This is a genomic window from Streptosporangium sp. NPDC003464 (assembly GCF_053588315.1).
Map to the genome: position 1 here is coordinate 1 of NZ_JBSFPS010000003.1, position 54747 is coordinate 54747.

Genomic DNA, 54747 nt, shown 5'->3' on the forward strand with positions numbered 1-54747 from the left:
CTGCTCTTGCGGAACGGGCCCTCGATGACGTGGTTCTGGTGGGTTGATTCCATGATCCTCGTCCTAATTCTTGAGTCGGTCATCGGCCAGTTCGGGCGGGCCTCCTGGCTGCTCGATGCCGTCACGGATGCGATCGAGGTCAAAGGCGGGGGACGTTCCGGTCCACGAGAAGACTGCGGCGAGGCCTGGCGCGGCCGATGAAGGTTCCGCTTGGCCGGCGTCGCCCGGCAGGAGTGCCCTGAAGATCTTGACGGTCCGGCCAGGCGGAGTTTCGGGATTCAGACTCGGGCCATGATGAGCCGTCGGAAGGTTCCGGCCAGGCCTGAGATGTGGGTCGTATGCCAGGAGTTGATTCAGAAGCCGTCGCAGCAGCCCTCCCCCAACACGACCCCGGCCACCGCCGGCGCTGACACCACCCACATCGCCTCGCCGGACGGCGGTGACTCCGCCCTCGACGGCCCGCTGACGCCACCGGCCGAGCGGTTGCTGCTCAAGCCCGTGCGCTGACGGATATCAACTTAGAATTTTCTTGCAATGTTGCAATATTTGTCTAACATTGTGGGGTGCCTGGAACACACACGTGCCGGCCGCACCGAGCGTTCCCTGCGGGGCGAAGCCTGCAGCCCACTGCTCCATGACGGTCGTTCGGTTCCTGCCACTCGCACCGGCTGGCGCGTCACACCGTCCGCCTGGAGTCGCCGCATGAAGAATCCGATGAGCCGACTGATCGTCGACGCCTACGGATTTCTCGCGGCGCGCGCCATGGGCGTGGGGAACGGGCTGGACCTGACCCCGACGGCAGGCGGCAATGCCGTGGCCGTCGCCGTCCTCGGCCGCAGCGCGACCGACACCACGACCCACGGAACGACACGAGCCGGCGACGTTCCCGCGGCGGCCACCGGACTGATGCGCTGACCCGTCTGTCCATCCCACGTGCCTCGACCACTCATCTGACGGTCCCCTCGCCGGGGGAACCACCTGTCGAAGGGTTTCAACAGCTCCATGAACGACACCAGCAGCGCCGTGAGCAATACCCCGTTCCTCTACGACAGGTCCGGCCGGCGTTACGCGGTCACCGCCCGGCGCTGGCGCGGTGAGGACGGGACGCCTCTCGCACTCAGCCCGGTGCCAGGGCTCACGCCCGACCAGATCGACACCGGCGAACGCTCCCTTTGGCGCTACCAGGCCGTGATCCCGGTCTCCCCTCGACACCGGGTGAGTCTCGGAGAGGGCTTCACCCCCATGCTGCCGCTGGACTGGAACGGGCTGCGCGTCCACTTCAAGCTCGAGTGGTTCAACCCCACCTCCAGTTTCAAGGATCGTGGCATCACGGTGATGATCTCCCACCTGCGCGGACAGGGAGAGACGCACGTCCTTGAGGACAGTTCCGGCAACGGCGGCTCCTCGGTCGCGGCCTACGCGGCTGCTGCCGGGATTCACGCCAAGATCATCGTCCCCGCAGCGACGTCGGCCGCCAAGATCCTCCAGGCACGCGCGTATGGCGCCCAGATCGAACTCGTCGGAGGCACTCGGGACCAGGTGTCCGACGAGGCGATCCGTCAGTCTGAGCAGATCCCCTATGCCAGTCACAATTGGCACCCGTTCTTTCTGCAGGGCACCAAGACGATCGCCTACGAGATGTGGGAGTCGCTCGGGTTCAGGGCGCCTGACAACATCGTGCTCGTAGCGGGTGCGGGCAGCAACATCCTCGGCTGTGACATCGCGTTCAGCGAGCTGCTCGAAGCGCGTCAGATCGACCGACGCCCCAGACTTCTGGTCGGCCAACCGGAGCACTGGGCCACCATCGCTGACACGGTGAACGGGATCGATCCGCAGAGCCGAGGACCGCGGGTCCCGACGATCGCGGAAGGAGCCTCCATCGCCAACCCGGTCCGGCTCCCGGAGGCCGTCGAGGCGATCCGTCGCTCAGGTGGTGCGGCCGTGGCAGTCACCGAGGACCAGATCCGTACAGCCGTGCGCAAGTTGGCCTCGCGTGGCCTGTACGCCGAGCCGACCAGCAGCGTCGCTGCAGCGGCCCTCGATCACTTCCTGGCCGACGGCACCATCGGCCCTGACGAGACCACCGTCGTCATCCTCACCGGCGCCGGACTCAAGTCCGCGGAGAAGATGGCTACTGTCTTCGACGTCGACAGCAATCCAGACGAGGAGAGCCGCGCGTGAACCCTGACGACCCCGACGAGCACCTTCTGCTCGAAGCCGAGAAGATCGCGATCGCGATCGGCCGCATGTTCCCAGGCCTGTGTGAAGTGGTCCTCCATGACCTGCGCCAGCCAGAGCACGCGATCCGCGTCATCGAGAACAACCTGTCCGGACGCAAGGTGGGTGACTCCGCCACCGAGCTGGGGCTCCGCCGGATCGCGGACCCGAACTACCCCAGCGTGATCCAGAACTACCCCAACCAGTTCCCCGACGGCCGTCCGGTCAAGAGCACGTCGATCGGGATCAAGAATGCCGAGGACCGCTACGTCGCGGCACTCTGCCTGAACCTCGACGTGTCGACCCTCTCCCCCATGATGCTCAGCCTGGCCAACCTGGTGGCAACCGAGGTCGAGCACCGAGGCGAGGCATTGGAGACCCTGCGAGACCGTACAGCGCGGGAGTTGCGTGACGTCATCGAGACGTTCGCCGCCGAACGAGCCGCCACCCCACGAGCACTCAGCCGTGCCGCCAAGAAAGACCTTGTCAGGCAGCTGCACCGTGACGGCTACTTCGCCTCCAGGAGTTCCACCGAGACCATCGCAGACCTGCTCGGGATCTCCCGGAGCACCGTCTACAACTACGCCAAGCAGTCCTGACCACCGCCCCCTGGCGCCGGCCGTCACGACAGAGGAAGTTGAAGCGACAAATGCCTCCGCGTACCAACCGCCGGCGATTGGATTCCAGACACGCACCGTCTCGGCGGGGTCGATGGTCAGTAGGACGCCCCCGTCGGCGCGCATGAGGGCCACCATCGTCCTCACTTCGCCGGTTGAGGCACCGTCATCTCCCGGGCTTCGGGTAGGTGCAAGACCAATGCGTCACCGGCCAGATGGGCGGCCGGACCTCCGTCGGCCGGTCATCCGTCGAGGGCGTCGGCCATCCGGTCGAGATCGGCCAGTAGGGCGTCCAGGCGGCGGTCCGGGATCGCGCCGATCATGCGCTGTTCGACCGCGTAGACCACCGCGCGCGCTGCGGCCAGGCGGCGCTTCCCCTCCTCGGTGAGGTGCACCGGCAGAGCCCGGCCGTGGTCGGCGGCGGCGGGCCGGGTGACCAACCCGCCCTCCTGCAGGCCGCGTAGCACGACGCTGGAGGACTGCCGCGTGACGAAGGTGCTCCGGGCCAGTTCGGCGCCTGAGATCCCCGGCCGTTCGTCCAGCAGTTCCAGGCAGGAGTACTGCGGCACGGTCAGGCCGTGCTCGCGCAGCGCCCTGTCCATGGCGCCGCGCAGCGCCGCGGCGGCCCGCTTGAGCCGGTACCCCACATGCTCGGTGATGTCCCCGGCCGCGTGCGGCGGAGCGGGTTTCCCTCCCTGTTCCATGTCAGTATTTTGACATAGAAGACGGGCTGAACCTACCATCGGATATGTCAAAGTCCTGACATGAAGATTCGATTTCAGCCCCTCCGAGGAGCACCCATGACCGCCACCGTCACCGGCCCTGACTTCCTTGCCCTGCAAGTGCGCGACCTCGAGGCCGCCGCCGCCTTCTTCGAGCAGCACCTCGGCCTGGTCCGGGCCCCGGTCACACCCCCGCACGCCGTGGTCTTCGCCACCCAGCCGATCCCGTTCGCCGTCCGCGAGCCGCTGCCCGGGGTCGACCTCGACAGCGGACAGCCCGGTATCGGCGTCGCCCTGTGGCTCGCCGCCGACGACGCCCAGGCCCTGCACGACCAGCTCGCCGCCGCCGGCGTGCCCATCCTCACCGCGCCCCAGGACGGCCCCTTCGGCCGGATGTTCACCTTCCGCGGCCCCGAGGGTTACGCCCTCACCGTGCACGGAGGCTGAACCCGCAGCTCGGCGCTCCCCGCCGAGGCGGGAACGCGGTGCAGCGGTCCGACAGCCTCGGCGAGGTAGCTATGCGCCGTGGGATGACACCGACACCTTGTCCTTCTCCGGCGTCTTCTCGGGCTCCGCGGCCGGCCGCTCAGCGACCGGTCGCCGGCGCAACCGGACGAGGGCCGCCACGGTGCCGAGCAGGGCGACCAAGGCGACCAGGGCGCAGAGCTGCGTCCCGTGGTTCATCGCGGTGGTGAACGTCTCGTTCGCGGCGGCGACCAGTTGACCGGCCGGACCGGGGGGCAGCTCGGCGGCGAGCAGGTGGGCGGAGGGCAGGTCCTCGGCGGCCGGGGCGGGTGCGCCCGGCAGGGTGGTGGCCAGTCGCGACCGGCAGGAGGCGGAGACGACGGTGCCGACCACCGCGATGCCCAGGGCCCCGCCCAGTTCGCGGACCACGCTGTTCACCGAGCTTGCCATCGGTGACTTCTCGCGCGGCACGGCGGCCACGGTCGCCGTACTGGCCGGCGCCATGACGAGGCCCACCCCCGCGCGGAACACGACGAGTTGCCCGGTCGAGCCGGACAGCGCGGCCGACGCCGACGCCATGGCCAGCACCGTCAGGCCTCCGACCAGTGCGCGGCGGTGCCCGAACCGGGTGCCGAGGCTGCCCGCGGTGATCAGCGTCGCGGCGAACACCAGGATGTAGGCGTTGTTGATCCACTGGAGGTCGGCGGTGGAGGCCGGGAGCGCCTCGGCGAGTGCGGGCAGGGCCGTGTTGAGCACGGTGTTGTCGATGGTGGTGACGGCCAGTGCCAGGCAGAGCTCCGCCAGTGCGGGCCTGCGGCGCGGGTGACCTGACTCCGGGTCGGGTGTGTCCTCGATGCGCATGATGTCATTACATTCGTAAGCTTACTGGTGTTAGCTTGTTGGCCGGGACGCTACAGCGATCGGCTAACACCTGTAAAGTTGCGGCCATGAAGAAGGCCCCCGCAGCTACCGAGCTCCCCGCCGACCAGGGCGAGGACGCTTCGCCCCGGCCGCGGAACCGGCGCGGGCAGGGCCTGTTACTACGCGAGGAGATCATCCGGGCGGCGACCGCCCTCATCGTGCGCACCGGCTCCGACCAGGCCGTCACCCTGCGCTCCGTGGCCCGCGAGGTCGGCATCGCCGCCCCCTCGATCTACGCGCACTTCCCCGACCGGGACGCCATCGTCGAAGCGGTCGTCGTCGAGGCGATCACGCAACTCCACCAGGCGGTCACCGCCGCCGTCACAGCGCACGACGACCCGGTCGAGGCGCTGCTCGCAGGCTGCGCCGCCTACGTCGACTTCGGCGTCCGCGAACCCGCCCGCTACCGCGTCCTCTTCGGCTGGGCCCGCCCCAAGCCCGAAGCCCCCGCCGCCGACGTCCCCGGCCGCCAGGGACTCGACGCCTTCCAGACCCTCGTCGACAACCTCGGCGCCTGCGTACGCGCCGGCCGCTCGTCCAGCACCGACCCCTTCGCCGACGCCGTGACCCTCTGGACGGCCCTCCACGGCCAGGTCACCCTCCGTGCCGACCTCCCCGACTTCCCCTGGCCCCCCACCGACACCGTCGAACAGATGGCCCGCCGCCTCGGCCGCATCAACCCCTGACCTGTCCGGCGGAGCGAGGCGTCGCCCGCTCCAGGCCATGCACAACAGCACCACCCCGTCGGCCTGCCACAAGTTGACGCTCACCACAGCCAGATCCGGGGCCGTGCCCGACATGCCGCCGGACCGCGCCGGCGCCCCGGGTCGCCGGCAGGGTCACACGCGGGCCAGGCGCAGCTGCCCCTGTAGTGGATCTGTCCCCCTGAAAGGGGACCTGGCATGAGATCATCTTGCGGGTCAGGCTGGCTCATGCGGGAGTGGGACATGACCAAGACCGCGGTCGTCGACGATCACGATCTCATCCGTCACGGCCTGGAGCACCTCCTGCGCAGCACCGGCGGGTTCGAGGTGGTGCTCAGCGGCCGCGATCTCGGCGTCCTGGACGGCCGGACCGATCTGGACGTGCTCATCCTGGACCTCTACCTCGGCGTCGACGACGCCTTGCCTGATCGCCATAGCCGAGCTGTCGCCGCTGTACAACGTGCTGGTGATGTCCGCCTCCACCAGGCCGGACGACCTGGTGCACGCCATCCGGGCGGGCGCCCGGGGGTACGTGACCAAGAGCGACCCGGCCGAGCTCATGACCACCGCGCTGCGCACCGTCGCCGCCCGGGGCTTCTATCTGGCGGCGGGACTCGCCGACATCCTGCACGCGCAGCCGGCCGCTCCGGCGCCGGACCCCGAGCCGATCGTACGGCTGGCGCCGCGCGAGGAGGAGACGCTCGCCTACATCGCGCAGGGCTTCACCTACGACCAGATCGCCCGGCGCATGGGCATCAAGAAGTCGACCGTCGACACCCACATCGAACGCATCCGGCGCAAGCTGCAGGTGGACAACAAGGCCCAGCTGATCGCCGCGGCGCCGCGCCGGATCGAGCGGAGGAGATGAGCGGTCCCGCGGAGGCACGACGGCACACCGAGGGCGCGCCGGCCTGGACGGTCATCCTCTTCCGCGTCGCCGCCTTCGCCGAGGTCGTCGCGCTCGACTTCGTGGGTGACTCCGGCCGCAGGGCTGTCCCTCGACTGACACCTTCGTCGATCGCTTGGCCGGCGGCTGCTGACGTCCGCCGGCCATGAACGTCGGCCTGGTGCCGATCGAGAAGCCGAACGTGCCCGCGCTGACCCGGGCCCGGCTGCTCCAGGTTGACCAGGGCTACCTGCGGGGCGAGACGATCACGGCGGCCGACTCCCTGGCGGGGGACGTTCCGTTTCGATCAGCTGAATCATGTGCCGGGCCCGGACGCGCGCGGCCGAGCCGCACCGGCATGCGCCCTGGTGACCGCTCCGGCGGACCGGACCTGTTACCTTCTCCCGTCGGTGCTCGTCATAGGTACGACGACCGAATACGGACGGCCGTCGCACCAACGAGTGAATCGAGAACAGGATGCTGACCGACATCATGTACGTGACGATCTACGTCACCGATCAGGACCGCGCGCTGGAGTTCTACACCGAGGGACTCGGCCTGGAAAAGCGGATCGACTTCTCGGGGCCCGACGGACGGTTCCTCACCGTCGGCGTCCCCGGCAGCCCGGTGCAGATCCTCCTGTGGTCGCATGCGGCGGCCGCGGGACAGCCGGGCGACGTGGGCCGGCATGCCGCGCCCGGTCCGCTGATCCTCGAATCCGATGATTTGCGAAAGGACTTCGGGATCCTGCGCCGGCGCGGTGTCACCTTCGAGGAGCCCGAACCCGTGGACTATCCGTTCGGGGTCCGCATCGAGGCGGTGGACCCGGACGGCAACCGGGTCTCGCTCCGTCAGCAGCGGAAGCCGTGACCACCCACCCGTCCGGCCTCGTGGCCGAGGCGTTCGAAGCCCAGCGCGATCGGCTGCGCGCCCTCGCGTACCGCGTGCTGGGCTCGCACGCCGACGCCGAGGACGTGGTGCAGGAAGCCTGGATGCGCCTCGTCCGCCAGGACGAGGCGACCATCGGCAACCTGGCGGGTTGGCTGACCACCGTTGTCGGCCGAATCAGCCTGGACCTCCTGAGATCCCGCCGAGCCCATCCCGAAACCGCCTACGGGCAGGAGTTCGCGGACCTCGTGGTGACGCCGGCCGACGGCCCCGCGCCGGACGAGCAGGTGGCGCTGGCCGATTCGGTGGGCCTCGCCCTGCTCGTCGTGCTCGACTCGCTCACCCCGAGCGAGCGCCTGGCGTTCGTCCTGCACGACATGTTCGCGGTCCCGTTCCACGAAATCGGCCAGATCCTGGGCAAATCCACTGACGCCACCAAGATGATCGCCAGCCGCGCCCGCCGCAAGGTCCAAGCCACGGACCGGCCGGCGGGCCCCGGCCGCGAGCACCGAGAGGTCGTCCAGGCATTCCGCGCCGCCGCCCTCAGCGGTGACTTCGAAGCGCTCCTACGGGTCCTCGACCCGAACGTGAAGCTGACCGTCGACACCCCCGGCGGCGTGGTCGTCACCCTCGGCGCCACCGAGGTCGCCGCCGGCGCCCGCATGTTCTCCGGCGAGGTCGCCCGTCACCGCCCCGTGCTGGTCAACGGCATCCCCGGCCACATGTCCTGGCGCCCCGACGGAACCCCTCTCTCCGTCATCGCCTTCACAGTCACCGAAGGCCGGATCACCGGCATCCACATCGTCATCGACCCAGCCAAACTCGCCTCGATCCATCTGCCCGCCCCGGCCTGAGCCGGTGTCATCAGGTCTGCCCGCGCATGTGCGGGTCATCCTGGGCCGTCACTGCCGGCAGGAGCCCCTGGCCGCCGTCGTGACGACGGCGGCCAGGGTGGCATCAGGTCCCAGCGGCCGCCGGCGCGGACAGCGGGTGCGGGAGGGGGGCTTGGCCACGGCTACGCGGAGGGTGTCGGCGACCAGAGTCCGGCCGCGGTTCCCTCCTCGACGTGCTTGCGATAGGTGACGACCTTTCCATGGATGATCTCCAGGCTGGCCGTCAGATCGGCGATCCTGTCCCGGACGGTTCTTTCGTGCTCCTCCAGGAGCGCGAGCCGCTCGGCCTCGTTGCCCGGACCGGATCGGACGAGCCGAGCGAACCCCTTCAGGGTGGCGATGGGCATGCCGGATTCTCGCAGCCGGTTGCACAACAGGAGCCACTCCACGTCCGCCGGTCCGTAGACGCGCCGCCCTCCGGCCGTGCGCGGAATCGGACGGATGAAGAGCTCCTCGCGCTCGAAGAACCGCAAGGCGTGCACGCCCAGGCCGGTCGCCTCCGCGACGTCTCCGATGGAAAGGCCGTCCGCGTCCCTGCTCATGCCGTACCGCCATAGCTTGACCTAGATTGCACTCTAGATTTTAACGTCGAGCCCATGGCAATCACGCAACACAAGATCGGCTCGGGATTCAACGCGCACAGCACGGCGGACGAAGTCCTGGCCGGCATCGAGCTGTCCGGCAAGAACGTCCTGATCACCGGCGGCTACTCAGGTCTTGGGCTGGAGGCCACGAGCGCGCTGGCCCGCGCCGGGGCGCACGTCACCGTGCCCGCCCGCCGTCCCGCCGTGGCGACGGAGGCGCTGTGCGGCATTCCGCGGACGGAGGTGCGGGAACTCGACCTGGCAGACCCCGACAGCATCCGGATGTTCAGTGACCGGTTCCTGGAGACCGGCCGGCCCCTCGACATCGTCATCGACAACGCGGGGGTCATGGCCTACCCGAACACGCTCATCGGTCCGGGTTGGGAACCGCACTTCGCCATCAACCACCTCGGGCACTACGCCCTGGTCAACCGCCTGCGCCCGGCCCTGGCCCCTACCGGGGCGCGGGTGGTGTCCGTCGCTTCGTCCGGGCACTTCCTGTCGGACATCCGCTGGGACGACCCGCACTTCCGCCACGGCTACGACCACTGGCTCGCCTACGGGCAGTCCAAGACGGCCAACGCCCTGTTCGCCGTCCATCTCGACGCCCTCGGCGCGGCCGACGGCGTGCGTGCCTTCGCGGTGCACCCGGGCAGCATCCTCACCCCGCTGCAACGGCGCATCCCCCGCGAGCAGCAGATCGCCCAGGGCTGGATCACCCCGGAGGGCCGCCATGCCGACGGCTTCAAAACCCCGGCGCAGGGTGCGGCGACGGCCGTATGGGCGGCCACCTCGCCCCTGCTCGACGAGTACGGCGGCGCCTACTGCCAGGACTGCGACATCGCCGAACCCGCGACCACCGACGACATGCTCGTCGGCGGCGTCAAGACGTGGGCGATCGATCCCGATTCCGCGTCCCGGCTGTGGGCCCTCTCCGGCGAACTCACCGGGCTGGATTGCTTCTCCTGACTCAGGGGGTGAGGTCACGCGCCACGCCTCGTGCGCCTGGACCGGAGAGCACTGTGCGGGCGAGTCCCCGAACGCGTGATCCGAACCCGGAACTGATCGGGACCCGGAACAGGGCCTAGGTCTCGGCGGCGGCAAGTCCCTGGCCGTCGAGCCTGGCCGCCAGGCCGAAAGTCGCGTAGACGTCGGGGTCCTGGAACACCGAGTTCCGGGTGATGCCCTCGTCGGTGACGGTGAAGATCTGGAGCGTGTGCAGGCCGTACCCGTCGCCGACGCGCTGATAGGCGGCGAATCCGGGCTGGCCGCCGTTGGCCGTGACCTCCCTGAGGAGCCAGTCCTTCCCGGCCGCCCCGAAGACCCATTCCATGAACAGGCCGTAGTTGCCGCGGCCGGAGAACCAGTTGAGCATCGGCGGCATCTCCATGATGACGTCCTCAGCGAGCAGTCGCTTGAGGCCCTCGACGTCGGCGAGCTCGAACGCCTTCATGTAGCGTTCGAGCCAGGCGCGCTGCTCGGCCGCGGACGGCTCGCTGACCCGTTCCTGCCGGACCTCGACCTCCTTCATGCGAGCACGCGCCCGCTGCAGGGAACTGTTCACCGACACGACGGTGGTGCCGAGGATTTCCGCCGTCTCGGCCCCGGAGAAGCCGAGCACGTCACGCAGGATCAGCGCACCACGCTGACGCGCCGACAGGTGCTGCAGGGCGGCGGCGAACGCCAGACGCAGGCTGCTGCGGTCGATCACGGCCCCAGCCGGATCGCCCGCGTCCAGCGACGAGTCCGGCAAGGGCTGGAGCCAGGCGGCGTGCTCGCCCCGGACGAGGGGTCCGAGCGGATCCGACGCGGCCACCATCCCCGACGGCAGCGGTCGGCGACCGCGGACCTCCAGGGCGGTCAGGCAGGCGTTCGTCGCGATCCGGTAGAGCCAGGTGCGCGGTGAGCTGCGAGCGTCGTCGTACTGCTCCCGCGCCCGCCACGCCCTCAGGTAGGTGTCCTGGACCAGGTCCTCTGCGTCGTGAGCCGAGCCGAGCATCCGGTAGCAGTACGCCAGCAGCTCCGTCCGGAACGGTCCGACCAAGCGATCGAAGCCTTCCTCCCCCGTCGTCACGCCACGCCCCGTCTCCACTGCCGCCACAACCCCCTTTCCTGGCGACGTACAGTGACAATCCGCCATGGGCGGATAGATCACCACGTGGCCATCAACAAGCCGGCCACGACATACGTCTGATTTTGGATAAAGAACAACTTAGTGCCCGTCCCTGAACCTCACTCGTAGGCAGGGGAAGGGTTCACTGCCCAGGCGCCAGCACCGGGCTGTTGTGATAGGCGGCGATCAGCCACCGGCCGTCCCGCTTCTCGAAGACCCAGGTCGCGTTCACCTTGCGCCGGTCGTCCGGAACCCCGGTCTCGCCGGGGAACAGGATGCCGGATTCGCTGATGACGATCGCGGCGTCCCTGCCGACGAAGCGGAGGCTGAGCTGCTTGTTGAAGGTGGAGCTGCCCTTGAGCGGCCCCTCGAAGCCCAGGGCCATGTTCTCGCGGATCACGTCACGGCTGCCGCGGAGCGAGCCGGTCATGATGGCGGTCGCGTCCGCGGTGTAGTTGGCGACCATGCCGTCGGCGTCGCCGGCCTCCCACGCCCTGTAGGAGTCGACCAGCACGGCCTGGATGGCGGCCTCGTCTTCCATATGACTGTCGGACATCGGATTCTCCCTTGTGATCGGCTCGCCCGGGTGTTCCGGCGAGCTCGTCAGTACATACCGGCGGCGAGGTCGGAACTCATCGCGGCGGACGAGAATTTTCTCCAGGTCTTCAAGGGCGGCCTGACGGCCGCCGTCCCGCCGGGCGTGCGTCCTCTGGGCCGCCTGGGCACGCCGTCCATCCCTGCGTCGCGCCTCCTGACGCCGGCAGGGCATGCGGCTTGATGCCGGGGCAGGGCGGTCACGCCTCCGTCAGTCGAGGTCGAGGTCGCGGAGTTCGGCGCGGGTGGAGATCCCGAGCTTGGGGAACGCCCGGTACAGGTGCGAGCCCACCGTGCGCGGGCTGAGGTGCATCCGGCCACCGATTTCGCGGTTGCTCAGCCCTTTGGCGGCGAGCCTGGACACTTCCAGTTCCTGCGGGCTGAGCAGGGCGGCGACCGGCCGGTCCGGGCGGGGCGGGGTGCCGCCGGCCGCACGGAGCCGGGCGAGCGCACGCCGTGCCCACGGTTGCGCCCCGAGCGTGTCGAAGGTCTCGCTCGCGGCCCTGAGCATTGGCTGGGCCTCGGCTCTGCGGTGGTTGCGGTGCAGCCACTCGCCGTACAGGAGCTCGGTCCGGGCCCGGTCGAAGGGGCGCTGATCGAGCCCGCAGTTCGCCAGCGCGCTCCGGTAGTGCGATTCGGCGTGGGCGTCGTCCGAGAGCATCGCGTGGGAGCGGTGCTTGCTGCTCTGGGCCATGGGCCCGCGGACAGCGCCGGTCCGAGGCTCCACGGCCTGGACGATCCGCCGGGCCGGCTCCGGATCCCCGGCGCGTACGGCGGCCTCGACCAGGTCCGGGAGCATCGCGAGCGCGACGAAGTCATTGGAGTGAGGCGAACCCCGCTCGAACAGGCGCATCAGCTCCGCGAACGCCTCCGCTGACGCGCCCTCCCCCAGTGCCAGCAGCCCCAGCGCGCCGGTCGCCGTCGCGGCGGCGATGCGCTCGCGCAGCGGGAACGCGATCTCCAGTGCCTGCCGGGCATACCGGCGGCAGGCCGCGGCCTCGCCGCGCACGGCGGCGAACCGGGCCGACTGGGCGAGGAAGTTGGCCGTCCAGCCCCGCTGGCCGGTCTCGTAGCTGAAGCGGAGACCTTCCTCGGCATGCGCGGTCCCCTCCGTCCAGTGCCCGAGCCGGAACTCGATGTCGGCCTGGTAGAACAGCACCTCGGTGAGCAGCGCGGCGGAGCCTTCGGCGCGGACCCGGCGGCCGGTGGCCTCGGCGAGCCGGAGGGCCTGGTGGTCGTCGGGCCCCATCCAGCCGATCACGGTCGCCCACATCCACTGCCGCTCATCGCCCCCGCCTCGGCCCCGAGGCAGGATGCCTGGCAGTTCCCACAGCTCGGCCCCGGTGATGACGCCCTCGAAGCCGCCGAGGAGACCCGCGGCGGCGCGGAGCGTCGCCGGTGAGCAGTCCAGGTCGGTGATGCGCCGGGTCGCCAGCAGCGCCGCCTCCATGTCTCCGGCGTGCAACGCCGATCCGCCCGCGAGCAGGAGGGTCCAGGCGGCCTCCTCGGGCTCGGCCGACGACATGAGCTCGGCGCACCGCATCAGGTGTGAGTAGGCGATCGCCGGGTCTCCGCCGTACAGCTCGATGATCCCGTTGAGCTGGGCCAGCGTCACGGCGGGCACGGGCTCGGCCATGACCTGGTCGACGAGCGTCCTGGCCAGGCCGGGCCGGCCCGCGTCCAGCGCCACGAAGGCGGCGGTCACCGTCCTCTGGCGGCGATCGGCGGGCGACTCGCTGAGCCGCGCGGCATGCTGCAGGACGGAGATCGCCGCCGCCGCGCCGCCGCGCCGCCGGGCGGCGTCGGCGCTGTGCTCCAACTCGGCGGCGATCTTCTCGTCCGGCGCGGTCGTGGCCACGGCGCGGTGCCAGATCGCCTGGCCGTCCTTTCCGGTCGCGCTCAGGTGCGCTGCGATGGCCAGGTGCGCGGCGCGGCGGTGCTCGAAAGGCGCGTCCGCGTAAACGGCGGAGCGGATCAGCGGGTGCCGGAAGCGGATCTCGACCCCGTTGAGCTCCACCAGTCCCGACCGCTCGGCCGGGTCCAGCGCGTCGGCCGGCAGGCCGAGCCGGGCGGCGGCCCCGAGCACGGTGCCGGCGTCCCCGGTCTCCTCGGCCGCCGCCACCAGCAGTACCGCGCGACCGTCCGCCGACAGGCCTTCGACCTGGCGCAGGAACGCCGCCCGGACTCTGGCGCTCACGGGCAGGGTCCGGGTCATGGCGAGGTCGGGCATGGCACGATCGGGTCCGTCGAGCCGGGCCAGCTCGATCAGGGCGAGCGGGTTGCCGCCGGTCGCCGTGAAGAGGGCATCGCGTTGGCGCGCGGGCAGCGTCCAGCCGTGCGCGTCGAGCAGCCGCGCGGCATCCTCCGGCGGCAGCCCACGCAACACCAGTTCGGACAGCCCGGCCGTGTTGACCGGCAGCGGCTCGGGTTCGCGTACGGCGAGCAGCATCGCGATGGGCTCGTCGGCCAGCCGGCGAGCGGCGAACAGCAGGGCGGCGGCCGAGGCGCGGTCCAGCCACTGCACGTCGTCGACGGTGACCAGCAGGGGGCGGTCCGCCGCCACCGCCGCGAGCAGCGTGAGCACCGCCGCGGAGACCAGGAAGTCCGAGACCGGGAAGTCCGGGGCCGCGGAGTCGGTGAGGCCGAGCGCCCCGCGCAGCGCCTCGGCCTGGACGCCGGGCAGCGCGTCAAGGTGATCGAGCACCGGCCGGAGCAGTCCCAGCAGCCCGCTGAACGCGTGCTCGACCTCGGAGTCGACGCCGGCGCACGCGAGCACCCGCATGGGCCCGGAGGTAGCCGCGCTCTCGGCGGCATGGCGCAGCAGCGAACTCTTGCCGATGCCCGCCTCGCCGCGCAGGACCAGCGCCCCGCTGCGTCCGCCTCGCGCGTCGGCGAGCAGCCGGGCGATGGTCTCTCGTTCCCGGTGCCGGCCGTGCATCACCTTCCCCGTCTCCGCCGGGGGTGTCCCGGGCGACTGCAGTCGGTTCGACTCTGGCCTCGGATCCGCGTACCCGCGAGGCTGGCCGCGATGGGCGAGCTGCGCGCCCGCCGCGACTTCGGTGAGGAGACCTTCTGTGGCCATGACGTTGATGGGATCGGGTTCGGCGCCCGGCGAGGACGGGGCGGGGACACCGCCTTCGCACCCGGCGGCGCAGTCACGGCGTCGGCGCCAGCTCGGCTGGATCATTCCGCTGTTCATCGTGATGCTCGCGTTCGTGGTGTACTCGGTGCCGCCGTACCTCACCTTCGACCCGGCGCAATCACGGGTTGAGCTGTCCGATTCGCCGCCATTTTTCTACTCCCTACTTGTGGCGCACATCATTTTCGGCACGGTGGCCCTGCTGACGGGGTGCTTCCAGGTGTGGCCGTGGTTCCGCCGCTCCTACCCCAGGGCTCACCGCTGGACGGGGCGGGCGTACTTCTTCCTCGGCGTGTTCCCCGCCGGCATCACCGTTCTGGGAGTCGCCCCGTTCGGCCACACGGGGTTCGGCGGAAACACCGGGAACACCATGCTGGGCGTGGTGTGGCTGATCACCGGTCTCGCCGGGTGGCGGATGGCTCGGCAGCGGCGGTTCCCCGAGCACCGCAGGTGGATGATCCGCAGCTTTGCGCTGACCACGTCCATCGTGGCGAGCCGGCTGTGGGCCGGGGTGCTGCTCGCCGTCCAGCTGCCGCGGCTCGACAGCGCCTACGGCGGCGACCAGCAAGCGATGATCGAGGCGATCGGTTCCGCCGGCGTATGGCTCAGCTGGGTCGTCAACCTGCTGATCGCGGAATGGTGGCTGGAGTACACGGACCACACGGGCAAGCCCAGGTCCCGCAGACGTCCGCGGGTCCGCGCCGCCTCCGCGTCCACGGCCGCCTCCGGGGCAGGACGGCCCGCCGGCTGAGCCGGGCGTCGTGCTCGGCGATCCAGTTGGCGGCCGATCTCCGGATCCGGCCACCGGCGGCACGTGAGCGGTCGATCGGGAGGTCGCCTCGCTCGTGAACGGGACGACAAGGCGGCCGGTGCCGTGGACGCCCGCGGACCCGAGAAGGCCCGCCGAACCGCGGCTCAGGACTGCTCCATCCGTACGGCGACCCCGTCGAGGATCAGCTCCAGCCCAAGTGAGAAGTCCGCGTCGGCGACCGTCTCGTCGGGAGTGTTCGACGGCGGCGTCTCGAACAGTGTCGAGGAGAACAGCCGGGCCGTCTCGGGGAAGCGCTCGGGGTCGACGAGCCGCACCAGCGCGCGGGCCTGGGCGCGCTCGGCGTCGGCCTGCCCCTGATCTTCGGCTCTGCTCTCGGCGAGGTCGCTGTGCTGCCGCACGGACTGGAGCACGTAGCCGCCGATCAGCGACAGGACGCCGACCTTGTGCGCCCGGTCGAGGCGGGTGCGGGACATGACCGCCAGCGCGGCCTCCATCCACGCGATCCCGTTCGGTCCGGAAGGCGGTCCGGAGATGGGCACACGCGTCAGCCACGGCCGCTGCTGGAACACCGCGCGCTGCGCGGAGGCCCACCTGCGCAGCCCTTCGCGCCAGTCGCCGGTGCCCATGTCCGGCGGCATGCCCAGGGCGTGGTCGGTCATGAGCGTGAGCAGCTCGTCCTTGGATCCGACGTGCCTGTAGAGCGACATCCCCGTGAAGCCGAGGCTCTTGGCGACCTTGGGAATCGTCACGCCGCCGAGCCCGTCGCAGTCAGCGATCTCCACCGCCGTGGCGACGATCAGGTCGACGTCGAGGGCCGCGGGCCGCCCGAGACGCGAGGGCTCCGTCATCCTCCACAGCCGGCGCAGCGCCGCCGGAACGAAGTGCTCGCTGGTCATGGCTCCCTCGTTCACCTCAGGAATTCAACCCTGTCATGCCAGGGTCCTCATTAGTGTATCCGTAATACTTTCTCTGTGAAACTAACACCTGCATCTCAGGAGAGGTACGAACATGAGCATTCACACCGCACCGCGGACATCGAGAGGTCCGGTGCGGCGCGCCGAACGCGCCCTCGCACCGGACCTGGCCCGGGGAGCGATGTTGCTGATCATCGCGCTGGCCAACGTCGCCGGAGTCGTCTTCGCCGGCGAGCCCGGCCTCGACGCCACGCCGGACGGCGTCGACCGCGGCGTGAACTTCCTGCTCTTCGAACTCGTCCACGCCCGCGGGTACCCGGTCTTCGCCGTGATGTTCGGCTACGGTCTCGTCCAGCTCGCCCGCCGCCAGGATGCCTCCGGGGCCACGCCGGAGCAGGTCCGCTCGGTGCTGATGCGCCGCAACCTCTGGCTCGTCGCCTTCGGGTCCGTACACGCCGCGTTGCTGTACTACGGCGACTTCCTCGGCGCGTACGGGATCGTCGGGATCGTGATGACCCTGCTGCTGCTACGTCGCGGCGACAAGTTCCACCGGACCGTGCTGGTGCTCTGGACGCTGTACGCGGTCGAGATCCTGATCCTCGGCGTCATCGTGCTGAGCCGTACCCTCGGAGGTCAGGGCGGGTCGGCCCCGCTGCCGACGGGCCACGTCGACTCCCTCGCCGCAGCCGGATACTTCGCCTCCATGCTGGACCGCCTCGCCGAATGGCCGATGCACACGCTGACCGTCCTGCCCTTCATCCTCATCGCCTGGCTGGGCATGTGGGCCGCCCGCCACCGCGTCCTCGAAGAGCCCGCCCGCCACAAGACCCTGCTCTCCTGGACCGCTGTCCTCGGACTCGGCGTCGCCGTCGCCGGAGGTCTCCCGACCGCCCTGGTCAGCGCTGGATGGCTGCACGTCGACGAGTCGGCCGCCAGTCTGATGCTGCTGCTCCACGGCGGCAGCGGCATGTTCGCCGGCCCGGGGTACGTGGCCGTCTTCGGCCTGGTCGTCATGCGGATCACCCGGCCCGGCCCCGTTGTCGGCGCGCTCTCGGCCCTGGGCCGGCGTTCCCTGTCGGGATACCTGTTCCAGTCGGTGGCCTGGCTCGTTCTCCTGGCGCCCTTCACACTCGACCTCGGCGACCGTTTCGGCAGCCCCACGGTGACCGGCCTGGTCATCGCGGTGGCCGTCTGGCTCGCGACCGTCCTGATCGCCCACCTGCTCGACAAGCGTCATCAGGCCGGTCCCGCCGAGACCGTCCTGCGCCGCCTGACCTACGGGCCTCGGGCATAGTCGCCGCAGCACGAAGCATCGTCGGTGGCGCCCGGCATGGTGAGGCCATGACCGAGGCGCCCCCTTCCACCGCCGAGCCGAGGATGCTTCCCCGCCGGTGGGGCAGGGTGTCGCCCGGCAGCTGGACCGACGCAAGGACCGGTTCATCCTCCGCGACATTCGGTGACCGTCTCGCTGCCCTCACTCCGGCTGCCCGCGACGCCCCAGAATGGGAGGCATGACCTCACGGATCTACCACGGCACGGGCCCGGGGCCGATCACCCCGGACGGTTGCGCGGTCGACTACTACGCCACCCTCACCGCGGGCGGCGAACCTGAACTCATCCACGCCGCTGTCCCGCCCGGGGCGAGCATCCTCGAACTCGGAGCCGGCACCGGGCGCATCACCCATCCCCTGCTGGAACTCGGGCACGAGGTCGTCGCTGTCGACGAATCCCCCGAGATGCTCGCCCACATCACCGGAGCCGAGACCGTCTGCTCCCGCATCCAGACCCTGGCCCTGCCCCGGACCTTCGATCTGGTGCTGCTGATGTCGTTCGTCGTCGAGACCGCCGACGACGACCTGCGCGCCGCGTTCCTGCGTACCTGCCGCCGACACGTCGCCGACGACGGCTGCGTCATCCTGCAGCGCAAGCCCCCCGAGTGGTACGACACCATCCAGCCGTTCGAACGCCGGGCCGATGACGGCCGCACCGTCCGCATGACCGGCATCGGCCGTCCCGGACCAGATCTGCTGGAGGCCACCATGGAGTACGTCATCGGCGAGCGGCGCTGGACCCATACCTTCGTCAGCCGCCGTCTCGACGACGACCGTCTCAGCCGCGAGCTCGACCAGGCCGGCCTGACGGTCTCCGGATTCCTCGACGATGACCGCGGATGGGTGCGCGCCGTGCCTCGCTGATCCACAGTCCTCCCCGCGCGGCCAGGACTCGGGGTGTCGGTAAGACTCGTGTCACCGACACCCCGAGAAGTGCGGGACAGCTGGGCTGCGGGGCTCGATCGGCAACGGAACGGTCAGTGGCGTCAGCAGGCCGACGCGGGCGGAGTCGCCGCCATCCACCGTTCCAGCCCCGAACTCCCTCCTATCCGCTACACCGGCAGCGGCGGAAACGGCGTGCCGCTGGTGTTCTCTCATCCGCCGGCCGCGAGCGCGGCCGCCACGGCGGGCGTCCCAGGTATTCGACAACGACATGATCATCTACGCCCGGTCGCTGCGCGAGCGCGGCGGGGTCGTGCCCTACATCGCAGGGCTGACCAGTCCTGTTTGGTAAGCGATGACGACCAGCTGCGCACGGTCGCGCGCACCCAGTTTCGTCATCGCGCGGCTGACATGGGTGCGTGCGGTGGCCGGGCTGAGGAACAACTCGGCACCGATCTCGTCGTTGTTCAGGCCCTGTCCCACCAGGGCGAGCACTTCGCGCTCGCGCTGGGTCAGCACCGCGAGCCGGCCCTCTCCGGCCTGCGTGGCTGTTCGTCGCGTGGTGACCTGCGCGATGAGGCGTCGGGTGACCCGCGGTGCGAGCAGCGCCTCTCCGGCGGCGATCACCCGGATGGCGTGCAGGAGTTCGGCCGGGCCGGCGTCCTTGAGCAGGAAGCCGCTGGCGCCGGCCTGCAAGGCGTCGAAGACGTACTCGTCGGTGTCGTAGGTGGTGAGGATGAGGACCCGGACCTGCTCCAAGCCGTGCGTCTCGGCGATCTGGGCGGTGGCTTGGATCCCGTCCAGCTTGGGCATGCGGATGTCCATGAGGACGACGTCGGGGCGGGTGACGCGGGCCTGTTCTACGGCTTCGGCGCCGTTGGCGGCTTCTCCCACCACGGTGATGCCGTCCTCGAGGTCGAGCAGGACCTTGAACCCGGATCGCACGAGACCCTCGTCGTCGGCGAGCAGCACCTTGATCGGAGCGTTGGTCGGCGGTGAGGCGGCCGCCGCGTTCACAGGCTTGCCCCGGTCGGTGTGAGGGGCAGTCGTGCCTTGACTTCGAACCCGCCGCCTGGAAGCGGCCCGGCGTCGAGGTCTCCGCCCAGCAGCCGGCAGCGCTCGCGCATGCCGACGATCCCGCGGCCCGACGCGGCCGAGCTGCCCGTGCCGCTCGGATGCCGGGCCGGTAGGCGCGGATCCGCGGAGTCATGACCTGGGGCGGCACGGCGGCCTTCATCGGTCACACGGATCTCCAAGGCGTCGATCCTGGGGTTCAGCGCTACCGTCACCCGAGTCGGGCCGACGTGGCGGATCACGTTGGTGATCGATTCCTGAAGGATCCGGTAGGCGGCGCTTCCCACCGCGCTGGGCAACGGCGCCGCGGGCGAGGTCTCCTCGAGCTTGATGTCGAGTCCCGCCTCGCGCGCCTTGGCGGCCAGTTCGTCGATCTGCCCCAGCCCGGGGTACGGCACCCGCCCGTCGTCACCGTCGTCACGGAGTACCCCGAGGATGGCCCGCATCTCCCGCAGCGCCCGGGAACTGGTCTGCTCGATGACTCGCAGCGCCTCGCGCGCCACTTCCGGCCGCTTGTCGAGCACGTGTGCGGTGACGCCGGACTGGACGTTGATGATCGCTATGGCGTGCGCGACGGTGTCGTGGACCTCGCGCGCGATCCGGAGCCGTTCGGCGTCCACACGCGCCCGCGCCTCCTCCTCGCGAGTCCGTTCGGCCAACTCAGCGCGCTCCTGAGCTTCGGCCGCGATGACCTGTCGGGACCGGACGGACTCGCCAAGGGCCGCGCTCATGACCGACGCGCCGATCCGGAAGAACACCCAGCCGATGGCGGCACGTGGCTCGATGTCGGCCGCGGCGACCAGCCAGCCGATGGCGAGCACCGAGGTGCCCACGCCGGCGATCACCAGCGACCGGCGCCCGTCTCCGTAGGCGGCCAGGGTGTACAGGGCGACGAAGAGCCCGAGCCAGCCGGGCCCGTCCGGGAAGTCAAGGCCGTAGTACACCAAGCTGGCGAGCGCGGCGGTGACGAACACCGGCACCGGCCATCGGCGGCGGACGGCCACGACCACGCCACTCACGATCAGCAGGACATACCCCAGGTTTCCGAGGTCGGTGAGCGGCCGCTGTACCATCTCGCCGGTATTGCGGACGATCGTGCCCTGAACCTGCATCACGGTGACGAAGAGCGCGAGCAACACGTCCTGCGCCGGCACAGGCAGGCGCCACGGCACCATGCGGTGTTTCATGCCGCGATCCTATGGTTCCCGCGCGTGAGAACACTCCGCCCAGACGCGCGGCCGCCTACGACGACGGGCGTACCGAGGCACGAGGCCTCTACGCAGAACTGCGTAGAGGCTGCCATCCGCTGTCGGAGGCCGCGGCCGCCCCGACGGCGCGATGATCGATTCCGCGAAACCCCTCCCAGGCGCTCGCGCTCGTCACCGTAGCCTCGGCCGCCATAGGCCGAGTCACCGCGCTGCACACGCTGCCGACGCCCGTCATTCGACCGAAAGGATCCTCAATGTCCGTCCTGTTGGTGCTTGCCGCACAGGCGGCCTCGCCCGTCTGTACGACGTCGGCAGAATGCGCGGGCCAGGGTGTCGATACTTTCCTCGGGACCCCTGAGCGAATCTGGGCCAGTGTGGCCGCACTGGTGGCGCTGGGCGGTGTGGTCATCGGCTGGCTGGCGCTGCGCTCCGTCCGTCGTATCGGCGACAGCGGGAGGAAGGGAGCCATCGCGGCCCTGGTGACGGGGCTGACCGGCGGGCTCAACGGCGCGGTGAAACTGGCTGTCGCCGACGGTGGTCTCGGCACCGGCAACGGAGTGTTCGGGGCGGCCTTGGCCCTGGTGCTTGGGCTCGTCGGTGCGGTCCTCGGCGGGCTGGCTCTGGCCCGCTCCCGCCGCACCGCGCTGAGCGGCTGACCGCAGCGGATACGAGCGCGCGATCGAGGCCCTGATGACCGTACACACCTCGATCGCCGCGCGGCGACCGCTCCTCGTGATCTTGTACGTACATACGTACAGGAAGACAGCTGTACATCAACAAGGGCGGCTGCCCTACCAATCCGACACCAACGCCAAGGCCGCGGTCGACGTCTGCCGAAAGGTGAACGCCGCAGCCGCAGCCGCAGGAGGCTGACGTGCTACACGTGATCGGCGCGGGATTCCCGCGCACCGGAACCAGATCAATGAAGGCCGCGCTGGAAAGGCTGGGATTCGGTCCCTGCTACCACATGGCCGAAATCGGGAGCAATCCCGACCACGTCGACCGGTGGCTGCCCGCCGCCTCCGGCCTGCCGCTGGACTGGGACAGCGTGCTCGACGGCTACCGATCCGCCCAGGACTGGCCGGCCAGTTTCTTCTGGCGCGAGCAGGCGGAGGTCTACCCGGACGCGAAGGTCGTGCTGACCGTCCGCGATCCGCATCGCTGGTATGTCAGCATGCAGGCTCTGATCGCCACCCGCCGGGACGTGCCGCCGGACCTGCCTGAAGCGGGGGCCGCGGTACTCAGGACGATGGAGAGGCTCCGCCCGGTTCTCGATCTCATCGGAGAGTCCACCTTCGGCGACACCTGGGACTTCCAGCGGGGCATGCCCGACGAAGAGATCGCGGTAGCGGCGTTCCACCGTCACGTGGCCGTTGTCCAGAAGAGCGTGCCCGCGGATCGCCTCCTGGTGTTCGACGTCCGCGAGGGCTGGGAGCCGCTCTGCCGGTTCCTGGGCGTCGACGCTCCCGCCGGCGAGCCGTTCCCGCACCTCAACGACTCCGAGACCATGCAGCGCGCGCTGCAACAACTGGTGACCGATGGCAGCATCGACTCGGCTTTCATCTCCGGCACGCACGACTGAACGACATCACCGCGCCTTTCCACAGGACCGTCCTACGGAGGGGCGCGGAGGTCGTCCTCGCCCCCTGTCGATGCGATTCCGTGAAACCCCTCCCAGGCGCTCGCGCTCGTCACCGGCACCTCGACCGGCATAGGCCGAGTCGCCGCGCTGTACACGCTGCGGGCGCCTGTCATTCGACAGAAAGGATCCTCATGTCCGTCCGTCACTTGCCAGCCACCGCCGCAGCCGCCCTGCTCGGAATCATGGGGCTCGCCACACCGGCGGCCGCGCACGTCCTGGTTCAGCCCGTCAGTGCTTACACCTTGACCTCCGGGCGTCTGTGGTCCGCGGTGGCCGCGCTGCTGGGGCTGGCCGGCGTCGTCATCGGCGGGCTGGCTCTGGCCCGCTCTACCGGTCGTATCGGCACCGGCACCGGCACCGGGAGAAGGGGGGCCATCGTGGCGTTGGCGGTGGGGCCGGCCTGCACGGTCATCGGCGGGCTGGTCGTGGCCGCCGCCGACGGTGGTCCCGGCACCGGCTACGGAATAGTCGGGGGCTACGTGGACCTGGTGGTCGGGCCGATCGCCATGGTCCTCGGTGGGCTGGCTCTGGCCCGCTCCCGCCGCACGGCCTGACCCGGCCCCGGTGCCGGGCCAGTGCCCGTGTCGTTATCGCCGTGGGCGATGAGGAACGGCGGTGCTTCCGCCGCGATGCGCGGCTCCGGCGAGGAATCGGGCCCCCTGACCGTAATAGGAGCCGTACCAGGTGTTCAGGTCGGAGACACCGCTCACGGTTACCGGACCGGTCAAGAACTTCATCGCCGAGCATCCAGGCGTCGCCGTACGCCTCTTTCAGGCGAGCCCGCAGGTCCGGCTCCGCCCATGACGGGTCCGCCGGCTCGGCCGCGCTCGTACCGGGGTGTCGCACCGCCCGCCGCCGGTCACGCCTGCGGGACGTGACCGGCCGGCGATTCCGGCGGCAACCGGACGACAACATGTCACACGATCTGGATGGCGACGACCTTCGGAGGGCGGTTCGGGAAGGTGATGTCGTGCCAGCGCTCGATCTTCACCGAGTCGCCGTTGGCGTCGTAGTAGATCAGGTCGTTGTTGCCCGTGGAGATCCGGTCGACCCACCATCCGCCGAAGTCGGTCTTTCCGCCGTTGGCGTAGCAGTCGACGCTCTCACGGCCGTCGAGGTGCGACCAGATCTTCAGGAAGTTCTCGCCGCCGACGCATTGGACGTGGTCGATGGCGAAGGCGGTGCCGCCCGGGACGGTGACGGCGAAGGCGGCGGCTCCGGCGAGTGCCACGGCCATGGAACGGGCCTTCTTCTTGCTCTTCGAGATCACGGACTCTCCTCCTGCGGGGACCGGCGCGCCCGGCCCCGGCCCTGTTGGTGACGTCGCGTCCTGACGGAACGGCGCTTCGCCGGGCCGGCGGACGGCCGACTGCGCACCGGAGCGGCCTCTCGCGGCTACGCTTTCCGTGACGCAATTGAGTTGACCGATAACTCAAAGTAATATAGCTCTCCGTCCGGCCAACGCTCCGAACGCGAGGAGCATCCCCCGATCGTGGCGCTCACGCGCGGCTGACGAGCCGTGTGCCAGGGGTCGGAGTGCGGCGGAACGAAGGGGTCGGAGTGCGGCGGAACGAAAACGTACGCCAAGACCATTCATCCAGCTCAACGGTGGCATCTAAGGCATTCGCAGGTGGGGCCTTGGCGCACGTTCGTTCCATCGCTCTCGATGGACGGGCTGCGCAGGTACCGCCTCCGGGTTGAGCGGCGACCGAACGGCCAGTGGCGACAAGGAGTCCGCGAGACCCGTCGTGTCGTCACCGGCCGTTCCGATGCGGGTGGTGCTCTCAGGAGGGGGTGTTGACAGGTCGATCTCGACGGCGAGGACTCCGAGGGCTTCGCTGAGCGCGCCGGGCAGGCCCGCTCAGCGTGATTTCGAGCGGTCGAGTCCTGCTCAGTGCTAGCCGTCACCGAACTCGTCGTCACCGAAGTCGGGAACCTGGGGAGACAGCAACTGCTCGGCGCCGCCTTCCAGCAGCTTGGCGGTCTGAGTCGAGCGGGGCAGCATGGTCGCCTCGTAGGTGCGGATGGCCTCGTCGAGGGTGGCGGAGCCGGCCAGGGCGAGAGCGAGTTCGCCGGCGTCGAGCAGGGCGTGGTTGACGCCGACGCCGAGCGGGGGCATGAGGTGGGCGGCGTCACCGAGCAGGGTGACGGTGGGGTTGTGCTCCCAGGTGTGCGGGACCGGGAGGGCGAAGATGGGGCGGTCGACGTAGGGGCCGTCGTTGTCGCTGATCAGCCGGCGCAGGCGGGGAGACCAGTCGGCGTATTCCTTCAGGAGCTTGGCGCGGATGCCTTCGGTGTCGTCGATGGTCAGGCCGCTCTGGCCGATCCAGTCGATCGGGACGCGCCGGATGAGGTAGACGCGGGTGTGGTCGCCGCTGTTGCGCTGGGCGAACAGGCCTCGGTCGCCGTCGCCCGCGGCCGCGCCGCCCTGGCCGACCAGGTCGGCGATCTCGGGATGACGGGCGTCGACGTCGTCGAACCACGCCTCCAGGAAGCTGACCCCGGTGTATGCGGGGACGGCGGACGAGACGGCCGGGCGGACCCGGGAGAAGGCGCCGTCGGCGCCGATGACGAGGTCGGTCTCGACGGCTGTGCCGTCGGTGAAGTGCAGCAGCCGCGGCCCGTCGGCGGGCCCGCCGACCCGGTCGAGAGCGCGCCCCCACCGCACGGTGCCCGGCTCCAGCGAGTCCAGCAGCAGGTCGCGGAGCTGGCCGCGGTCGATCTCCGGCTTGAAGCGCTCTCCCTCCTCGGGCACGTGATGCAGCGTCATCTCACCGGCGGGGGTCATCTGCCGCATCTCCTGCCCCTCCGGACGCGCCAGCGCGAAGAACTCCTTCAGCAGCCCGGCCTCGCGCAGCGCGAGCTGGCCGTCGTCGGCGCGCAGGTCCAGCGTGCCGCCCTGGTCGCGGACGTCCCGGTCCGCGTCACGGTCATAGACGGTCACCGCCAGGCCGTGTCTCTGCAGAATGCGGGCACAGGCCAGGCCGCCGGGGCCGGCGCCGATGACGCTGATACGGGCCTTTGCGGGTGCGGGAGAGGTCATCGCGGAAATTCCTTTCGAAGAACGGGACACGGGCTCAGGGGCGAGCGCGGCGCTGTCGGCCGCGGCGCTCCTGCATGCCCGTGACGGCAGGGCGCGGCCGGCAGCCCGGCGCAAGCGGCGGACAACATCAGGAGGTCTGCCGCTCGGGGTGCTTCGCCGCCCCTACGGGAGACTAAGTACGAAAGTGAACTGAGTCAACTAATGAACTTGTGCCACTAGTTGCTTGAGACAGCGATCGTATAGGCTTGCCCCCATGACCGCGTCCCCTGTCAGCCGCCGCGAACGCAAGAAGGCGGCCACCCGGCAAGCGATCGCCGACGCCGCCCTGGAGCTCTTCCTGGAGCGCGGCTACGACCAGGTGAGCATCAGCGACATCGCCGACGCCGCCGACGTGTCGAAGACCACGGTGTTCAAGCACTTCACCGGCAAAGAAGCGCTCGTCTTCGACCAGGACCAGGACCAGGAGTCCGAACTGATCACCGTGGTACGGCAACGTCCCGCGGGCCAGAGCGTCCTGGACGCCCTCCGCGAGCACGCCCTGGACACCCTGCCGCCTATCGAGACCCATCCACAGCGGGCCGCGTTCGCCCGCCTCGTGGACTCCACCCCGGAACTGCGGGCCTACTCCGAACGCATGTGGACCCGGCACACCGGCGCCCTCGCCGTGGTCATCGCCGACGAGTTCGGCGTCGACCACGACGACCTCGCCTGCGCCGCCCTCGCCCGCTACGTCCTGGACATCCCCTCCCTCGTCCGCGGACGGCACGACCTCCCGGCCGCCATCCAGACCTGCTTCGACATCCTCACTCACGGCTGGCGACCACCAAGCACTCCCCCCGCCACGACCGCCGTCTGACCGTCCCGCGACCGGGCGGCATCAGGCCCTTCCACCACCGATCACCGGCGACCCGGAACGAGACCACTGCCGCCTCGGCCGTCAAAGGGTTGCGCGACAACCTTCGTTGTCCGCGGCGAAGGCGGAAGCGCACGCACTGTGCTCGCAGATCATTGATGGGGTCGGCGCCTTGTGCTGAGCTCAGTCGGCGTTACTTTTCCTCGGTGGTTCCGACCCGAGCCCTGGACCCCCATGCGTGCTCGGCGCACAGGCAGGCGACGCCCTTGTCGATCCACTCGCGCCCGCGCCACTCCGGGTGTCGTTCGATCAGCAGGGCCCGGACCTCCTCGATGATCGTCTCCTCGCTCATCGCGGAGTCTCGCCGTACCCAGGTCTCATCGCGCAGCAGCCGCAGGTAGTCGCCGACGTCGGCCAGCAGCTCCGGCCCACCGGCCTCGCCGTGCCCGGGCACCACCACGCGCGGCCGCTCGGCCGCCAGCCGATCCATCACCTCGATCCACCGCAGACCGGACACGTCGGTGTCATGGGGCGGGAACCACGGGAAGATCGCGAACTGCCCGGTCTCCACCAGGTCACCGGTGAACATCACCCCGGCATCGGGCACTGTCACCACCTGGTCACCCCTGCTGTGCGCCCGCCCGGCGGCCCGCAGCCGCACCACCCGGCCGCCCAGATCCAGGTCGTAGACGTCGGGGTAGACGAGGTCGGGCGTGGGCAGCTCGACGCCGCGCAGTTCCCTGGCGATCCCTCCGTCCAGACCGCGGAACATCTCCAGGTAGCTCGGTCCCTTGGCGGCCAGCTCTCCGGCCTGCTCCTGGTTGACCAGGAACGTCGCCTGCCCGGCGAACGTCCGGGCGCCGAAGGCGTGCTCGGGATGGAAGTGCGTCGTGGTCAGGTAGAGCTTGCGGCCGCGCGCGTACTCGGCGGCGAACGCCAGGACCGCCTGCGCGTTGCGTGGCCCCATCCCGGTCTCCACGACCAGGACGGCCTGCGAGCCGCCGATCACGCCGATGTTGGGCACCAGCTCCACGCCTCTGTTGGGGATCACTACCAGGTCGCGGGCGAGCTCCCGGCTTCCCTCGACCCGGACGACGGGGTTGTATTCAGCCATGCCCCCAGTTGATCGCCACGGCCTTCCCGCGGTCCAACACCGATCCGGCACCGCTGATACCGCGCGGGTATCGTGGCCGGTGATGGAACTGCGCCTGCTGCGTTATTTCGTGACCGTGGCCGAGGAACGCCACTTCGGGCGGGCCGCCGCGCGGCTGCACATGACCCAGCCTCCGCTCAGCCGGGCCATCCAGCACCTGGAGGCCGACCTCGGCCTCGCCCTGCTGCACCGATCGTCGGCGGGTGTCCTCCTCACCGAGGCCGGGGCCACGCTGCTGGAGGAGGCTCGCACGCTGCTGGACCAGGCCGAGCAGGCGCGCGCCCGGGTGATGGCCACGGCCGGCCTCACCATCGGCATCCTCGCCGACACCGCCGAGCAGGCGGGGCTGGCCGCCGCCTTCCGCCGGCGCCATCCGGGCGTCGCGGTCCGCGTACGCGAGGCCGATCTCACCGATCCGACCATCGGCCTGCGCAGCGGTCTGGTGGACGTGGCGCTCACCCGGGCGCCGTTCGACGACACCGGGATCCGCGTTCACATCCTGCGCACCGATCCGGTCGGCGTCGTCCTGCGCGCCGACGACCCGCTGGCCGGGCGCGACAGCGTGCGGGTGGATGACCTGGCCGACCGCCGCTGGTTCCAGTTCCCCGACGGGACCGATCAGCTCTGGCGCGCCTACTGGAACGCCGGAGTGCCGCGTGAGGGGCCGACCGTGCGGACGGTCCAGGAATGCCTGCAGGCGGTGCTGTGGAACGGCACCGTCGGCCTGACCCCGCTCACCCACGCGCTGCCTGACGGCCTGGTGGCGGTACGGCTGGCCGACATGCCACCCAGCCCCATGGTCCTGGCCTGGAACGGAGCCGACGGCAACCCGCTCATCCGCTCGCTCCTCCGCCTGGCCGCCGAGGAGCGCGACGACCAGCTCCGAAGATCAGGTCAGGCCGGGTCCGACGCCGGCCCCACCCGATAGTTCAGGACGGCCGTATCGGTGGAAGCCGTAGTGGCCGCCGGGCGGAAAGTCCGGTGCAGATCCTGCTGACCCACGTCAATGCAGTAAATGCTGTTCTGGGTGAGTCGAATTGCACCCAGCTTTCGATTGCAGTGGACAACTCCTCACGGGACAGCGTGAGCGCTGAGGAACCAGCCCACTGGTCAAGGTTGGTCAGCGGGGCGCGAAGCGGGATGCAGTATTCGGACAATGGCGGCATTTTCCGACAGGAGAGCCGGGAGTCGCACTGTGTGTCCATTGTTTTCCTTGCTCATCGCATGAAGAACTAGCGGATCGGCAACCCGGGGACTTACCCCGTTGCGAAGTTTCGGTCCGACCGAAACTTTCTGAAGTATCAAGTTGCCTCATAATGGCCATCTCGTACAAGGTGATCTATGATGTGTGACATATTAGGCTCCCAACCGAGTTGAGGGGGGATGTCGTGACAAGCAGCACAGGACTTGACGAACGTGTAGCCGAAGTGGTGAAAGCAGCCGGGCTGGTCAGGCCGGGAAACCGGTTCTTCGCTACGGCGAAGGCCGTTGACCAGGTCGCGGCGGCGGACGCGCTGGCCGTGGCGCGGCAGTGGGAGGTGATGACCAAGGCCTTCATGTTCACGACGATCTCGGGACTGGGGGTGGCGGCGCGGCACTTCGCGTCACAGAAAGCTCCGGATCGGGAGGTGCTGGCGGCATTCCAAACGGCCTACCGGGTCATCGGCGATGATTTGGACAACCTGGCCGAGGATTTCAGCACGGTGGCGCCACCGGGGGCAGCTGGAATCCACTACCTGTGGTGGGCCGACTCGATCGTGAAGCCGCTGACCGGAGCGGTCGGCGAAGAGGCAGCAGGGGATTTCCCGAAAGGTGTCGCCAAGCTGCTGGAGGCGATGGAGGCAATGGCCGACCACCGATTGGGCGCGGCGGTTCAACTGCGGGTCGTGGAGGCCATCGCACTGGACATCGCGGTCGCGTTCCGGCGCGTGTACGGAAAGGTGCTGGTCAACGGGCAGAAGCTGTTCACCGCGCCCGACGCGTTGACGTGGATCGACGCGCACATCAAAGCCGAGACGAGTCATGCCAAGTCGGTCAGCGACGAGGAGACCGGCATGACGGCCATGGTCGAGAGCGGAGCAGACGCCGAAGAGTTCGTGCTGCTCGCCACGGATTACGCGGCCCATTGGGCCGGCGCGCTCGACGACTTCGCCGATCAGGTCTCTGCTGGCTGATCCGGGGAAGGGCATGCGAAGCCAGTGAACGACGTCATTGACTCAGTCAACGCATTACGGGGTTCAGTCCAACGTAACAAAGTTCGGAACGGAGCATTTCTCAAGCATCTGTCCAATGAGCTGATCACCTCGCCCGCGCTCCGGCACGTGAAAATCGTCCAGGCTTTCGCCGACGACGCCATGGCCTTCGCCCAGGACCCCCGGCTGCTCCAGACCAAGGCGCATATCAACAACCGGACGGACAATTCCATCTTCTCGCTGTTCGACGCGCCTTATTTCCCGACGCTGCCCCTCGATTTCCTGACTTACCGGCTACTCCCGACCGACGATCACCTGGACACCAAATATCCCAGCCCGACGATGCCGGTGACGATCGAACGGATGTCGAAGGGCTTCGAGGCTCGGCCGGTGGTGGCGCTCTTCCCGGAAAACCACATCGACGGCCGCCAGGAGAGCGGCGACCTGATCTTCTACTTCATCGACAAGTTCGTCGAACGGCATCTGCGCCTGACCCGGCTTCTCGTGACCAACGTCATGGCGGAGGGATCGTTCCCACTGGTCGAAGCCGCGAAGCCGGGCGACATCGAACAGGCCTCGGCGTGGTGGGTGCGGTTGCACGAATACCACCACAGGCAGGGAGACATGCCGATTCCCGGCTTCCTTCCGGTGAAGAAGTCCAAGCCACTGGCGGGCCTCGAGGAGCTGCGGGTGGACGTGTCGGCGATGCTCGCCTGCCTCAACGACTCCGCCCTGCCCGAGCGCGGCGCGCGGCTCACCTATGAGTACGTGCTGTCCGAGCGGCTGCTCCGCTATGCGGTGGAGGGAATACCCAGGCCCAACTACGACGCGGTCGCCTCTCAGCTGCTTTTCAACTACCTCGTCGCCGCGGACGGGATCCGGCTGCACAACGGCCTGATCCACCTCCGCCCGGGTCTGCCTGCCGTACTGGCCGAGTTTCTCGGCGAGATCCAGGCGATCGAACGGCACATCCACAGCGAGCCCGTGGAACAGGTCAGGGAACGGCTGCTGCGATTCACCAACCAGTACACGGACTACGACGAGGAGGCGAGGGACTACCGTCACATCCCCTTTTTCGCCGAGGCCAAGCGGAAGCTGGGCGTGTGAACATGATCAGTATCCCGATCTTCCAGGTGGACGCGTTCACCGATCGGATCCTCTGGGGGAATCCGGCAGCGGTCTGCCCGCTCGAAGGATGGCTGCCCGAGGCCGTCATGCAGGCCATCGCCCTGGAGAACAACCTCCCGGAGACGGCCTTCATCGTCAGGAACGGGGACGCCTACGATCTGCGCTGGTTCACCCCGGCCGCCGAGGTCGACCTGTGCGGGCACGCCACACTGGGCGCGGCGTACGTCGTGCTGACACATCTCAGGCCGGACCGGGACGAGGTGACGTTCCACTCGGCCAGCGGACCGCTCGTGGTCGCCAGGCACGGGGACAAGTTCGGCCTGGCATTCCCCGCCCTCGATCTCTCCCCGGTCGAACCGCCGGAGAGCCTCCTGCGAGGACTGGGAGCACCGGCACCGTCAGCGGTCTACAGGTCCATGGACTATGTCGCGGTCTACGACACCGAGGACCAGGTCCGGTCAGTCGTGCCGGACCAGGTCGCTCTCTCCGCGCTCGACCTGCGTGGCGTGGTCATCACCGCGCCGGGAGCCGAGGCCGACTTCTGCTCGCGCTTCTTCGGGCCGAAGCTGTCGATCCCCGAAGACCCGATCACCGGGTCGGCACACTGCGCGCTCGTTCCGTACTGGGCGCGGCGGCTGGGGAAGTCCCGGATGCGTGCCCAGCAGTTCTCGCCACGGCTGGGCCGGACCCACACGATCAGCCTTGACTGCGGCCTGGACGGAGACCGGGTCGCCCTGTCCGGCGCGGCCAGGCAGTACATGGCCGGAACGATTCACCTGTCCGAAGACGACCTCGACCAGAACCCAGAGGGATAACGTGCGCACCAAGCGAATCTTCCACGCGGTCGACTCCCACACCGAAGGCATGCCCACCCGGGTGATCACCGGCGGCGTCGGGGTGATCCCCGGAGCGACGATGGCGGAACGCCGCATCTACTTCCGCGAGAACCTCGACCACATCAGAACCCTGCTCGTGACCGAGCCGCGGGGGCACGCGTCGATGAGCGGAGCCATCCTCCAGCCGCCGACCCGGCCCGACGCGGACTGGGGTGTGCTGTTCATCGAGGTGTCCGGTTATCTGCCGATGTGCGGGCACGGCACGATCGGGGTCGCGACCGTCCTGGTGGAGACGGGCATGGTCACCGTGACCGAACCCGTCACCACCGTGCGCCTGGAGACTCCGGCAGGCCTGGTCGTCGTCGACGTGGCGGTCTCCGACGGGGTCGCGCGGAGCGTCACCCTCCGGAACGTCCCGGCGTTCTGCGAGCGGCTGGACGCCGAGCTCGAGGTCCCCGGCTTCGGCTCCGTCCGCTACGACCTCGCGTACGGCGGCAACTTCTACGCGATCGTGCAGCTCGACGACTACGGGCTGCCGTTCGACAGGAAGGCCAAGAACGAGATCACTGCCGCAGGCCTGGCCACCATGCAGGCGATCAACGCCACGGCCGAGCCGGTCCACCCCGAGGACTCGCGGATCCGAGGCGTCCGGCATGTGTACTTCGCCGCGCCGGGATCCGACGCGTCGTACTCGCGCCACGCCATGTCCATCTATCCCGGCTGGTTCGACCGGTCGCCGTGCGGCACCGGCACCAGCGCGAGGATGGCGCAGCTGCACGCCCGCGGCGAGCTGGAAATCGGCGCCGACTTCGTCAACGAGTCCTTCATCGGGTCGCAGTTCGTCGGCCGCCTCGTCGAGGAGACGACCGTCGCCGATCGCAGGGCCGTCGTGCCGACCGTCACCGGACGGGCCTGGATCACCGGCACCGCGCAGTACTTCCTGTCCCCCGACGACCCCTTCCCCGCAGGCTTCGAGCTCTGACCACCCCTCCGTCAGGAAGGACACGCCTCCCCATGGCCTCCACGATTCTTGGCCGGATCCCGTTCGACGACGAGCGCATCGCCAAGGACATCGCCAGGCTCGCGTCCATGCCGATCCCGCAGGAGCCGTACCGGGTCTTCACCACGGGCACCTGGCTGAACATCAACCTGTGGAACGCCTCCGGCGACCACGCCGACGGCTTCTGGTACGGCCACGAGCAGCGCCCCGGACGCCCCACCCCGCTCCTCGACGAGGTTCCCCACCTTCACGAGGTCCTGACCACCTGGTTCGACCCGGACCGGCTGACGATGGTGCGCGGGCGCAACGTCGTCGAGTTCTCCATCATCCCGCACCGGGACTTCATCGAGGCCGGCGAGGTGGAGCAGTTCTTCCGGGTGATCATTCTTCTGGAGGACAACGAGCACTCGGTCAACTCCGACGAGGACATGGTCTTCCACATGCGCGCGGGCGAGGTGTGGTTCCTGGACGCGGCCCAGGTCCACGCGGCCATGAACATGTCCTCGCGCAGCCGCTGGTCGCTCTGCCTCGACTTCGCGGCCGGTCCGGGTTTCCAGCCGGCGGACATCTTCGCCCGGCCCGAGTTCTACGACCCCAGCCTCCGGCCCACCCTGGTGGAGCGCAAGCCGGCCGCTCCGGACCTGCCCGAACGGCTGCGCGCCCTGAGCACCGTCGTGTCCCGGCACAACATCAAGGACATCGCCTTCCTGCTGGGCCGGATCCATCTCACGGAGGAGGTGCCGATCGGGGCCTCGTGGGACTGGCTCATCGACATCACCCGGCAGTCCGGCGACGCGGAGCTGATCGACATCGCCGAACGCGCCAAGAAGTTCTTCGTCCTCTCCCGTGAAGTCAACGAGGACTTCACCTTCCTACCAAGGTGAGCATGACCGGCAAGGACCAGCTGTCGTATCCGGAGCTGTGCGGGCACATCACCGAGGTTTGGAGGGACGTCCTCCACCTCGACCGGATCGAGCCCGGCCAGGACTTCTTCGACCTTGGCGGCCATTCGCTGGGGGCGGTGCGAGCCGCCGCGCGGCTTGTGGACGACCTCGGCTGCGATCTGTCCCTACGTGCGATCTTCGAGCACCGCACGGTCGAGGCCCTCGCATCGGCGATCATGAACATCGGAGCGACGAGATGACGGGGCTCCAGAGCGCGTTCCGCGCCGTGGCAAGCGCTGCCGACTTCGAACGCGCGGTCGCCGAGTTCCAGGCGGCCTGGTCGGAGGGCCGCCGCGAGACGGCTGTTCCGGTGTGGATCGGCGAACGCTCCGACCTCGGGACGGCGCTCGACCTCGCTGCGGGGCTCTACCCCGCACTGCGGCAGCCCCCCAGACACGTGGCGGGAGTCGTCCTGGGGGACGTTCCGGAGGCGGTCCGCTCGTTCGCCCGTCCGCTGGCCCGGCAGTGGACGGACGGCGAGCCGTCCGCGGGCGACGGTTCGCTGGTGGTCCTCGGCCGCTACGAGGATCTGCGGATGGAGGTTCTCGGGCCGGTCCTGGTGGACGCCTATCGCCGTGACCGGGACGTCTTCCTGTTGACGGGCCGCGACCTGCACTCGCTCACGTGGATGATCGCCAAGCAGTACGGGGAGGTGGCCGCCGGGGGCGAGACCGGGCTGTTCACCGACCTGGACACGGAGCCGGTGTCCACCTCGGCGACCTACTACGACTCGCGGACCGTGGACGGCGTGGATCTCACCCGCGTCGTGGCGGAGCGCGTCTGGAAACGCGTCATGGTCAGCGGTCACGGCACCGAGGACAGCATCAACCTGGGCGCGCACACGGTATGCGGCCGGAGCCCGGTCGCCGGTCCCGAGCGGCCCGGTCCCACGTGCGCCTACGGACGCGGCTGTTACAAGCCCGAGGACAAGCTGCTCCCCGCACATCGGGTCCGCGCGGCGGAGCTCGTGCTCAGCGGCTGCGACAGTGGTGCCCTGGCGGATCTCGCCTCCTACAGCCCGCGCTACCAGCTGCTCCTGAACGCCGTCGACGGTCCTGCCCAGACGGTGGTGGCCGCACTGTCCATGCACCAGTCGGCCCGGGTGGAGAACCTCATCTGGCTGGACTCCGCGGACCGGGGCGGGAGTACGGCTCGGCTGCTGAACGCGAGTCTCACGACCATGCATCCTTACCCCACGTTCATCCAGGTAGGGCTACCGAGTTCGGCCTACGGGGACCCGACGCCACCGGCTCCGGTAGTTGAGGAGGAACCCGCGGGACTCGTCAGGGACCTCGGCTCCCGGGCCCGCGGCTTCCTCATGACCGGCATGCTGCCCGCCGCACATCCCCTGCGGGAAGGGTTCGAGAGGGTGGCGGAGAAGGCCGGGACAACGGCCGTCCGGCCGATCATGGGCCTGGTCGCGGAAAGGTCCGCGTTCCTGCGCTCGCTCCGGGACGACGCCCGGTCGCTTGACGAGGCGATGGCCGTACGCATGGCGGAACGTCCCGACGACGGGCTCGCCGAGTTCCCCCGCTTCTTCGGCGACCGGAGCTCGGTCTCCCTGTCGGGCGCGACGACCACGCCGTGCGTCCTGTGCGGGCGGACGGCGTGGCAGTACCGGCGTCGCGGGTTCAGCGTGTGTGTCCCCGACACCACCGCGCACGTCTGCCTGAGCTGCGGCCCGGTCGGATACACGATGGACGGCGGGGTACGGCTCGACGCGGACGCCGCCCCGGCCGTCTTCGCCGGGGCGACGTTGCGCATCGAGGCCACGGTCGAGCCGGCCCGGCCGGGGCCGGTGCAGGTGGGCGTGATCGTCCCCTGGAGCCTCCGTGCCCAGATATCCCCGGCGTTGCACGGTGTACGGCTCGGCCGACGGGAGCGCCGGAGCGTCCTGTTCGACATACGTCTCGACCCGTCGGCGCCGCCGCAGGAGCACCACTTCACGGTCTTCGGCGTTCAGGATCTCGCGATCTCCCTGCTGCGTTGTCCCTTCGCCGTCCTGCCACCCGAGGAGGCATAGGTGGACAGCACCCTCCACGCGGCGGTGGCCCGCCGGGCAAGGGAGCGGCCGGACCATCCGGCGCTGGTCGAGCGGGGAGTGACCGTCAGCTACCGCACCCTCGACCGGGCGGCTGACTTCTTCGCGTCGCTCCTCACCGACCTGGGCGTCGGCCCCGGGAGCACGGTCCCCGTCATCCTTCCCCGATCCGCGCGTCTGGTCGTCGTCCAGCTCGCACTGCTGAAGTGCGGGGCGGCCTACTCGGTGCTCGATCCGGGATGGCCCGCCGAGCGGCTGGAGTCGCTCGTCGGGCGCCTGCCGTCGCCTCTGGCCGTTGCGGACTCGCAGGCACACGGGTTCCCCGTCTGGACCCCGCCCCAGGAGTCACCGCGGGAATCCGCGGGCCGTGCGGCAGCCCCGCCACAGCGGGACGCCGACGGCGCCACACCCGCGATGGTCATCTTCACCTCAGGGACCACCGGGGTGCCCAAAGCGGTGGTTCTGCCGCACCGGGCGGCGCTGCGCCTGTTCCGCGGAGACAGCCCGGCCTCTTTCGGCCCCGGCCACGTCATGCCGCAGGTGTCGAACGCGGCATGGGACATGTACGCCCTGGAGGTCTGGGGAACTCTGGTCGCGGGAGGAACCTGTCTCGTCCCGGACGACCGGATCTTCCTCCCGGAGACCCTGCGCGCCGCCGTCACCGAGCGCGGCGCGAACACGGTGCACCTGCCGACCGCTCTGTTCAACCTGTTCGTCGATGTGGACCACAGCTGCTTCGCCGGCCTGCGGACGGTCCTCGTCAGCGGTGAGGCGATGTCCGGCGCCCACGCCGCCAGGTTCATCCGGGCCCATCCGGGGATTCCGCTGGTGAACTGCTACGGCCCCGTCGAATGTTGCATGTTCGTCTCTTCCCACCAGGTCTCCGCGCGGGACTGCGACGCCTCCGGCGGCGTTCCTCTGGGTACGGCGGCGCCGGGCACACGGATCTTCGTGATGGCCGGCGACGAGGTGTGCCCCTCCGGGAAGGAGGGCGAGATCTGCGTGGCCGGTGACGGCCTGGCCGTGGGTTACCTGGGACAGGACGGACTGACCGCGGAGCGGTTCCGCACCGTGTCGATCGAAGGTGCGCCGACGCGGGTGTACCGCACCGGCGACCAGGGACGCGTGGACGGCGACGGCAACCTGCGCTACCTCGGCCGCAGGGACCGCCAGGTGAAGCTCCGCGGCTTCCGGGTCGAACCCGCCGAGGTGGAGCATGCCGCCCGCTCGGTGCCGGGCGTTCTCAACTGCGCCGCGGTGCCGATCCGCGGAGCGGACGGCAGCTACCAGTCCATGGCGCTGGCCTACACGTCCGGCTCGAAGGGCGTGACCGACTCCGCTGACCCGCTCGGAGTGCGCTCGGCCCTGGCCGAGGTGCTCCCCGAGTTTCTGGTGCCGACGCATGCGGTGGCCGTCGACGCTCTGCCCCTGACGCCGAACGGAAAGTTGGACCGGGCCGCCCTGGAGGCCTGGGGAAGCACGCATTTCAGGAGGAACAACCATGACTGAGCGCCATCCCCGCCTGCTGATCGTGGGACTGGATCGGTATACCCTCGACGCCTGTGTCCGCCTGGGCGTGGCCGCCGTCGTCGTCTGCGGCGCGGCCAGCTGGGACGACGGGCTCGTAACCATCCCCTCCGAGCTCTCCGTGCTCAGGGTCGACGATCAGAGCAACGTCGAAGCCGTGCTGATGGCGCTGCGCCGGGCCGGGCTGGGCGCCGACGACTTCGACGCTCTACACACCTCCGACGAGTACTCCATGGTCTCGGCGAGCATCCTGGCCCGCCATCTCGGTCTGCCGTGCCTCGATCCGGAGGCGGCGGTGCGCTTCCGCGACAAAAGCCTGCAGAAGGCCGCGGTGCGCGACGCCGGTCTGCCCGCAGCACGGTGTGTGGTCGTGGAGGATGTCCTCTCCGTCTCCGGCCTCGAGGAGCTGCCCTTCGAACCCGCCGTGCTCAAGCCGGTGGCCGGTGCCGCGACCGCCCTCACCTCGGTGGTCGAGAACGTCGATGATCTCCGAGCCCGGAGTGAGGAGTACGGGCGGAAGAAGATCAGCCAGCGCACCTTCGTGCTGGAGGAGTACGTCGCCGGCGACGAGTGGTTCGTGGACGGGATCGTCCACGGCGGGGAACTGCTGTTCTGCGCCGTGGGCGCCTACGGGGACCCGTGCCTGACCGCCATCCAGAGCGGGAAGCCCCTCTGGCTGCGCCACTTCGACCCGGTCGGGGAGAGCTGGGTATACGAGAAGGCACAGGGCTTCGTGGAATCCGCGCTCGGAGCGCTCGGGCTTCAAGACGGGTCATTCCACATGGAGCTCTTCCACGACCGATCGTCCGGAGTGCTGACGTTCGGCGAATGCGGCGCCCGTCGCGGGGGCGCGCTGATCCACGAGCAGATCCAGGCGAAGTTCGGGGTGAACATCGCCGAGTGCGCCGTCCAGATCGCCCTCGGACGCCGTCCCGAGATCGAGGCCAAAGTCAGGCCGGAGGTCTTCGGGGGCACCTACCTGCCCGGGCGTCCGGGGACGTTGCTCGACTGCCCCACGCCGGCCGACCTCCTCGCTCTGCCGTACGTCGAGTTCGTCCGGATCGAGCACCCGGTCGGCACGCACTTCGCGGCCGGTCCGGCCAACACCAGTCAAAGGGTCGGGCAGTTCATGGTCGTGGCGGACTCGGTCGAGCAGCTCACCGAACGCTTCGAGGACGTCAGACGTTGGTTCGACGAGCGCCTCTGGGTGCTTCCCGAGGAGCTGCCGACCAGAGGCAGGCGGGACTTCCAGCGGGAATGGCGGCCGACCGCCGACTTCAGGGACACTCTGTGGCGGTGACGGCCGTCCTGTTCCCGGCCGACAGGGGCCAGCGGGTGGTCGCGATGACGTCCTTCGTGCACAGCTTCGGCTCGGGACTGTTCATCGCGGCCGGCGCGCTCTTCTTCACCCGGGTCGTCGGCCTTCCCGCGCCGCAGGTGGCCGGCGGACTGTTCGCGGCGGCGATGACAGGGCTGGTCGCGGGTGTGTATGTCGGACACCTGGCGGACCGGTGGGGGCCGAAGCGCGTCCAGATCGGGGTGGCGGTCTGCGGAACGGTGGTGAACACCGGTCTGCTGCTGGTCGACACGTTCTGGACCTACCTTCTGGTCTCCATGCTGTCCGGTGCCGTGATCGCGGGGAGCTGGTCGACGCTGGCCCCGCTCGTGCGCGGTTTCGGCGGGCCTACACCGGCCGTCTTCCGCGGTTATCTGCGGTCTGTGGGCAATCTCGCGATAGCGCTCGGCGCGGTGGCGGCGGGCTTCGCCATCCAGTTGGACACCAGGGCGGCCTTCCTGACCGTCATGATCTGCCGATCGCTGACCTACCTGATCTCCGGGCTGATCCTCCTGTGGCTTCCGCCCTTCACCCTCGAAGGCTCCGGCAGCGCCGACCGCGGCTGGGCGGCTCTGCGTGACCGCACCTATCTGGCCGCGACCGTGATCAACGCGGTGATGTCCCTGCACTTCGCAGTCCCCACGTTCCTGCTCCCGCTGTGGATCGTGGATCACACCGCCGCTCCCCGATGGACGATCTCCGCGGTACTCGTCCTCAACACGATTCTGGTGGTCGTCCTCCAGGTCCGCATCAGCCGGAACGTCGCCGACGTGCCGTCTGCAGGACGCGCGATGCGCTGGGCGGGCACGGCCCTCTGGGTGGGCATGCTCCTGATGGCGCTGGCCGAGGGAATTCCGCCCTGGTCCGGTGTTCTCCTCCTGGCGGCAGGAGTGATCGCCTACACATTGGGAGAGATCTGGCACAGCGCTGCCTCAGCCGAGTACTCCTTCGGTCTCGCGCCGATTCACGCGCAGGGTCAGTACGCGGGAGTCTTCGGCCTGGGTCATGGGCTGGCCGAAGGGGTGTCACCAGCGGTCATGAGCGCCCTCCCCCTGGCCCTGGGCCTTCCCGGCTGGCTCCTGCTCGCCACACTGCTCCTCGCCGCCGGCCTGGCCTGCCACCCCCTCATGGCCCATGTCTCCCGCCCTGTCAGATGAACGGCAGTACGGCGAGCGTCATCTCGGCGACCGAGACGGAGTCGGGTCCAGACAATGTGGACAGCTCTCCTCGGCCGGCCCACCACCGAGACGGACAGAACTCGGCGCGAGCTTGGTCGGTCTTGGACCGGCGGATGGTGGCCTTCAGGCCATCGGCGGTGGCGGGCAGCGGCGTGTGGTGATGGGGGGCGCACCAGGCGGTGAAGGTCTCCCGGTGGCGGGCGCAGGCGCGGCTGGTGTTGTCGGCCGGACCACCGGCGACGCGGGCGCGGGCGGCGTCGCCGAGCTCCCGGTCGGCGGTGGTCGCCGCGATGATGTCCGCCGAGGCCGTGGTGTCAGGGGCCGGCCCCACCCGACAGGCCCTCCGCTCAGGACGGGCGCGGCCCTGCCAGGAGCTCGCCGACCTGGACGACCGCGAACTCGACCTGGCCCTGGCCCTCCTCCCAGTTGGCGACCAGCGTGCAGCCCTCGTCGGCGAGCAGGTCGCCGCCCGACCGCTCGGTCCGCAGGTACATCAGCCCCTCCTCACCTTCGGTGCAGAAGAAGCTCAGGTGGGCGAACAGCTCGGGCGGCGTGAGGCCGGCCAGCGCCTCCTGCCACTCCTCGGCCGCCTCCGCCTCGAGGGGGAGGAGGCTTTCGGGGCCCGTGCCGAGCGCGGTGGCGACCCGCATCGCGTCGAAGAGCGTGCCGTCCGAGACCAGCCGCGGGTAGCAGACAGTCCAGGTGTCGCGCAGACCGGGCGCGGCGAGGTCGTACCGCGCCAGCAGGGGAGCCAGGTCGCCGCCCAGGACGAGCCGGCCCGCGAAGCACGCCGCCGCGAGATCCGCCTCGAACTCCGGCGGCAGCCCGGCCTTGTCGAACTCGAAGACCGACCGGCTCGCGTCGAACTCCAGCAGCGGCTCGTCCAGGTCGAAGACCGGGCAGTCCCAGACGACCGGCTCGGCGCCGCGGAGGGCGGCCGGGTTCACCCAGGCGGTGTCCCGCGCGAAGCCGAGCTCGTTGATGAGGTTGCCGCCGAAGAACGTCGCATAGACGGCGTCGGCGTCGAAACTCGCCAGTGGACGGCCGAGCAGGATCTCAAAGGCGCCGGTCAGCTTTTCCAGCCACGGACCCGAAATGTTCGCGGAAACGGAGTTCATGCCGGGACCATATAGGTCGGGTCCGTCATTAGTCATGGACGCCGACTGTCGCCATCCAGAGCATCGGAAATCACCCACCCGCCTACTGACCGTGCCGCCTCCGGCAGCCCTGCCGGAGGCGGCGAGGTCGCATCAGGCGACGGCGGTCCCCTCGAGCTCGACCATCAGGTCGGGGATCGCCAGCCGTGTCACCCCGAGCATCGTGGTGGACGGTGCCACCCCGGCGGCGCCCAACCGCGACGCCAGCACGCCGTAGTGCTCGAAGAGCCGATCGACGTCGGTGGTGTAGACGTTGAGCCGGACGAGGTTCGCCAGGGACATGCCGGCCTCGCCGAGCACGGCCTCCAGGTTGTCGAGGCTCAGCGCCAACTGCACCGCCATGTCATCGGCATGCCGGGGCTTGCCGTCGCCGCTCATCGCGGTCTGCCCGGAGCAGTACAGGGTCCGGGTGTGCCCGGAGACGATCTCCCCCTGGTTGTACCCCATCTCCACCGACCACGCCCACGGGTTGACCGCTGTCCGCTCCATTGCCACATCAGCTCCATTCGATTCATCGGGAGTACGTACGTCCATCGGCTCGGTAGCCACCATCTCTGACGTCGCGTTGACAAACCTCCCAGCAAATCACGACATCCTGTGTCGTGTATTCCTCTAAGGTTTTCGTATGCGCGCCGACCGGCTGGTCTCACTGGTGCTGCTGCTGCGGCAGCACGGTCGGCTGTCCGCGACCGCGCTGGCCCGCGAGCTGGAGGTGTCCACCCGCACCGTGCTGCGCGACATCGAGGCGCTGTCCGCAGCCGGTGTCCCGGTCTACGCCGAACGCGGCCGGCACGGCGGTTTCGCGTTGTTGCCCGGTTTCCGGACCGAGCTCACCGGACTGAACCCCGACGAGGCCCTTGCCCTGCTGGTCGCCGGATCGCGGCGCGGCGCGCAGGCATTCGGCCTCGGCTCGGCGCTCGCTTCGGCGATGCTCAAGGTGGTTGACGCGCTACCCGAAAGCTATCGGGACACCGCGGCCGGCGCGGCCGAGCGATTGCTCATCGACCCGGAGGTCGACCTCCTCTCGCGCCGGCTGGTCGCCGAGGAGGTGCCTGACGCCATAGCGGCCGAGGTCCTGCGCGCGGTGTTCGCCGGACACAAGCTGCAGATCCACTACGCGGCTGTGGACCAGACCCCGAAGTGGCGCACGGTGGACCCGATCGGCCTGGTCACCATACGCGACCGGGGCTACTTGCTGGCCACGAGGTCCGGCGCGGACCGCACCTACCGGCTGTCCCGGATCTTGGCCGCCAAGGAGCTCCCCGAACCCGCACAGCGACCGGAACGGGTCGATCTGGACCGGGCCTGGCAGGAACGCAGCACGCGGTTTCGGACCGGCGGCGACCAAGTCACCGTGCTGGTACTGATGAACCCGGAGCGGCGGGAGGAGCTGCTGGGCACCGCGCTGGCCGTCCGCGCCGAAGAAGCCGACGCAGACGGCCGGCTGCGGCTGGAGGTGACCTTCCAAGATCCGAGACACGCCGAATGGGCGCTGTGGCAGCTCAGCACGGACGCGGAAGCCCTGGCCCCGCAGTGGCTGCGCACCTCCCTGCGCAACCGCGCCACCGCGCTCGCCACCCGCTACGGAGTCTCGTCCTGAGAGTCAGTAGCCTTCCGCGGGATCGCCCAGTCCGGCGCCCAGGTCCCGGCGGCGTCGTGGCCGGCCACTGTGGCGGCGAGGTGGGCGCGGAGGGTGGCCAGCGCGGGGTGCGGGTTGTCGCGGTGCCACAGGAGTGAGTGCGGGTAGACGGGCGTGGGGTCGGTCACCGGGATGCGGCGCAGGCCGTGGTCGGCGGGCCAGACGAGGCGGGTCTGCTCCCCCATGAAGGTGGCCAGGGCCGGAGTGTCGGCGACGGTGTCGAGGAGCGCGTCGGAGCCGAAGTTGGGGCCGGTCGCCTCGATGGTGAGGCCGAACTCGGCGACGAGGTCGTCGTAGTAGGCGGCCCACTCGGTGCCGGGGACGATGCCGGGCATCCAGATCCGGTGCCCGGCGAGCTGGGTCAGGGGCACCGACCGGGCGCCCGCCAGCGCGTGGGCGGGGCCGGTGAGGAGCTGGAGCGGCTCGTCGAGCACCCGGACGGCCTCGATGTCCTCGGGAAGGGGCCGGCCGGGCACGGCGACGGCGCGGAAGGACGCGTCGATCACGCCGGACCGAATGGCGGCGACGGCCGTCTCGATGTCGAACAGCATCACCACGTCGAGCTCGATCTCGGGGTGCGCGCGGTGGAAGCCGCGCATCAGGCCCGACGCCGCGCCGCGCGAGGCGATCATGTCGACGCGCAGCGGACGGCTGCCGGTGCGGACGGACGCGACCGCGCGCTCGGCGACCCGGAGCAGTTCCCGGGCGTGGGGCAGGAACGCCTGCCCGTCGATGGTGAGCTCGGCGCCGCGCGGAGTGCGGGTGAACAGCCGTACTCCGAGGTCGCGCTCCAACGCGGCGATGCGCTTGGAGACGGCCTGCTGGGTGACCGCCAGCTCGGCGGCGGCCTCCTGGAATTGCCCCGCGTCGGCGGCGGCGACGAAGGTCCGGACGGTGTCGAGGTCCATGCGGCCACCCTATGGGTACAACCGTTGGTTGTGGATGGGCGGCCTCACGGTTGTTTGATCCCCTGATACGGCGCGCGCTTTGATGCATGCGATCGCGGATCGGTTGTGCGGATGAGTGGCGAGGAGCGTCGGGCATGCGGAGCGGGAATCGGTTGGGGCGGCAGTTCGGGTGGCTCTGGGCAGCGTACGGGACCAGCGCGCTCGGTACGTGGATCGCCTTCGGCGCGTTCCCGCTGATCGCGGTCCAGGTGCTGCATGCCGGGCCGGCGGAGGTCGCGGCGTTGTCCTCCGTGGGGGCTTTGGTGGGCGCGGCCGTGGCGGTGCCGCTCGGCCCCTGGGTGGAGTTCCGCCGCAAGCGGCCGGTGCTGATCGGGACGGACCTGGTGCGGTCCGCGGCGCTGCTGACGATCCCCGCCGCGTTCGCGCTCGGCGTGCTCTCCTTCGTCCAGCTCCTGTTGGTCTCGGCCGTCGTCGCGGCGGCCGACATCACCTTCCGCGCCACCTCCGGCGCGTACCTGAAGACGCTGCTGCCGGCCGAGGACCTGCTCGTCGCCAACGCCCGGTTCGAGTCCACGACCTGGACGACCACGATCATCGGACCACCGCTGGGCGGTGCCGCGATCGGGTTCCTCGGTCCGGTGGCGACGGTGGTGGCCGACGCGGTCAGCTACCTGCTCTCGGCCCTGGGCATCCGCGCGGCGGGCGGTCAGGAGCCGCGGCCCGAGCGCCGGGAGGCCGCGCGCATGCGGGCCGGGGACCTGCTCGACGGTTGGCGCTACATCCTCGCCGACGCGACGCTGCGTCCGCTGTTCTTCAACACCGCCTTGTTCAACGGCCTGGTGATGGCCACCGACGCGCTGCTGGCCGTCCTGATGCTCGGCCAACTCGGGTTCGCACCGTGGCAGTACGGCCTCGCCTTCGCCGCGCCCGCGGTCGGCGGGCTGCTCGGTTCGCGGCTGGCCCGACCGCTCGTCGCCCGGTTCGGGCAGCACCGGGTCCTGGTCGCGGCCGGGGTGCTGCGCGCGATCTGGCCCATCGGGCTGGCCTTCCTGGGGCCGGGGACCGGAGGGCTGCTGCTGGTGATGGGCGTCGAGCTCGGGCTGATCTTCTGCTGCGGGGTCTTCAACCCCGTCTACGCCACCTACCGCCTCGAGCGCACCGCGACCGAGCGGGTCGTCCGCACGCTGTCCGCCTGGTCGGTGACGACCAAGGTCTCGACCGCGCTCCTGACGGCCGCATGGGGCGTGCTGGGCAGCCTGCTCGGCCCGCGCACGGCCATCGGCCTGGCCGGCGTGCTCCTGCTGGCGACCCCGCTGCTGCTCCCCCGGCGCGCCGCGACACCCCTCGCCGAGCCGGAGCCGGCACCGAGCCGCGCCTGACGGGCCGCCACGGCCGTCACGGCCGTCACCGCGATCGGGCCGCGCACCCCTGTCGGAGCGGTCCGCCCCTCCGCGTAGGGCTCGGAGATGAGCGCGACGGCCTTCACCGAGGCCGGTGGGGTCGCGGCGCGGCAGATCGTGGCTCACGTACCCAATGTGTAGTCGGCCCCGGCGCGCGGTCTCGCGTGTCAGGGCACCCTCATCACCCAAGGAGAGAAATGACCGTCACGCCCCCGGTGCTCGACCCCCGGACGGCCGCACTGCTCGTCCTGGATTACCAGCAGGGAATCCTGGCCTCGCTCCCCGGCCTGGCCGACCCGGAAGCGCTGCTGTCACGGGTGGCCGGCGCCATCGCCGACATGCGGGCGCACGGCGCCGCCATCGCCTACGTGCGAGTCGGATTCACCGCAGCCGACTGGGCGGCGATCCCGCCGGCCAACAAGACTTTCTCCTTCCTCGGCCGGCAGCGCCTCATGCACCACGCGGATCCCGCCACAGACTTCCACCATCGGCTCGCTCCCGAGCCCGGCGACATCACCGTCCGCAAGACCCGCTACGGCGCGCTGTCGACGACAGACCTGGACCGGCAACTGCGGGATCGCGGAATCACCACCCTGGTCATCGCCGGCATCACCACCAGCGGCGCCGTACTGTCCACCGTCACTGACGCCGCCGACCGCGACTACCGGCTCTACGTCCTCTCCGACGGCGTCACCGACCCGGACCCGCAAGCCCACCAGACCCTGATGACCAGCATTTTCCCGAGAGTGGCCCACATCGTCGACACCGCCGAACTGCGCTCGCTCCTGCACGAGAGCCATCCCGATCGGGCAAAGACCGGCAGGGCACAACCGTCAATGACGATCAGCGACCGTCAGGGGGATCGCTGTCAGCGGCCGGACCTCGGTTCTGACCGCTGACGGATCATGTGTCCGCCGAGACGGTCGGACGGGTCAGCTGTATGTGCGGTCTGTCCGCTGGGGAAAGACCGGCCCTCCTCCACCCCTCATCATTGCGTGCCCCAGCTCAGGACAGGGCCCTGACGCGGGCGGCCTGCTCTTCTTGGACTCTTCGGGCAGTACGCAGGAAGTCGAGGATGACGGCCAGTTCGTCCGGCCCGTACTCCTGCAGCGCCCGGGCACCCGCCTGGCCGACCGGGACGAAGATCTCGGCATCGGCCGAGCGGGCGGCGTCGGTCGCGGCGACCAGGACGCGGCGGCGGTTACCCGGATCGGTGGAACGGACCACCATGCCCGCGCGCTCCAGCCGGTCGATGACCGTGGTGGTGGCCGCCGGGCTGAGCTTCAGCGCGAGGCTGATCCGGCCCGCGGGCACCGGGCCGTCGGCCAGCACCACGTCGAGACAGCGCAGGTCGGTGCGGTTGAGGCCGAGCCGGGCGGCGGCCGCCTCGTCGAAAGCGTCAAAGCTCTGCTGCAGCTGCCGCAGCTCCAGGGCGATCTCCCCGAAAACATTATGTTTCGGCATTCGAATCTTTCTATTGTCGTATATTTCATTACTCGAAACGACGATATCATGTGCGGAGGCACCCCCATGCGCCCAACCATCCTCACCGCAACCACTCCCAGCACGCGAACCGGCGACAACACTCAGATCGAAGAACTCTTCGCCGACTTCCTGGCGGCCTGGACGCCGGGTGACGCCCAGGCGTTCGGCGCGCTGTTCACCGACGACTCCGAAGCCTGGACATGATCGAGTCGGCCGACCGCCGGCGCACCCTCCTGACGCGATGGGATTCAGCCCGGCCACCCGAGGAGCCGGCCTGGACCACACGGCCGACCAGCGCAAGCCCATCCGGTCACTCGGCCGGATTCACGCCGCCGCCCGCGACGGACCTCACCGACTTGCACCCCTCCCCTGGCGGGAATCTCCGGCCGGATACGACCAAACACCCCGGCATCAAGGATCCGCCGGTCCGACGCTGCTCCGCCGCGGCGACAGGCACCCCGGACGTTCCACGGCGGCGGAGAGCAGCTGATCACTGCCGTGGTAGCGTCGCCGTGGAAGCCCGTAAGCGCTTGCCCCGGACGAGATGTGCGCCGTACCCGGCCCGCAAAGACGACGCACTCGAAGGAGGCGTCATGGATTCGGGCATATCCCTGATCGATTTCACCGGAGTGACTCCGGAGCCTTGTGCGCTGGACGTCCGGTGGATTCACGGCTCACCGTCGGCCAAGCACAACACCGATCCGGACATCCAGGTCCACGCCTACGACGAGCACACGTTCATCCTGCGGCAGAACATGGCGATCAACTACGAGGCGCCGTTCCTGTTCCTGCTGTTCGGAAACGCGCGGGCGGTGTTGATCGACACCGGCGCCACGGCATCCGCCACGTTCTTCCCCTTGCGCCGGGTGGTCGACGAGCTCGTCGCCGGCTGGCTCGCCCGCCACCCCCGGGAGGATTACCACCTGCTGGTGCTGCACACCCACCCGCACGGCGACCACGTCGCGGGCGACGACCAGTTCGCCGGCCGCCCCGATACCACGGTGGTCGGCGCGGACCTGGTCACCGCCTGGGAGTATTTCGGGTTCAGCAAGGATCCCGACGCCGTGGCCCAGGTCGACCTGGGAGGCCGTGTGCTGGAGTGCCTGGCCACCCCGGGCCACCACGAGGCGGCGGTCACGTTCTACGACCGGTGGACCGGGTTCCTGCTCACTGGCGACACGGTCTACCCGGGCCGTCTCTACATCCAGGACTGGTCGGCCTTCGCCCGGAGCATCGACCGCCTGATCGACTTCTCCGACCGTCGGCCGGTCACCCACGTGCTCGGCTGCCACATCGAGATGACCAGGCAGCCAGGCGTGGACTACCCGATCCGCACCACCTACCAGCCCGACGAGCCCCCACTGCAGATGACCACCGGGCACCTGCACGAAATCCGTACGGCGATCAAGGAGATCGGCGACCGGCCCAGCCGGCGTGCCTACCCTCTCTTCATCCTCTGGCCGAACTCATGAGCCGCACGTCGCATCAAACCTCCTGCCCGATGCGACGTCGTCCCCGGCCGCGATACCTACGGGCCGGCTGATCGACCGGCCCGCCCCGAGTGGAGGGCCTTCACCACTCAGGCGGTGGGTACGGGGGCGGCGCGAGCGCAGGCCGCAGGCGGCGATGAGAGCGCCCAGCAGGGAGAAGCCGCCCGCTGTCAGGAACGCGACGCGGTCACCCCGACGGCGGGCCTGCGCCCATGGTTCGCCCCCCAGGCCCCGGCTCCCTGACCCGCGAGCGTGCGGAATGTTCCGTCATGAAATGATCGAGGGCCATGGAGATCATCGACAGTGGACGGTTCGTACCCGCGGCGGACGGGTCCGCCGACTACGCGGAGCACCTGCGGGTGCCCGCCCTCAGCTTCGGGACGTATTCCATCCCGGCCGGCGCGACAGACGGGCAGTCACCGCACAACGAAGACGAGATCTACGTTGTGACGAGCGGGCGCGGCTCCTTCACCTCCGGCGGCCAGACCGTCGAGGTCGGCCCCGGCACCACGCTCTTCGTCCCGGCCCGCGAGGAACACCGCTTCCATGACATCACCGAGGACCTGGTGACGCTGGTGTTCTTCGCCCCCGCATACACCGGGATCCCTCAGTCCTAGCGCCGGTCCCGTTTCAAGGACAGGCCCTGAGCAACCTGTGCGGTGGCGGCGGAAGGTCTCGGTGGACATCTCCAGGGCCTTGGATCTCCCGGCACAGGCCGCAGGCTCTCGGAGCCGGCCCGAAGGCCTTGCGCAGAGCGGCCAACGCCTTCGGACCGGCCCGGTCAGCCGTCGCTTGACCCCACAACGTGCCCGGATGCGGGGGCACGTTCGGGGAGGACCGCCGCTTCGATCGGTCCCCGCATGATCGCTTGGCGATCTGTGGCCACTGGTACTATTGCCACATTTCGTGAACTATCAGGTCTAACGGGGCAATAGTGACGACGGGGCCCGGTTTCCGCCCGCAGTATCCGACCCAGCCACCGCCGCCATGGCAGCAGGGCCAATGGCAGCAACCGCCGCCCCCACCCCCGCCCCCCAGACGCAGGACCGGACTGTGGGTGACGCTGGGCATCCTCTCCCTCGCCCTGGTCGTCGCCGCGGGCGCGGGAGTAGGGGTGGTCCTTCGGGACCGGGGCTCCGCCTCGGCGCTCGACCCACGTCCGACCGGATCGGCAGCCCCAGGGCCGACCGATCAGGGGCCGGTCGACCCCGACACGGTCGTGGTCACCGATGAGGAGATCTCCGCGCTGCTCAAGGCACACAGCGAGGCGCTGACGTCAGGTGACGCCAAGACGTTCACCTCGATCTTCGACCAGAAGAACGCCGCCCTGGTCCGCAACCAGGCGAGACTGTTCGCCAACCTGCGCAAGATGCCGCTGACCCAGATGTCCTATGAGACGCTGCGCCGCACGGGTCGCACGGAGGACAGCTTCGGACGCGGCGTGACGTTCACCCAGGACGTCGCATTCGTGCACCGCTTCACCCGCATCGATCTCCAGCCGGTATCGGAGTGGTACCGCTGGACCATCGAGAAGGCCTCGGCTGACGCGCCCCTGGTCGTCACCAAGGTGGGCGGCGCGCCCCCGTCGATCACGAGCGGCGAGGGCTCCAAGACCGTGTACTACCCCGGCCCGTGGGACATCTGGCCCGATGTCGCCGTGGTGAAGGCCGGCTCCAGCATCGTGCTGGCCAGGCCGCAGGAGGCCGCCCTCGCCAGGCGCATCGCGCCGGCCGTCGCCAAGGCCACCACTGCGGACCTGGCCTTCTGGCGGCGCAACGGCCCACCGGACGCCGCGGTGTCCACCGGGTTCGTGATCGCACTGGCCGAGGGCCAGGCCCAGCTGGGCAACCTGTTCCGCAGGCAGAAGGCGCACGAGGCGGGCGTGTCCATTCCGATGCCCAGCTGGGGAGCGGGCAACACCATCAGGATCGGCGGCAGCCGTATCGTGCTGGACACCACCTCGACCTTCTTCGACGACGGAGCGGGCATCCAGGAGGTCGCCCAGCACGAGATCGCCCACTCACTGGTCGCGACCCTCGACAGCGCCCAGTTCTCGCTGTTCGGCAAGGCCAACTGGATCGTCGAGGGCTTCGCCGACTACGCCGCCACCCGGCACCAGAGCGTCGCTCAGGTCCGCCGCCTCCCCGAAGGCAGGGCCTACCTGGCAGGGCGGCTGGCCAGACCGTTCGAGGGCAAGCTTCCCGATAACGTCTTCTGGGACTACGAGAACCTGATCAACGCCAACTACTTCATGGGCAACCTCGCCATGCGCTTCATCGCCAAGAAGTACGGCGAGCGCAAGCTGGCCGAGGGCGTGGCCGCGGCCTACCGGGCGCAGGGCGACAAGAGCGAGGCCGCGCTGTTCGAGGTGCTCGGTGTGAGCAAGGCGCAATTCGAGCGGCAGTGGGCGGCATACGTGCGCCGGCAGCTGGCGTGATGGGGGAACGCAGATGACCGACCAGCACAACGGCAACCCGTACGGCGGGCAGCCGGCTCCCGACCGGCTCCCGAACTGGGGACAGCCCGTCCAGGGCTCCCCCGGTCACGGTCGGCCACCGTCGGGCGGGCCCGCTCACGGCCCCGGTAACGGCCAGCCACCCCTCGGTCAACCGGCTCACGGCCCCGGGTACGGCCAGCCCTCCCCCGGTCAGCCCGTCTACGGACCGCCAGGTCAGGGAGGCCCTGCCTACGGCCGGCCAGGGCCGTGGACCCCCGGGCCACCGGGACCCGCGCCGCACCCCCAGGGATACCCGAGCGGCCCGCCGTACCCCTACCAACAGCCCCACCCGCAGCAGCCGGGCGGCTGGGACGCCCCGCCACCGCCACCGCCGCCGCAGCGCAAGAAGGGCCACACCGCGCTGTTCGTCGCGCTCGGCCTGGTGGTGCTGCTGGCCGTGGGTGCGGGCACCGCGTGGTTCGTCGCCGGCACCGGCCCGGGAGCCGGTCAGGACGGCGGGCAGAGCGTCGGCCCTGCGGCGGCGGAGCAGTGGTCGGTGCCGCTGGTCAACGCAGACAGCACCGACTTCACCTCGGGCCTGGCCTTCGCCGCCTGGCTGACCGACACCACGGTCGTCCGCGCGCAGAGGGACGGTCTGCTCGCCTACGATCTGAAGACCGGCAAGCGCGCCTGGGGCGTGCCCTCGCCGGGCGAGCAGCTCTGCGGGGCCACCGCCGAGCTGGCGGCGGGCAAGGGCGCGGTCGCGTACGGCAGCGCCCGCCTGTGCGACCACCTGGCCGGCGTGGACACGGCCAAGGGCCAGATCACCTGGAAGGTCAAGATCCCGGCCGAGAAGTCCACCCTGTCCGACATGCTCGCCGCGCCGAAGGTGATGAACGCGGCAGGCATGGCGGTGGTGGCGGTGGATGAGACCGTGTACGGCTACCGCCTGTCCGACGGCGCCCGGCAGTGGACCGCCGCGCCGCCTGAGGGCTGCCATCTCGATGACGTCAACGCGGCGGCCACCCGCGTGGTCCTCATCCTCGACTGCGCCTTCAACGGCACGAGCAACCGCGTGGAAGTACTCGACCCCGAGAGCGGCAGGCCGGTCAAGCGGTATCCGCTCGGCGAGCTCGGGCTGGGCCCCAAGGTCCTGTCGGCCGACCCGGTCATCGTGCACGTGGAGAAGGGCGGTCAGAGCACGTTCACCGCGTTCGACGACAACGGCGGCAAGGTCGACATCAGGACCGGCCATGTGGACCTGCTCGCCATGAACAAGGTCGCGTTCTTCGACGGCATGGCCGAACAGCGCCGCTACGCCGTACACGGTGACCGGTTGTATCTGGCGACCTTCCCCGAGAACGTGCCGGGCGAGCTGCGCTCGCGTAACACGGCGGTGAGCTTCGATCTCAAGACCGGCAAGCAGCTCTGGGAGTCGTCGGGCACCCAGAACACCAAGCTGACCTACATCCGCGCCGACGACAAGGGGCTGCTGGCCCTGGAGGTGGGCGACCGGCGGGACCTCGCGCCCCGGCTGGTGCGGCTCGACGCGGGCACCGGCAAGGCGACGGTGATTGCGGGGCTGCCGCAGGAGTTCGGCACCGAGGGGGACAACGCCCGGGTGTTCGAGCGCGGTGGCGCGGTCATCATCGTCCCGTGGACCTCGGTCGCCACTAAGAATGCGGTCAGCTACGTCACGACAGGAGCGAGCTGACCGCTCAGCGGTGGGTACGGGGCGACGGCTGACCGGGCGGCGGTCTCAGCGGCGGCGTTGGCGCAGCAGCTCCACGCCCACGTCGACGTACCCCTCGAACAGGCCGATCACGTCCTGCAGGCGGTCCCGGGCCGGACCGGGGCCCACCAGGGTCTCGCCGTCGTGCAGGGCGGCGATCAGCTTTCTGGCGCGCGCGTGGCCCGCCTCGAGCAGCGTCTCCAACCCGCCCGCCGCCTCCACCAGCAGCCTGCGGCTGCCCGGCTGCGGGATCACCCTGGCCAGTCCCCAGGAGTCGAGCTGCCGCACCGCGGTGCTCACCGCCCCTTTGCTCAGCCCCAGCTCGGCGGCGATCGCATCGAGGGTGTCCGGCCGGTCGGTGATCAGCAGCAGTCCGTAGACGCGGCCGGTGGCGTGCGGCAGGTGCCACGAGGCGAGTAGATCACCCACCGAGGTGACGAACGCGGCCCGTCGCTCGGCGTTCACGCTGTCCCCCTCGTCTGGAGGCTTGTGTGGAGGAAGGTCTCGACTGCGGCGTTGACCGCCTCGGGCGCGTCCTGGTTGGCGATGTGCCCGGCTCCGGGCACGACGATCTCTTCGACCCCCTCGGCCGCGGCCCATCTCGGCATGGCCGTGGCGATGTTCCCGGTACGGTCCCGGCCCCCGCGGACCAGGCAGAGCGGCACGGGAGTGCGATAACCCGGATCCGGGTCGAGGAAGCCCACGGTCGCCCGCCACACCTCCACGAACTCCCCTTTTGTGAGCTGGGAGAACGCCCTGCGCGCATCGGCCCTGGCCGCCGGGGTGACCGCGGAGGCTCCGGCCATCAGCTCGGGGAGCCGCCCGGCCGGGATCACCGACAGGGAAGGCGCCGCCACCTTCAGCAGCAGGCGCTCCCCGGCGGACAGGGGCCCGGTGTTCCAGGTCGAGCCGACGACCACCAGTGCCCGGCACAGCTCGGGATGTCGCCGGACCAGCGCCTGGCTCAGGTTGCCGCCCAGCGACTGACCCACCAGCACCGGCCGGTCGAGCCGCAGGTGCTCGACGAGCGCGAGCAGGTCCGCCGTCGCCCGCTCGGCGGTGAACGGCGCACTGGCCGGTCGAGAGAGCCCGTGGCCGCGCAGATCCCAGGTGACGACCCGGTACCCGAGTGCCCGCAAGTGGTCCCGTTGGGCGTCGAACATCACGTGATCGGCCCCGGCGCCGTGCGAGAACACCACCGGAACGCCGTCACCGCCACTGTCGGCGTATCGAAGGTCACAGCCGTCCACACCGAGGGACAAATTTAGCATTTACTGAATATAGCGAATCTGAGCGTAGATCCGACCGTATGAGGTGCCGTAAGAAGCTGGTCGCCGGGCCCTGGGGGAATCCAGCAACAGCGATCGGCGCTGAGAAGGATCATGGTGGATGGCCTGATCATCCGCTGGCCGGCTCGGCCTTTCCGGCGGTCCGCTCGTCGTGCTCGCGTAGCATCCGCAGGTCGGTGGCGGGTGAGGGGTGCCGGCCCGGCGCCGGTGGCCGCGGGGCGGGGAGGCGCACGCCGTACCGAGAAGGAGCGGAAGGGTCAGGGCGGCGCCGACACGCAGGCGAGAACGCCGATCGATGGAGGCCATGCGGAAACCCCGTCCTGGCCTACTACCCACCGTCGTGGACGGTTGAGAGCCTAGAAGATCGAAATGCTGTGGCAGTGGTGGGCCAGGAACGATCGCAGGCCCGGCTCGACGGCCACGGTCACCGGGCCGGCGAGAAGGAGGACGACGGCGGCGAGCCCGGCGAGACGTTCCCGGCGCCCGAGGGGGGCGGCCGGGTTGAGCATGCGCCTGACCCGGGTGAGCGCCGTCTCGCCGCCGGCTCCGAGGGCGAAGGCGGGGGCGCGTCCGGTGGCCAGCCGTACCAGGGCGGAGGCGATGTGGATGCGGCGGTGACGACGGGCCGCGATGTCATCGGCGAGGAGCTCGATCAGCCGCGCGACCTCGCCTTTCGCCCGGGCGAACAGCGGCAGGCGGGGGAAGGCCCGGGCGAAGGCTTCGGTGACGGTCAGCACCAGGTGGTGCCGTCCCCGCAGATGGGCCTGCTCGTGGGCCAGGACCGCGGCCACCTCTTCGTCGGCCAGGGAGCGGAGGGCCGCGGTGGTGATGACCGTCCTGCCGCCCCTGCCGGGAAGGCAGTAGGCGGCGGCCTCGTCGTGATCCAGTACGGTCGCGCCCAGCTCGCCGTCGTGGCGGCCGAGAATGGTCAGCATGTCCGCGTGCCGCCGCCGTTCCCTGCGGGCCCTGACGAGAACGGCCGCCCCGCAGTAGGCGACTCTGGCCACGACCAGGGCGGCGCCGGACAGGGCGACGCCCGCGCCCGAGAAACTGAGGTCCGCTTCGACGGAAAGCATGGCCGCGCACACTTCGAAGAACTCGGCCAGCCCATGGCCGATCACGTCGGCGGGGATCACGGCCGCCAGCGCGGAAAGGGGCACGGAGGCGATCACGGAGACGCAGGCGGCCAGCCACACCGAGATCGCGAGACGAGGAGCGCGCTCAGCCCATTCGCCCCGCTTCAGCAGCCGGGGAAGCGAGACCACGGCCACCACGGCGTACACCACCAGGATGACGGCGGCCATCATGCGCGGCCCCGAGGCGGAAACACCTTGAGCGCGGCATCGAGCGCGTCGGCCTCCTGAGGAGTCAGCTGCTCAAGGAAGTGGACGAGCGTGGCCGCCTGGTTGCCGC

59 protein-coding genes and 1 riboswitch (1 of these 60 only partly in view) are annotated in these 54747 nt (G+C 69.9%); of the genes, 37 read left to right on the top strand and 22 right to left on the bottom strand.

All coding sequences use genetic code 11. The features are described 5' to 3' along the window. The 5 genes from ACWDS7_RS00935 to ACWDS7_RS00955 form a co-directional block, all read left to right on the top strand. Window positions 1-201: hypothetical protein (locus tag ACWDS7_RS00935; protein ID WP_451927523.1), on the top strand; the 201-nt coding region annotated here is incomplete at its 5' end. Window positions 202-348: 147 nt separating this feature from the next. After that, window positions 349-507 carry a hypothetical protein gene (locus tag ACWDS7_RS00940; RefSeq protein WP_451927524.1) on the top strand — a complete coding sequence of 53 codons (159 nt, stop codon included), beginning with the start codon at window positions 349-351 and terminating at the stop codon, window positions 505-507. 207 nt (window positions 508-714) lie between these two features. Beyond that, entirely contained in the window at window positions 715-915 is a 201-nt protein-coding gene (locus ACWDS7_RS00945) for a hypothetical protein (protein WP_451927525.1), read from the top strand. Window positions 916-1002: 87 nt separating this feature from the next. Beyond that, window positions 1003-2181, top strand: a complete 1179-nt coding sequence (locus tag ACWDS7_RS00950) for a threonine synthase (RefSeq protein ID WP_451927526.1) — start codon at window positions 1003-1005, stop codon at window positions 2179-2181. Further along, window positions 2178-2816 (top strand): helix-turn-helix transcriptional regulator, encoded by a 639-nt coding sequence (locus tag ACWDS7_RS00955; RefSeq protein ID WP_451927527.1) that lies wholly within the window; start codon window positions 2178-2180, stop codon window positions 2814-2816. Before ACWDS7_RS00950 ends, ACWDS7_RS00955 begins: the two co-directional genes overlap by 4 nt. Before the next feature lie 260 nt (window positions 2817-3076). On the opposite strand, the gene ACWDS7_RS00960 is transcribed toward ACWDS7_RS00955, so the two are convergent. Then, a complete protein-coding gene (locus ACWDS7_RS00960; protein WP_451927528.1) occupies window positions 3077-3538 on the bottom strand; it encodes a MarR family winged helix-turn-helix transcriptional regulator in 462 nt (153 codons plus the stop codon). A 96-nt stretch (window positions 3539-3634) separates the two neighbouring features. Between ACWDS7_RS00960 and ACWDS7_RS00965 the strand changes: the two genes are divergently transcribed. Beyond that, window positions 3635-4003 carry a VOC family protein gene (locus ACWDS7_RS00965; protein ID WP_451927529.1) on the top strand — a complete coding sequence of 123 codons (369 nt, stop codon included), beginning with the start codon at window positions 3635-3637 and terminating at the stop codon, window positions 4001-4003. A 69-nt stretch (window positions 4004-4072) separates the two neighbouring features. Here the strand turns inward: ACWDS7_RS00965 and ACWDS7_RS00970 are convergent, their stop codons facing one another. Continuing rightward, window positions 4073-4882 carry an MFS transporter gene (locus ACWDS7_RS00970; protein WP_451927530.1) on the bottom strand — a complete coding sequence of 270 codons (810 nt, stop codon included), beginning with the start codon at window positions 4880-4882 and terminating at the stop codon, window positions 4073-4075. An 86-nt stretch (window positions 4883-4968) separates the two neighbouring features. Here ACWDS7_RS00970 and ACWDS7_RS00975 point away from each other — a divergent pair, with 86 nt between their 5' ends. Further along, complete coding sequence (locus ACWDS7_RS00975) at window positions 4969-5628, top strand: TetR/AcrR family transcriptional regulator (RefSeq protein WP_451927531.1); 660 nt, start codon at window positions 4969-4971, stop codon at window positions 5626-5628. 234 nt (window positions 5629-5862) lie between these two features. Here ACWDS7_RS00975 and ACWDS7_RS00980 read toward each other — a convergent pair whose 3' ends face one another. Beyond that, the gene (locus tag ACWDS7_RS00980; RefSeq protein ID WP_451927532.1) at window positions 5863-6129 is read right to left on the bottom strand and encodes a hypothetical protein; all 267 of its coding nucleotides are present in this window, start codon (window positions 6127-6129) and stop codon (window positions 5863-5865) included. On the opposite strand from ACWDS7_RS00980, the gene ACWDS7_RS00985 reads away from it, so the two are divergent. The 3 genes from ACWDS7_RS00985 (at window position 6116) to ACWDS7_RS00995 (ending at window position 8274) form a co-directional block, all read left to right on the top strand. Continuing rightward, complete coding sequence (locus ACWDS7_RS00985; protein ID WP_451927533.1) at window positions 6116-6514, top strand: response regulator transcription factor; 399 nt, start codon at window positions 6116-6118, stop codon at window positions 6512-6514. The two genes, ACWDS7_RS00980 and ACWDS7_RS00985, sit on opposite strands and share 14 nt — an antisense overlap. Before the next feature lie 495 nt (window positions 6515-7009). Further along, entirely contained in the window at window positions 7010-7402 is a 393-nt protein-coding gene (locus tag ACWDS7_RS00990; protein WP_451927534.1) for a VOC family protein, read from the top strand. Then, on the top strand, window positions 7399-8274 hold the full coding sequence (locus ACWDS7_RS00995) for a sigma-70 family RNA polymerase sigma factor (RefSeq protein ID WP_451927535.1): 876 nt from the start codon (window positions 7399-7401) through the stop codon (window positions 8272-8274). The genes ACWDS7_RS00990 and ACWDS7_RS00995 overlap by 4 nt, the downstream gene beginning before the upstream one ends. Before the next feature lie 161 nt (window positions 8275-8435). Here the strand turns inward: ACWDS7_RS00995 and ACWDS7_RS01000 are convergent, their stop codons facing one another. Then, the gene (locus tag ACWDS7_RS01000) at window positions 8436-8855 is read right to left on the bottom strand and encodes a MerR family transcriptional regulator (RefSeq protein WP_451927536.1); all 420 of its coding nucleotides are present in this window, start codon (window positions 8853-8855) and stop codon (window positions 8436-8438) included. 54 nt (window positions 8856-8909) lie between these two features. Between ACWDS7_RS01000 and ACWDS7_RS01005 the strand changes: the two genes are divergently transcribed. Next, the gene (locus ACWDS7_RS01005; protein ID WP_451927537.1) at window positions 8910-9866 is read left to right on the top strand and encodes an SDR family NAD(P)-dependent oxidoreductase; all 957 of its coding nucleotides are present in this window, start codon (window positions 8910-8912) and stop codon (window positions 9864-9866) included. Window positions 9867-9981: 115 nt separating this feature from the next. On the opposite strand, the gene ACWDS7_RS01010 is transcribed toward ACWDS7_RS01005, so the two are convergent. From ACWDS7_RS01010 to ACWDS7_RS01020, 3 genes are all read right to left on the bottom strand, one after another. Further along, window positions 9982-11037 carry a sigma-70 family RNA polymerase sigma factor gene (locus tag ACWDS7_RS01010; protein ID WP_451927538.1) on the bottom strand — a complete coding sequence of 352 codons (1056 nt, stop codon included), beginning with the start codon at window positions 11035-11037 and terminating at the stop codon, window positions 9982-9984. A gap of 115 nt (window positions 11038-11152) precedes the next feature. Beyond that, window positions 11153-11566: an SgcJ/EcaC family oxidoreductase gene (locus ACWDS7_RS01015; RefSeq protein WP_451927539.1), complete on the bottom strand. Its 414-nt coding sequence runs from the start codon at window positions 11564-11566 to the stop codon at window positions 11153-11155. Between the two features lie 249 nt (window positions 11567-11815). Continuing rightward, complete coding sequence (locus tag ACWDS7_RS01020) at window positions 11816-14542, bottom strand: AAA family ATPase (RefSeq protein ID WP_451927540.1); 2727 nt, start codon at window positions 14540-14542, stop codon at window positions 11816-11818. A gap of 142 nt (window positions 14543-14684) precedes the next feature. Between ACWDS7_RS01020 and ACWDS7_RS01025 the strand changes: the two genes are divergently transcribed. Next, entirely contained in the window at window positions 14685-15494 is an 810-nt protein-coding gene (locus tag ACWDS7_RS01025) for a DUF2306 domain-containing protein (RefSeq protein WP_451927614.1), read from the top strand. Window positions 15495-15658: 164 nt separating this feature from the next. On the opposite strand, the gene ACWDS7_RS01030 is transcribed toward ACWDS7_RS01025, so the two are convergent. Further along, the gene (locus tag ACWDS7_RS01030; protein ID WP_451927541.1) at window positions 15659-16426 is read right to left on the bottom strand and encodes a TetR/AcrR family transcriptional regulator; all 768 of its coding nucleotides are present in this window, start codon (window positions 16424-16426) and stop codon (window positions 15659-15661) included. Between the two features lie 97 nt (window positions 16427-16523). On the opposite strand from ACWDS7_RS01030, the gene ACWDS7_RS01035 reads away from it, so the two are divergent. Together ACWDS7_RS01035 and ACWDS7_RS01040 are read left to right on the top strand one after the other, a co-directional pair. Next, on the top strand, window positions 16524-17723 hold the full coding sequence (locus ACWDS7_RS01035) for a DUF418 domain-containing protein (protein ID WP_451927542.1): 1200 nt from the start codon (window positions 16524-16526) through the stop codon (window positions 17721-17723). A 217-nt stretch (window positions 17724-17940) separates the two neighbouring features. Then, on the top strand, window positions 17941-18624 hold the full coding sequence (locus tag ACWDS7_RS01040) for a class I SAM-dependent methyltransferase (RefSeq protein WP_451927543.1): 684 nt from the start codon (window positions 17941-17943) through the stop codon (window positions 18622-18624). A gap of 336 nt (window positions 18625-18960) precedes the next feature. Here the strand turns inward: ACWDS7_RS01040 and ACWDS7_RS01045 are convergent, their stop codons facing one another. Beyond that, window positions 18961-19659, bottom strand: coding sequence for a response regulator transcription factor (locus ACWDS7_RS01045; RefSeq protein WP_451927544.1), 699 nt, complete (start codon window positions 19657-19659; stop codon window positions 18961-18963). Continuing rightward, window positions 19656-20903, bottom strand: coding sequence for a sensor histidine kinase (locus tag ACWDS7_RS01050; protein WP_451927545.1), 1248 nt, complete (start codon window positions 20901-20903; stop codon window positions 19656-19658). The genes ACWDS7_RS01045 and ACWDS7_RS01050 overlap by 4 nt, the downstream gene beginning before the upstream one ends. A gap of 275 nt (window positions 20904-21178) precedes the next feature. Between ACWDS7_RS01050 and ACWDS7_RS01055 the strand changes: the two genes are divergently transcribed. The 3 genes from ACWDS7_RS01055 to ACWDS7_RS01065 all read left to right on the top strand — a co-directional run bounded on the left by ACWDS7_RS01055 (window position 21179) and on the right by ACWDS7_RS01065 (window position 23120). Continuing rightward, entirely contained in the window at window positions 21179-21580 is a 402-nt protein-coding gene (locus ACWDS7_RS01055; RefSeq protein WP_451927546.1) for a DUF6223 family protein, read from the top strand. Between the two features lie 227 nt (window positions 21581-21807). Continuing rightward, entirely contained in the window at window positions 21808-22506 is a 699-nt protein-coding gene (locus tag ACWDS7_RS01060; RefSeq protein WP_451927615.1) for a sulfotransferase family protein, read from the top strand. Window positions 22507-22697: 191 nt separating this feature from the next. Beyond that, window positions 22698-23120, top strand: a complete 423-nt coding sequence (locus tag ACWDS7_RS01065) for a DUF6223 family protein (protein ID WP_451927547.1) — start codon at window positions 22698-22700, stop codon at window positions 23118-23120. A gap of 362 nt (window positions 23121-23482) precedes the next feature. On the opposite strand, the gene ACWDS7_RS01070 is transcribed toward ACWDS7_RS01065, so the two are convergent. After that, a complete protein-coding gene (locus tag ACWDS7_RS01070; protein WP_306872931.1) occupies window positions 23483-23836 on the bottom strand; it encodes a beta/gamma crystallin domain-containing protein in 354 nt (117 codons plus the stop codon). A gap of 627 nt (window positions 23837-24463) precedes the next feature. Then, window positions 24464-25609 (bottom strand): FAD-dependent oxidoreductase, encoded by a 1146-nt coding sequence (locus ACWDS7_RS01075; protein ID WP_451927548.1) that lies wholly within the window; start codon window positions 25607-25609, stop codon window positions 24464-24466. Between the two features lie 253 nt (window positions 25610-25862). On the opposite strand from ACWDS7_RS01075, the gene ACWDS7_RS01080 reads away from it, so the two are divergent. Continuing rightward, window positions 25863-26465 (top strand): TetR/AcrR family transcriptional regulator, encoded by a 603-nt coding sequence (locus ACWDS7_RS01080; RefSeq protein ID WP_451927549.1) that lies wholly within the window; start codon window positions 25863-25865, stop codon window positions 26463-26465. 190 nt (window positions 26466-26655) lie between these two features. On the opposite strand, the gene ACWDS7_RS01085 is transcribed toward ACWDS7_RS01080, so the two are convergent. Further along, window positions 26656-27576, bottom strand: a complete 921-nt coding sequence (locus tag ACWDS7_RS01085) for an MBL fold metallo-hydrolase (RefSeq protein WP_451927550.1) — start codon at window positions 27574-27576, stop codon at window positions 26656-26658. Between the two features lie 82 nt (window positions 27577-27658). On the opposite strand from ACWDS7_RS01085, the gene ACWDS7_RS01090 reads away from it, so the two are divergent. The 11 genes from ACWDS7_RS01090 (at window position 27659) to ACWDS7_RS01140 (ending at window position 39776) form a co-directional block, all read left to right on the top strand. After that, window positions 27659-28543, top strand: coding sequence for a LysR family transcriptional regulator (locus tag ACWDS7_RS01090; RefSeq protein ID WP_451927551.1), 885 nt, complete (start codon window positions 27659-27661; stop codon window positions 28541-28543). A gap of 460 nt (window positions 28544-29003) precedes the next feature. After that, complete coding sequence (locus ACWDS7_RS01095; protein ID WP_451927552.1) at window positions 29004-29789, top strand: DUF6202 family protein; 786 nt, start codon at window positions 29004-29006, stop codon at window positions 29787-29789. Window positions 29790-29813: 24 nt separating this feature from the next. After that, a complete protein-coding gene (locus ACWDS7_RS01100) occupies window positions 29814-30914 on the top strand; it encodes a DUF6421 family protein (protein ID WP_451927553.1) in 1101 nt (366 codons plus the stop codon). Window positions 30915-30916: 2 nt separating this feature from the next. Next, on the top strand, window positions 30917-31750 hold the full coding sequence (locus tag ACWDS7_RS01105; RefSeq protein ID WP_451927616.1) for a PhzF family phenazine biosynthesis protein: 834 nt from the start codon (window positions 30917-30919) through the stop codon (window positions 31748-31750). A gap of 1 nt (window position 31751) precedes the next feature. Next, window positions 31752-32753, top strand: a complete 1002-nt coding sequence (locus ACWDS7_RS01110; protein WP_451927554.1) for a proline racemase family protein — start codon at window positions 31752-31754, stop codon at window positions 32751-32753. Between the two features lie 32 nt (window positions 32754-32785). Further along, entirely contained in the window at window positions 32786-33655 is an 870-nt protein-coding gene (locus tag ACWDS7_RS01115) for an aspartyl/asparaginyl beta-hydroxylase domain-containing protein (RefSeq protein ID WP_451927555.1), read from the top strand. Window positions 33656-33657: 2 nt separating this feature from the next. Beyond that, the gene (locus tag ACWDS7_RS01120) at window positions 33658-33915 is read left to right on the top strand and encodes a phosphopantetheine-binding protein (RefSeq protein WP_451927556.1); all 258 of its coding nucleotides are present in this window, start codon (window positions 33658-33660) and stop codon (window positions 33913-33915) included. Continuing rightward, the gene (locus tag ACWDS7_RS01125; protein WP_451927557.1) at window positions 33912-35738 is read left to right on the top strand and encodes a hypothetical protein; all 1827 of its coding nucleotides are present in this window, start codon (window positions 33912-33914) and stop codon (window positions 35736-35738) included. The genes ACWDS7_RS01120 and ACWDS7_RS01125 overlap by 4 nt, the downstream gene beginning before the upstream one ends. After that, on the top strand, window positions 35739-37265 hold the full coding sequence (locus ACWDS7_RS01130; RefSeq protein ID WP_451927558.1) for an amino acid adenylation domain-containing protein: 1527 nt from the start codon (window positions 35739-35741) through the stop codon (window positions 37263-37265). Next, entirely contained in the window at window positions 37258-38583 is a 1326-nt protein-coding gene (locus tag ACWDS7_RS01135; protein WP_451927559.1) for a hypothetical protein, read from the top strand. Before ACWDS7_RS01130 ends, ACWDS7_RS01135 begins: the two co-directional genes overlap by 8 nt. Further along, window positions 38580-39776 carry an MFS transporter gene (locus tag ACWDS7_RS01140; RefSeq protein WP_451927560.1) on the top strand — a complete coding sequence of 399 codons (1197 nt, stop codon included), beginning with the start codon at window positions 38580-38582 and terminating at the stop codon, window positions 39774-39776. Before ACWDS7_RS01135 ends, ACWDS7_RS01140 begins: the two co-directional genes overlap by 4 nt. Here ACWDS7_RS01140 and ACWDS7_RS01145 read toward each other — a convergent pair. The 3 genes from ACWDS7_RS01145 to ACWDS7_RS01155 form a co-directional block, all read right to left on the bottom strand. Next, entirely contained in the window at window positions 39769-40128 is a 360-nt protein-coding gene (locus tag ACWDS7_RS01145) for a hypothetical protein (protein ID WP_451927561.1), read from the bottom strand. The genes ACWDS7_RS01140 and ACWDS7_RS01145 overlap by 8 nt on opposite strands. Before the next feature lie 16 nt (window positions 40129-40144). Further along, the gene (locus ACWDS7_RS01150) at window positions 40145-40915 is read right to left on the bottom strand and encodes a hypothetical protein (protein ID WP_451927562.1); all 771 of its coding nucleotides are present in this window, start codon (window positions 40913-40915) and stop codon (window positions 40145-40147) included. Window positions 40916-41047: 132 nt separating this feature from the next. After that, window positions 41048-41443 carry a RidA family protein gene (locus tag ACWDS7_RS01155; RefSeq protein WP_451927563.1) on the bottom strand — a complete coding sequence of 132 codons (396 nt, stop codon included), beginning with the start codon at window positions 41441-41443 and terminating at the stop codon, window positions 41048-41050. 136 nt (window positions 41444-41579) lie between these two features. Between ACWDS7_RS01155 and ACWDS7_RS01160 the strand changes: the two genes are divergently transcribed. After that, complete coding sequence (locus ACWDS7_RS01160; protein ID WP_451927564.1) at window positions 41580-42554, top strand: helix-turn-helix transcriptional regulator; 975 nt, start codon at window positions 41580-41582, stop codon at window positions 42552-42554. Here the strand turns inward: ACWDS7_RS01160 and ACWDS7_RS01165 are convergent. After that, window positions 42536-43501 (bottom strand): LysR family transcriptional regulator, encoded by a 966-nt coding sequence (locus tag ACWDS7_RS01165; protein WP_451927565.1) that lies wholly within the window; start codon window positions 43499-43501, stop codon window positions 42536-42538. The two genes, ACWDS7_RS01160 and ACWDS7_RS01165, sit on opposite strands and share 19 nt — an antisense overlap. Window positions 43502-43635: 134 nt before the next feature. Between ACWDS7_RS01165 and ACWDS7_RS01170 the strand changes: the two genes are divergently transcribed. Beyond that, window positions 43636-44880 carry an MFS transporter gene (locus ACWDS7_RS01170; protein ID WP_451927566.1) on the top strand — a complete coding sequence of 415 codons (1245 nt, stop codon included), beginning with the start codon at window positions 43636-43638 and terminating at the stop codon, window positions 44878-44880. Window positions 44881-45098: 218 nt separating this feature from the next. After that, on the top strand, window positions 45099-45800 hold the full coding sequence (locus ACWDS7_RS01175) for a cysteine hydrolase family protein (protein ID WP_451927567.1): 702 nt from the start codon (window positions 45099-45101) through the stop codon (window positions 45798-45800). A gap of 106 nt (window positions 45801-45906) precedes the next feature. On the opposite strand, the gene ACWDS7_RS01180 is transcribed toward ACWDS7_RS01175, so the two are convergent. Next, window positions 45907-46365, bottom strand: a complete 459-nt coding sequence (locus ACWDS7_RS01180; RefSeq protein ID WP_451927568.1) for a MarR family winged helix-turn-helix transcriptional regulator — start codon at window positions 46363-46365, stop codon at window positions 45907-45909. A gap of 66 nt (window positions 46366-46431) precedes the next feature. Between ACWDS7_RS01180 and ACWDS7_RS01185 the strand changes: the two genes are divergently transcribed. From ACWDS7_RS01185 to ACWDS7_RS01205, 5 genes are all read left to right on the top strand, one after another. Continuing rightward, window positions 46432-46590 carry a hypothetical protein gene (locus tag ACWDS7_RS01185; RefSeq protein WP_451927569.1) on the top strand — a complete coding sequence of 53 codons (159 nt, stop codon included), beginning with the start codon at window positions 46432-46434 and terminating at the stop codon, window positions 46588-46590. Window positions 46591-46898: 308 nt separating this feature from the next. After that, a riboswitch (guanidine-III (ykkC-III) riboswitch) is annotated at window positions 46899-46966 on the top strand. A 13-nt stretch (window positions 46967-46979) separates the two neighbouring features. Next, the gene (locus tag ACWDS7_RS01190; RefSeq protein ID WP_451927570.1) at window positions 46980-47858 is read left to right on the top strand and encodes an MBL fold metallo-hydrolase; all 879 of its coding nucleotides are present in this window, start codon (window positions 46980-46982) and stop codon (window positions 47856-47858) included. A gap of 305 nt (window positions 47859-48163) precedes the next feature. Next, window positions 48164-48493, top strand: coding sequence for a cupin domain-containing protein (locus ACWDS7_RS01195; protein WP_306872996.1), 330 nt, complete (start codon window positions 48164-48166; stop codon window positions 48491-48493). Window positions 48494-48933: 440 nt separating this feature from the next. Next, window positions 48934-50313 carry a hypothetical protein gene (locus ACWDS7_RS01200; protein ID WP_451927571.1) on the top strand — a complete coding sequence of 460 codons (1380 nt, stop codon included), beginning with the start codon at window positions 48934-48936 and terminating at the stop codon, window positions 50311-50313. A 13-nt stretch (window positions 50314-50326) separates the two neighbouring features. Beyond that, entirely contained in the window at window positions 50327-52027 is a 1701-nt protein-coding gene (locus ACWDS7_RS01205; RefSeq protein ID WP_451927572.1) for an outer membrane protein assembly factor BamB family protein, read from the top strand. Between the two features lie 45 nt (window positions 52028-52072). On the opposite strand, the gene ACWDS7_RS01210 is transcribed toward ACWDS7_RS01205, so the two are convergent. The 4 genes from ACWDS7_RS01210 to ACWDS7_RS01225 all read right to left on the bottom strand — a co-directional run. Then, a complete protein-coding gene (locus tag ACWDS7_RS01210; RefSeq protein WP_306873005.1) occupies window positions 52073-52510 on the bottom strand; it encodes a GbsR/MarR family transcriptional regulator in 438 nt (145 codons plus the stop codon). Next, window positions 52507-53316 (bottom strand): alpha/beta fold hydrolase, encoded by an 810-nt coding sequence (locus tag ACWDS7_RS01215; protein WP_451927573.1) that lies wholly within the window; start codon window positions 53314-53316, stop codon window positions 52507-52509. Before ACWDS7_RS01215 ends, ACWDS7_RS01210 begins: the two co-directional genes overlap by 4 nt. Window positions 53317-53690: 374 nt before the next feature. Next, the gene (locus tag ACWDS7_RS01220; RefSeq protein WP_451927574.1) at window positions 53691-54641 is read right to left on the bottom strand and encodes a M56 family metallopeptidase; all 951 of its coding nucleotides are present in this window, start codon (window positions 54639-54641) and stop codon (window positions 53691-53693) included. Then, on the bottom strand, window positions 54638-54747 hold the 3' portion of the coding sequence (locus tag ACWDS7_RS01225; protein WP_306873015.1) for a BlaI/MecI/CopY family transcriptional regulator. It continues 259 nt past the right edge of the window; only the last 110 of its 369 coding nucleotides appear in the window; its start codon lies off the right edge, out of view; the stop codon is at window positions 54638-54640. The genes ACWDS7_RS01220 and ACWDS7_RS01225 overlap by 4 nt, the downstream gene beginning before the upstream one ends.

Coding starts and splice junctions, on each gene's coding strand:
- ACWDS7_RS01075 (WP_451927548.1), bottom strand. CDS start 25,609: ATGACCTCTCCCGCACCCGCAAAGGCCCGTATCAGCGTCATCGGCGCC.
- ACWDS7_RS01080 (WP_451927549.1), top strand. CDS start 25,863: ATGACCGCGTCCCCTGTCAGCCGCCGCGAACGCAAGAAGGCGGCCACC.
- ACWDS7_RS00975 (WP_451927531.1), top strand. CDS start 4,969: ATGAAGAAGGCCCCCGCAGCTACCGAGCTCCCCGCCGACCAGGGCGAG.
- ACWDS7_RS00945 (WP_451927525.1), top strand. CDS start 715: ATGAGCCGACTGATCGTCGACGCCTACGGATTTCTCGCGGCGCGCGCC.
- ACWDS7_RS00965 (WP_451927529.1), top strand. CDS start 3,635: ATGACCGCCACCGTCACCGGCCCTGACTTCCTTGCCCTGCAAGTGCGC.
- ACWDS7_RS01125 (WP_451927557.1), top strand. CDS start 33,912: ATGACGGGGCTCCAGAGCGCGTTCCGCGCCGTGGCAAGCGCTGCCGAC.
- ACWDS7_RS01050 (WP_451927545.1), bottom strand. CDS start 20,903: ATGAAACACCGCATGGTGCCGTGGCGCCTGCCTGTGCCGGCGCAGGAC.
- ACWDS7_RS00970 (WP_451927530.1), bottom strand. CDS start 4,882: ATGCGCATCGAGGACACACCCGACCCGGAGTCAGGTCACCCGCGCCGC.
- ACWDS7_RS01120 (WP_451927556.1), top strand. CDS start 33,658: ATGACCGGCAAGGACCAGCTGTCGTATCCGGAGCTGTGCGGGCACATC.
- ACWDS7_RS01085 (WP_451927550.1), bottom strand. CDS start 27,576: ATGGCTGAATACAACCCCGTCGTCCGGGTCGAGGGAAGCCGGGAGCTC.
- ACWDS7_RS01105 (WP_451927616.1), top strand. CDS start 30,917: ATGATCAGTATCCCGATCTTCCAGGTGGACGCGTTCACCGATCGGATC.
- ACWDS7_RS00985 (WP_451927533.1), top strand. CDS start 6,116: ATGTCCGCCTCCACCAGGCCGGACGACCTGGTGCACGCCATCCGGGCG.
- ACWDS7_RS01160 (WP_451927564.1), top strand. CDS start 41,580: ATGCGCGCCGACCGGCTGGTCTCACTGGTGCTGCTGCTGCGGCAGCAC.
- ACWDS7_RS01155 (WP_451927563.1), bottom strand. CDS start 41,443: ATGGAGCGGACAGCGGTCAACCCGTGGGCGTGGTCGGTGGAGATGGGG.
- ACWDS7_RS00950 (WP_451927526.1), top strand. CDS start 1,003: ATGAACGACACCAGCAGCGCCGTGAGCAATACCCCGTTCCTCTACGAC.
- ACWDS7_RS01150 (WP_451927562.1), bottom strand. CDS start 40,915: ATGAACTCCGTTTCCGCGAACATTTCGGGTCCGTGGCTGGAAAAGCTG.
- ACWDS7_RS01170 (WP_451927566.1), top strand. CDS start 43,636: ATGCGGAGCGGGAATCGGTTGGGGCGGCAGTTCGGGTGGCTCTGGGCA.
- ACWDS7_RS01135 (WP_451927559.1), top strand. CDS start 37,258: ATGACTGAGCGCCATCCCCGCCTGCTGATCGTGGGACTGGATCGGTAT.
- ACWDS7_RS01165 (WP_451927565.1), bottom strand. CDS start 43,501: ATGGACCTCGACACCGTCCGGACCTTCGTCGCCGCCGCCGACGCGGGG.
- ACWDS7_RS00990 (WP_451927534.1), top strand. CDS start 7,010: ATGCTGACCGACATCATGTACGTGACGATCTACGTCACCGATCAGGAC.
- ACWDS7_RS01010 (WP_451927538.1), bottom strand. CDS start 11,037: ATGGCGGATTGTCACTGTACGTCGCCAGGAAAGGGGGTTGTGGCGGCA.
- ACWDS7_RS00960 (WP_451927528.1), bottom strand. CDS start 3,538: ATGGAACAGGGAGGGAAACCCGCTCCGCCGCACGCGGCCGGGGACATC.
- ACWDS7_RS01180 (WP_451927568.1), bottom strand. CDS start 46,365: ATGCCGAAACATAATGTTTTCGGGGAGATCGCCCTGGAGCTGCGGCAG.
- ACWDS7_RS01020 (WP_451927540.1), bottom strand. CDS start 14,542: ATGCACGGCCGGCACCGGGAACGAGAGACCATCGCCCGGCTGCTCGCC.
- ACWDS7_RS01035 (WP_451927542.1), top strand. CDS start 16,524: ATGAGCATTCACACCGCACCGCGGACATCGAGAGGTCCGGTGCGGCGC.
- ACWDS7_RS01205 (WP_451927572.1), top strand. CDS start 50,327: ATGACCGACCAGCACAACGGCAACCCGTACGGCGGGCAGCCGGCTCCC.
- ACWDS7_RS01115 (WP_451927555.1), top strand. CDS start 32,786: ATGGCCTCCACGATTCTTGGCCGGATCCCGTTCGACGACGAGCGCATC.
- ACWDS7_RS01000 (WP_451927536.1), bottom strand. CDS start 8,855: ATGAGCAGGGACGCGGACGGCCTTTCCATCGGAGACGTCGCGGAGGCG.
- ACWDS7_RS01005 (WP_451927537.1), top strand. CDS start 8,910: ATGGCAATCACGCAACACAAGATCGGCTCGGGATTCAACGCGCACAGC.
- ACWDS7_RS01025 (WP_451927614.1), top strand. CDS start 14,685: ATGACGTTGATGGGATCGGGTTCGGCGCCCGGCGAGGACGGGGCGGGG.
- ACWDS7_RS01040 (WP_451927543.1), top strand. CDS start 17,941: ATGACCTCACGGATCTACCACGGCACGGGCCCGGGGCCGATCACCCCG.
- ACWDS7_RS01195 (WP_306872996.1), top strand. CDS start 48,164: ATGGAGATCATCGACAGTGGACGGTTCGTACCCGCGGCGGACGGGTCC.
- ACWDS7_RS01015 (WP_451927539.1), bottom strand. CDS start 11,566: ATGTCCGACAGTCATATGGAAGACGAGGCCGCCATCCAGGCCGTGCTG.
- ACWDS7_RS01190 (WP_451927570.1), top strand. CDS start 46,980: ATGGATTCGGGCATATCCCTGATCGATTTCACCGGAGTGACTCCGGAG.
- ACWDS7_RS01090 (WP_451927551.1), top strand. CDS start 27,659: ATGGAACTGCGCCTGCTGCGTTATTTCGTGACCGTGGCCGAGGAACGC.
- ACWDS7_RS01220 (WP_451927574.1), bottom strand. CDS start 54,641: ATGATGGCCGCCGTCATCCTGGTGGTGTACGCCGTGGTGGCCGTGGTC.
- ACWDS7_RS01065 (WP_451927547.1), top strand. CDS start 22,698: ATGTCCGTCCGTCACTTGCCAGCCACCGCCGCAGCCGCCCTGCTCGGA.
- ACWDS7_RS01185 (WP_451927569.1), top strand. CDS start 46,432: ATGCGCCCAACCATCCTCACCGCAACCACTCCCAGCACGCGAACCGGC.
- ACWDS7_RS01215 (WP_451927573.1), bottom strand. CDS start 53,316: ATGCTAAATTTGTCCCTCGGTGTGGACGGCTGTGACCTTCGATACGCC.
- ACWDS7_RS01055 (WP_451927546.1), top strand. CDS start 21,179: ATGTCCGTCCTGTTGGTGCTTGCCGCACAGGCGGCCTCGCCCGTCTGT.
- ACWDS7_RS01175 (WP_451927567.1), top strand. CDS start 45,099: ATGACCGTCACGCCCCCGGTGCTCGACCCCCGGACGGCCGCACTGCTC.